Source organism: Empedobacter sp. UBA2044, from assembly GCF_002333005.1.
Classification (GTDB): domain Bacteria; phylum Bacteroidota; class Bacteroidia; order Flavobacteriales; family Weeksellaceae; genus Empedobacter; species Empedobacter falsenii_B.
In genome coordinates, this window is record NZ_DDBA01000067.1 from 1 (window position 1) to 40,684 (window position 40,684).

Here is a 40,684-nt window from a genome sequence, read left to right on the forward strand (position 1 = left end):
TAACAAGGGGAAGATTACAGATGCTGCCCCCAAACAATCCCACTAATCATCAACAATAAAAAGTAAAATATCTTTTTCATACGTCTTTCGTCAACTATTTTTAGAATAACGCAATTTACTTTAGAATATTCTATCAACCATAATGTTTCTAATTTTCGTGAGATAAACTATCTTTGCAACCTGAAAATTTGATTAAGATGTCTTTAGAACAAGAAATAAATAAAAGAAAAACCTTTGGAATTATCGCCCATCCCGATGCTGGTAAAACAACTTTAACAGAGAAGTTATTACTTTTTGGAGGCGCAATTCAAGAAGCTGGTGCCGTAAAAAGTAACAAAATTAAAAAAGGAGCAACTTCCGATTTTATGGAAATTGAACGCCAACGTGGTATTTCGGTTGCTACTTCAGTTTTAGCATTCGAATATAAAGGAAAAAAGATTAATATCTTAGATACGCCTGGTCACAAGGATTTCGCCGAAGACACTTTCCGTACACTAACTGCCGTAGATTCTGCGATTGTGGTAATCGACGTTGCAAAAGGGGTTGAGGAACAAACAATCAAATTGGTAGAAGTTTGTCGTATGCGCAAAATTCCGATGTTGGTTTTCATTAACAAAATGGACCGCGAAGGAAAAGATGCGTTTGATTTAATGGACGAAGTAGAACAAAAACTAGACTTACAAGTTACACCACTTTCTTGGCCGATTGGTATTGGAGCAACTTTCAAAGGAATTTATAATATTTGGGAGAAAAACATCAATATTTTTTCTGGAGATAATAAACAAAAAATTTCTGAAACAACGAAAGTTGAGGATTTATCAAGTCCAGATTTAGACACATTAATTGGAACAACTTACGCCGAAAATCTTCGTAATGAGATTGATTTAATTGACGGAGTTTATCCAGAATTTGATATGCAAGAATATATGGACGGAAATTTACAACCTGTATTTTTCGGTTCTGCTCTTAATAATTTTGGTGTTCGCGAATTGTTAGACGCTTTCGTTGATATTGCACCAACTCCACAATCTAAAGAAACAGATTTGAGAATTGTCGAACCTTATGAAAATAAATTTTCTGGCTTCGTGTTCAAAATTCATGCGAATATGGATCCGAAACACCGCGACCGTTTAGCCTTTATCAAAATCGTTTCTGGTAAATTTGAACGTAATACCAACTATTTCCACGTTCGCCAAGGTAAAAACATGAAATTCGCTGCGCCAAATGCTTTCTTTGCTGATAAAAAAGAAGTGGTTGATGAATCGTTTGCGGGTGATATCGTTGGTTTACACGATACAGGAAACTTTAGAATTGGTGATACGTTGACAGAAGGTGAAAAATTTTCTTTCAAAGGAATTCCAGCTTTCTCCCCAGAACATTTCCGTTACATCAACAATGCTGATCCAATGAAAGCAAAACAATTGGAAAAAGGAATTGATCAATTAATGGACGAAGGTGTTGCGCAGTTATTTACATTAGAAATGAATAATCGTAAAGTTATCGGAACCGTTGGTGCACTGCAATATGAGGTTATCCAATATCGTTTGGAGCACGAATATGGTGCAAAAGCAACGTACGAACCTTTCTCTGTTCACAAAGCGTGTTGGGTAGAAGTTGAAGATGAAAAATCAGAAGAATTCTTAGAATTCAAACGTGTTAAACAACGTTATTTAGCAAGAGATAAATTCAATCAATTGGTATTTTTAGCAGATTCTGCTTTTACAATTCAAATGACGCAAGATAAATTTCCGTCAGTGAAATTACATTTTGTAAGTGAGTTTTAAATTTTGGTCAGATAATTGAATTAACCAACTGAAATATTTTTTAGAAAAAATCTAAATGAAAAAGATCATATTAAGTTTAACATTGATTTCAGCGTTTGCAGTAAATTCAAAAGCACAAGATTTGAAATCAATTTTTGGAACATTAAAAAAAGAAGTCGAAAAAGTAAACACTCAAACGACAACACAAAATAATTCAACAGTAAAAGTTGATTCAATAAAAGTTGTACATGGTTCAACAGAATCTAAAACAATTTCTGCAGAATCCTTAACAAAGTTAAATGGTTTATCTAACGCAACTGTTGCCTCTGGATTGAAAGAAGCTTTGTCATTAGGATTAACGGACGGAATAAAATCATTGGGTCAAAAGAATGGTTTTTATAATAATTCAGTTGCAAAAATCTTGATGCCAGAAGAATTACAAAATGTAGAAAAAACTTTGCGTTCTTTAGGAATGGGAAGTTTGGCGGATAAAGGAATCAAATTATTGAATTCTGCTGCTGAAGATGCTGTTTCTGAAGCTGCTCCTATTTTCGTAAACGCTGTGACATCAATGACAATTACAGATGCGAAAGATATTTTATTAGGAGGAAATAATTCGGCTACCAATTATTTAAAACTAAAAACAACATCTGATTTAACAAAGGCTTTTCAACCAAAAGTGGAAGCGTCTTTAGGTAAAGTTAGTGCGGATAAAGTTTGGAATAATTTGATTACAAAATACAATACGTTAACTGGAAATCAAATTGATCCAAACCTGAATGCTTATGTAACACAACAAACAATAAATGGTGTGTTTAACATGGTTGCAGAAAAAGAAGAAGGAATTCGCGGGAATAAAGCTTTGCGTACAACATCGTTGTTACAACAGGTTTTCGGAGCGCAAGATAGTAAGAAGTAAAATACTTCTATTCAATCAAAAAAACTCGTTACAATTTGTAACGAGTCTTTTAGATGATAATTACTCTATAAAATAAGACCAAGGTATATCAAATCTTCCTCGTCTTTCTGCTACTTTAAGCTTTTCTCCTTCAAAACTTGAGTAATACTTTTTATAATCTACTTTTATCTCTTTTTCTATAAATGTATTGTTCCAATCTTCAATTATTAAATAATAACTACTACCTCCTTTACTATTTTTCTTAATTTTTTTCAAAATCTGAGTTTCATAAATTTGAGGAGTAGATTGATCATACTTACAATTAATGAATATAACAGAATAAATAGAAAATACTTCAATTAATATTATGATAAAAACATTATAAACAAAATTTTTCTTGTTGTAAATCAATATTTTAAATTGATTAAAATAATAGATTATTAAGATTAATAACGCTATAACACTCGAAGGAACCCATACATTTTTATAATCTAAGACATTGTAATCCATAGCAGTTCTAATGATTAATCCAAAACAAGATAACATAAAACCTATAGAAATTGTTGGAAGATTTGGTCTAATTTCAGGCTCAATTGAGATCAAACCTCGATAATATCTAACTAAAATGATGCAAAAAATAGGATAAACAAAAGATAAATAAATTAAAATTTCATTAAAAAACTGAAAAACTAATGTACTCAAACCTAAAATGCATCCAATAATATTAATTAATAAAGCCGTTCTTTTCAACGACTTTAAATCAGTAAATTTTTGTTCAATAATAACTAAATCTAAAAAATTCATAAAATCTAAAAATCCGCTCAATGAGCGGATTTTCTATTTGTAATAAAATATATCATTTCCTATTAAGCTTCACAAGAAGAACAAGAAACTAAGTTTGCAACTAATTCCTTAGAAACTGATTGTGAACGCTGATAGTACAATGTTTTTACACCTAATTGCCAAGCTTCGATCATCAAACGGTTAACTTCTTTCACAGGTAAATCTGGTGGAATATTTAGGTTTAATGACTGCGATTGATCTACATATTTTTGACGAATCGCTGCTTGTTGAACAATTTCTAATTGAGAAATTTCTTTGAATGTTTTGAACACATCTTTTTCCTCTTTTGTCAATTGTTCTAAATGTTGCACAGAGCCACCATTCAACATGATTTCGCGCCAAATATCTTCGTTATCGATTCCTTTTTCTTGTAATAATTTAGTCAAATATTTATTCTTACGCATAAAGTTTCCTTTCGATAAACCTGCTTTGTAATAATTTGAAGCAAACGGCTCAATTCCTGGAGAAGTTTGTCCTAAAATCGCAGAAGAAGACGTAGTTGGTGCAATTGCACAAGTTGTTGTATTACGACGTCCGTAGCCTTTTAAAACCTCTGGTTCACCATAAATACGAGCTAATTCTTCCGAAGCTTTATCTGCTTTAGATTGAATATGCTTGAAAATTTCTGTTGTACGTAATTTCGCTTCCATTCCTTCAAAAGGAATCATGTTGCGTTGTAAGTAAGAGTGCCACCCTAATACACCTAAACCTAATGCACGGTGACGTTTTGCAAAACGATTAGCTGATGCTAAATAATGATTTCCTTCTGTTTTTTCGATGAATTCTTGTAAAACTGCATCTAAAAAGAAAATTGCTAAACGTACTGCCTCAGTATCTTTCCATTCATCGTATAGCTCTAAGTTCATAGAAGATAAACAACAAATAAATGATTCATCAGCAGATGAAGGCAACATAATTTCTGAACAAAGATTAGAAGCATTAATTGACATTCCTAAATCTTTGTAAACCTGTGGTTTATTTTTATTTACGTTATCTGTAAAGAATAAATATGGTAATCCTTTTTCTTGACGTGATTCTAAAACTTTCGCCCAAATTTGACGTTTATCCGCATCTCCATCAATCATTTCTTGCATCCAATAATCTGGCACACAAACACCATAAAATAAATTCTGAATTGAACTTCCTATCGATTTAATTTTCAAAAATTCTTCGATATCATCATGATCAATATCCAAATAAGCCGCAAAAGCTCCACGACGTGTAGAACCTTGAGAAACCACATTCATCGCAGAATTGAACAATTCCATAAACGAAACAGCACCACTACTCTTTCCGTTATCTGTAATCGCCGCTCCACGCTCACGCAATTCACCAAAATAACCAGAAGTACCACCACCGATTTTAGTTTGCATAATAACTTCTCCTAATTTATGCGTAATTCCTTCAATACTATCTGGAATATGAACATTGAAACAAGAAATTGGTAAACCACGCTCTGTTCCCATATTTGCCCAAATTGGAGATGATAAACTCATCCAACCTCTTTCTATCATTTCTTTGAAAGATTCTTGCAATTCTGGTTTGTATAAACGTTTTGCAGCCGCAGCCGTGATACGATCTATAGCTCCTTCAACTGTTTCCCCTTTCAATAAATAACCTCTATTCAAAATTTGTTCAGATTCAGAGTTTTTCCACCATAATTTTGGTGCTTCACCGTCAAAAAATATATTTTGAATGTCGTCGTGTGGTATTGGATTGTCCATAGCTTTAGAATTTATAATGATGTGATATTGTTAAATAATTTTATTTATAGTTGTGTTTTTGATAAAAAGTTTTGGCGGTTTAAAATAAATCGTCTGCCGAAATACTTTTGTCATGTTTAGTATAATCTACTGGTCTTTTTGCGAAAAAATCGTCTAAACTACTCGCAAAAACTTCTTCCTCAAACCAAGCCATCGGTTTATACTGTTCTTGGGAAATATGAAATATTTTTTTGTATCCAATTTTAGCAATTGCTTCATCAATACGGTATTTCATATAGTTTAATAAATCTGCTTTTGAGTAATAACCAAATTCTCCTTTCTCGAAAATCCAATCTAACATCATTTCTTCTTGGTCAATATAACCACGAACAGCAGTTTCTACCCAATTTTGATCTAATTCCTCTGGTAATAAACCTTCTTCACGAATTTTATTAATCAAATAAATCCCAGCATTTGCGTGAATTTGCTCATCTGTAGATGTCCAAGCAATGATGTTTGCTGTATTTTTCATTAAACCATCAAAACGTGTAAATGCCAAAATATTTGCAAATTTCGAGAATAACGAACTATCTTCGATTACCAATGCAAAGAACAATAATTTCTCTACAATTGATTTGTTCTCGTCACGCATAATTTCTCCAACAAACGTATTATAACTTTTGAAAATTGGATTTTGTAAGGCTACATTAAACTCATCTAAATAACCATTTACCTCCAAAATACGCGAATACGCTTCACTATGTCTAAACTCACATTCTGCAAAAGTAGCACCTAATCCATTCAATTCTGGCTTTGGAAAATAATGATACAAATCTCCCCAGAATCCTTTTACCGTTACCTCTACTTGCGCAATTGATAAAATAGAACGTTTGTGAATTTCGCGTTTCGCATCATCTAAATTGGCATGATAGTCTTGGATATCTGAAGTAAAATCTACTTCTCCGTGTACCCAATATGCTTTTTGGATTGCTTCTGTAAAGGTTAAAATTTCAGGATATTCAAATGGTTTATAATTTACCCTTTTATCAAAAATAGACATAGTTTTTTGGACTTTTTAGATTAATAAACTTTGGTAAAAACGAATTCTTTCATCAAAATAAATGAAGTTGGTTCTTTTATTTTATTTAGAAATTTGAACCTCAATAGGGTTACATTTTCGTTTCAATTACTCATCGATTCTTTCAAAATTAAGATAAGATTTTACAATTAAAAATTTTGTAATCTTAAAAAATAAAAAGGTTATCAACAAGTTGTTAATTATTTGATTATTAATTAATTATTTTTGAATTTTTATTCGTTATAATTTAATAATTTTTATCAAAACAACAACTATAACTTGGATTAATTTTCTATAATTTAACAAAAAAATAGGCAAGCCTTGTTATAGACTTGCCTAAAGAATATGATTAAATTCTAAATTTTATCTTGCAATATTTACTGCACGTGTTTCACGAATTACAGTTACACGAACTTGACCTGGATAAGTCATTTCGTTTTGAATTTTATCCGAAATTAAGAACGATAATTCAGCTGCTTTTGTGTCATCAACTTTATCACTTTCTACAATCACACGCAACTCACGACCAGCTTGGATAGCGTATGCTTTTTCCACACCATCAAAGTTAAGAGCCGTAGCTTCTAAATCTTTCAGACGTTGCATATACGATTCCACAACTTGACGACGAGCCCCTGGACGAGCACCAGAAATTGCATCGGCAACTTGTATAAGTGGCGAAATTAAAGAAGTCATCTCTATTTCATCGTGGTGAGCTCCAATTGCATTAATTACGTCTGGATGTTCTCCATATTTCTCTGCCCATTGCATCCCCAAAATTGCGTGAGGCAATTCAGATTCTTGCTCCGGAACTTTACCAATATCGTGTAATAAACCTGCACGTTTCGCTAACTTAGGATTTAATCCTAATTCTGCAGCCAAGGTTCCTGCCAAATTTGCCACCTCGCGAGAGTGTTGTAACAGGTTTTGACCATAAGAAGAACGATATTTCATTCGTCCAACAATACGAACCAAATCTTTGTGTAAACCGTGAATTCCCAAATCTAAAATTGTTTTCTTACCAACTTCGATAATTTCATCCTCAATTTGTTTTGTTGTTTTTGCCACAACTTCCTCAATACGTGCTGGGTGAATACGCCCATCCGTTACTAAACGGTGCAAAGATAAACGAGCAATTTCACGACGAACAGGATCAAAACATGAAAGAATAATCGCTTCTGGCGTATCATCAACAATCACTTCAACTCCTGTAGCAGCTTCTATTGCACGAATATTACGTCCTTCACGACCAATAATACGTCCTTTAATTTCGTCAGACTCAATATTAAATACAGAAACTGCATTCTCAATCGCTTGCTCTGTACCAATACGTTGAATAGAAGAAATTACAATTTTACGCGCTTCATTTTTCGCATCTAATTCAGCCTCTTCCATAATTTCTTGGATATGAGCTTGTGCTTTCGTTCTTGCTTCGTCTTTTAAGACTTCAATCAGTTCAGCACGCGCTTCATCAGCAGAATAATTCGAAATTTTCTCAAGGATTTCTACTTGTTTTTTGTGCATCGTATCCACTTCTTTTTGCTTAATATTAAGCTTTTCTGTACGTGCTTGTATATTTCCTTTCTCAGATTTAATCTGATCTTTTTGTTTCTGAATTTCTGCTAAGTCCGTTTTGATTCTCTCTTCACGTTCTTTTACTTTAAGCTCAGCATCAGCTACTTTTCTTTCACGTTGATTAACAACTTCTTCGTGTTTAGATTTTAATTCTAAAAATTTTTCTTTGGCTTGAAAAATTTTCTCTTTTTTAATGGCTTCACCATCTTTCTCAGCATCATTAATCAAATTTTGTGCTTTGCGAGTTGCTTCGTCAATCAGTTCTTGATTCTGTTTATCAACTGATTTTTTTGATAAGAAATATCCCACCGCTGCACCTATGATTAATGTAACAATTGCAATAATTATTGTCATAATTGGGTCCATAGATTATGTAATGTTTATATATAAAAAAACCTACATTAGTAAAGTATGTTTTGAGTTAACTCCTGTAAACAGGATTTGAGTTAGTCCGTCAGTCAAGTATCCGCTGTCAAATAAATGAACCTAAAAGGTTGCGGCCCGCTTTCCGAACGGTGTTCACTCGGTAACAAAACTAGTGTTGAGTTAACCAAAATAGCTAGAACTAATGTAGGAATATTGTTTAGTGGACAGTTTCACAACTGTCAGAACTTCTCTTATTTTGCGATTGACTGATCAATCAATTCTAATAACTTCGAAATGCGCTCTGTTGTCATTTCTTCGTTATCTTTCACTTGCTTTTTCAGCTTTGCTTCGCGTAAAGCTAACTGAATTGTCACCATTGCAAGCGCGTCTTGTTTGTCAGAAACAGCGTACTTTTGTTCAAATTGTTTCAAAATACCATTTATTTCTTCTGCACAAGAAAGTAACATTTCTTCCTCGTCAGAATTAATCGTCATTGGATAATGACGTGAAGCAATTTTTATCTCAATTCGTTGAGTTGACATTCTTTTTATTAATTATTAGTTTTAATTTGAGCGATGCACGTATCGACTTCTTTTATTAATTTGTTCATTCTTTGCTTCATCATTTGTTTGTACTCCTGATTTCCGCTCATTGCATTAACGACTTTTAATCGTTTTACCTCCTCATTTAAATTTAAGTTATTCGCTTGCGAATCTCTCAATTTATTTTTCAATCGGGCATTTTCTTCTTTTAGAGAATTGATTTCATTTTGCAATTTTTCCAATTCTTGTATCGAGTTTTCAGCGCCCTTCAATATATCTTTATAATTCCCAAGTTGGCCTAAAACACTTAAAACTTTGTTTTCAAGTTCATTAAATTTTACCATTTTTTCCATCTCCTGAGAATTTCAATTATTCTAGCTTCTATTGCAAAAATAGTATTTTTTTACTTCTAATCAATACAAAAACCTAAATATTATCAGTTTTTTCTTATTCATTTGACAAATAGAGATTTACTTATATTTTTTGTTTCGTTTCTCTATTCTTCACTACTTTCACAACATACTTGATACTAAAAAACAAAAACAATACCGAAAGAATAGTTGGCAGAAATTGACAGAAAATAATCAAAATTGATTTGAAATGATACATTCCATCTTTCCAACTTTGTTTTAACTCATATCCTAAGTTGATTTCTCTATACGCTTTCAGATCGGTTTGTGGTAAAATATTCGTTACAACTCGTGGTTCTTCTGATAATTGATATGCAATAGTCGCATAAGAAATCGCATCATTTATCAACGCTTTGTTGACTTTATTTTCGATTTGTTGCGAAATTTTAACTGCTTTATTGTTTTCATTTTTCAACTCATTCTCATATTTCTCAAAGGTCATTTCTTCATTATTAATTAAAATATGATCGATAATAATTCCTTTCTCCACTGCAAATTTGACATGCTCGCGCAATTTATTTGACGGAACTTTCAATTCAATCAAATAAGAACGTTGAATTTTGTCTATTTTCTTAACGCTTTCTTCAGATAATTCAACTATATCCAAAGTTTCTTTGCAAAGTCTTTATTTTAGAGGGTTGGTTACTCATTTTATAGCAGTTAGTACAACATAAGTACAACAATTGGAAAAGTATGTTTTAAGTCTTTGTTGAGATTAGATTTTGAGCCATAAAAAACGAAATTTTAACATTTGATATGGGCTTAAAAATGCGAAATTCGAGCATATATAACGATTTTATTTAGCTGAGCAGTACGGTTCATCAACTGATATTCGGCTAATTTGGAACAATAATAGTCTCTTGATGCTTTGGCATATCCATTTTGAAGCAACAATTCATTCAAACATTCGCCTGATTCCAGGATGACATAACCTAATTACCTATGATAAAAATCGTAGGCATTTTTTATTTCTGTAAGTATGGTTACTCTATCTCCAACACTCAAAACGTTAGTTAGGTAATTTCTTGCGTCTCATCCTAACTCGATCAACAAACTAGCAGGAAGATGCGTTTTTTCTTCATCTATTTTTAATTTTCTATTCTTTCGGATTTCTGGTGCATCTATTCCGTATAATCGAATTTCTTTTTCTTCTTTCGAAAAAGCGTGTTTAACCACCAAAGTATCTGCATCTTTGATTTCCAATAAATTATAAAATGCTTCCAGGTAACAAGGTTCTTTAGCACTGTATTTCATTGTATTGCAATTAGTTACATATTGTGTATACAAATTTAATTATTCAACTTTGTAATAGTATTATTCTCAAATGTTTAACTAATAAATTTAAAGTTATGGCAAGACAAAAAGGACTAATGAAGTACATCGGAACCATTGGAGATGTACGTCATTTTAAAATTAAAGGACAACCTGGCTTTTATGCCGGTATGGTTGGTGGTCCAACTGCTCAGCAGGTGAAATCTGCACCTGAGTTTGAACGTACTCGTGAAAATATGAATGAGTTTGGTGGTTGTGCAAGAACTGGAAAATCGTTGCGTACCGCTCTTTCTCAAGTCATGAGTAAAATGGCAGATAGTCAAGTTACAGGTCGATTAACTTCAGTTATGAAGAAAATCAACTTAGAAGATGGTACAGAAGCCAGAGGTTATCGTAAAGTTGAAGTTTCTACTCAACGCCAATATTTAATTGGTTTTGAGTTTGATAAAAAGCTTTCGATTAATGGTGTTTTTAATGCGCCTTATGATGTGGAACACAACGTTGATAGAAACGAAGCGGAATTTATTGTTGCAGCATTTAATCCTGCTGAATTGATTTCTGCTCCTGCTGGTACTACACACTTTCGTTTAATTAATGCCTTGGCTGTTTTATCGGATTTCTCGTTCAATCCTACAACTGGAAATTATGAGCCTGACGATGCTATTAATAACGAATTAAATGTTGTTGAATACTCGGCTTATATCCCGTTAAATGTTCCGTATGCCGGAAGTACGATTTCGGCAGCTTTACCAGGTGCGCCAACTTTGGCAAACAATGTTACGGTTGTGCAATGTATCGGTATTGAATTTTTTCAAGAAGTCAACGGAAATTATTATCCTTTCGCCTCTGGAAACTGCTTGAAAATCGAAGATGCTTTTTAAGCTGTTGGTTGGTTAAAGAGTCTTTTCGATTTGAAAAGGCTCTTTTTTGTTTGATTTAAAATGATTGATTATGCGTGTTAAAATTGTTCGTGTGGCACAAGGAAAACAAAGTACGTTGAGCCATTTATATATTGATGGAATCTTTCAATGTTATTTGTTAGAAGATAAAATACGAGCCGATAAAATACCTAAGCAAACTGCAATACCTACGGGTGATTTTAAATTGATTGTCAATTCTTGGGGAGGTATGAATACCAAGTATAAAAATCTAATGGGTAAAGTTCACGAAGGTATGATTGAAATTGATCAGCTTCCGAATTTTGATTATGTATATATCCATATCGGAAATACGTATTTACAAACTGCAGGATGTCCGTTGACTGGGTTTGGTTTTGAATTGATCAATGGTGATTATCAAGTTACCCATAGTCGTAAAGCTTATGATATGGTATATCCTAAACTTTTGAAGATTGCCAAAAGCAAAGAAAATCAAATTCGAATCGAGAATAATTTTCAATTCTAAAATCAGAAGTTATGGAAAATGAATTGGTTTTAAATGTCCTTTTTGGTTCAGTTTCAAGTTTATTATTGGCGGTGGTTGCCTACTTTATTAAGCAATTACACTCCGATTTTAAGAAAATGGAAAAGGATATTACAGAAGTAAAAACGATGGCTTTATTAATCAAAACCGAATTTAAAAACAGTTATGATTTACTCAGTCAGCGTGTAGAATATTTAGAATCAAGAATTACAACTCTTGAAATGTTGAATCTTAAAAATAAACGTGATGAAAAAGGATAGTTTAAATTTAGTTGAGCGTGTAACCAATGAAACACCAAAATGGTTTAAAATCGTTCGTAATGTTGGATTAGCTTTAACTGCGATTAGCGGTACTATCTTAGCTGCTCCGGTTGTTCTTCCGGCAACGGTTATTACAGTTGCAGGATATTTGGCTTTAGGTGGTGCAATCGCCAGTGCGGTGGCTCAAACTGCTGTAAAGATTGATGAAGCAGATAATGATTCTAACAAAAAATAGTCTTATAAGACCTTGATAAGACTTTCAGGACTTTTTGAAATCTCATCTTAATAGGTGAGATTTTTTTTATGCGTGATAGCTGCACCCAATTATATATAGAGGTGGAATATGTACGCTTTATCTCCTAATCTAAGTTGGAATATTGTCGAAAAAGTGGAATCGGATCGAGGAAATCGAAGAAGTGGTTTTGGTTCAAATTCAATATTTTTTTGAAAAAAAAAAAAGAGAAAAAAAAGAAAGCCATCAAATCAGGATTGGGGGTTTTAAAGGCAAGGTTTTCGAGCAAAATACTACCCGAATGGGTGGAGATTTTGGAAGAAACCCAAAGGGCTTGACCTTGCCGTAAAACGACCACTAACTAACTTTGCTACCTTTTTATTTATATATTTACATTTATTGTATTTAAAAATGATATCATACATTATAAACAAAAAAGGAAAAGTTGTTATATGTGAGGATAGTTTAACATCTTCCATATTTGATTTATTAAAATATTTACCAATAGAACAGTTCTGGAGGATATTAAAGAACTCTTTGTATCACGATAATTTACCCAATTTTTCAGGAGAAATTGATTCTATTACATTTTGGGATAAATGGAATTCTGAAGGAACGAATAATAAAAATTTTATAGAACCTGATTTATTTATACGATTTAAGGAATTCGATTTGATATTAGAAGCTAAAAGATACAATGAAAATCAGCAGTCTTTTCAACAAAATAATGATCAAATAATATCTTATTATAATTCATTTGAAGATGAACAAAAAAAGCTTTATTATATCCAAGTAGGTGGATTAAAAGATAAAAATGATTTAGAACACGATAAAGCTATTATATTAAAAACGGATTGGAATAAACTTTTAGATGCTGTTGATAATGAATATAATCAAATTAAATCATTAAATCTTATGCATTTAAAAAGCTCAACACGAATCTTAGAAGATTTGATTAAGCTTTTTGAATTTCATCAATTTTATAAAAAAATATGGTTAAAAGATTTTAAAATTAGCCAACCTATCAAAAAAGAAAAATATTTTAATACAAGAATTTTTAAAAATGGAAAATAACAACTTAAACCAATCTTTAATTGAAGTAAGAAAAGCTTATCGAATTCTATTTGACTACCAAAGTAGAATTTTAGATTTAATAAGTTATATTTCTGGTAAAACGCAATTTAACTATAATGGTGGTTATTCAAAATTTAGCAATACTGGACCAAGAGATGGTAAGGGAAAATTAAATTTTTGGGCTTGGGATTGGTTAAACTTTTACTATTATGAATTTCATTTTAACAGAATTGAGATAGGAAAAGATGAATATTTTTTTTCTATTTTTCATTTAGCTGATGATGGTTTTTTTGATGCTCATAATAAAAAAGGCAACTGCAATAAAATTGATTTAAATGACTTTACTGATGAAGAGGAAAGTAGATCTAAATTAATATTTGTATTAGGAAAAAATAAATGGTATGATTGGGGGTTTAATTGGAACTCAACTAAATTTACTTTAAGTGAATCTGATTTTATAAAGGATAATGAAAATCAAGCTATACTTTTTAAAAGCTATAATCTAAATAGATTCGATACGGAAGACAACACAATTAATGTTATAGAAGATTTTAAAAAATTCTGTGAAGGGAATGAAATGGTATTCAATATCAATTTAAAATTATTTTAAAAACGCACTGGGGCAATATGCGCAGGTGAAGAAAAAGCAATCCAAAATCAAAATAAGGTGGCGAGGGATTGTAGCTGAACATCCGACAGGATGTTTTGCTACACCGAGCCAATTGGTGTGGGCTAATAAGCTATCAAGCAGCACAAAAGTGAGGGGTTACGGAACACGTTAGTGTGTATTACCGAACGATGTGATGCGACTAGCGGTTTAGCGCAATACACCAATGAACCTTACTTAAAACTTTTGCTTTTTCTGAATCTGCAACCGCTTTCTTGGGTGGTGGGGTGCGTGGAATAATTAGAAATTATGAATGATGAATTATTGGAAATGCGTTGTGGTAAATGGAATAGCGTTCGGCACTTATGATACACATCTATTCATTATCACTTTTTTGCTTGATCAAAAAAGTAATCAAAAAAATCAAGACTTAGATTTTCGTCGGTCAATCATCATCTCTCGCCACTAAAATGCTCGATCATTCGCTATCGCTCAGCGATTATTTTTACGCTGTGTTCAATGGATTGACACTCGTCTGCTAATCGAAATGCCATTTATTTAGCCTTGTTTTTTTGGTGGGTTTGAATGATGGTTATTGTAAGGAGGTGAAGTTGCGCATTATTGGAGTAAATTATACACGTAGCTTCTCCTCTTAATCTCAAATGCCTAACGAACATTTTTGTGTGTAACGAAAAGCCGTTCAAAAATGGGCTTGACTGAAAGGAAAGCTTATTTTAGGCTTGGTTTTGCGGAGTTGGGTGAATGGAACGCTTCGCTTAGTAATTGGTGATTAGTAAATCGTAATTAGTTATTACTGGGCTTGAAAAACGTATGGATAGTGAAATGAGCCTAACGGAGTAAATCGTTGCATAAAAATGATTGAGGCAATACTGCTACTTCAACAAGGGCAAAAAACGACATGAGATACTCTCTGCTTCGGACAGGTAAAGGAAGGGGCTATTTTACATAATATGATTATAGTGGGCTTGTCCCCGAAGCCCGCTAGGCGACTATAATGCCATGTTATGTAACTTAGCTTTGGTGGGGCGGCTGGGGTCGAGTTGTGAGTTTTGAGTGATGAGTTTTGAGTTTTTTTGCTTTTGTTGGCAGATGAGTTTGATTGTAAAAAGTAAAATGCAGTGATTGGGTATAAAAAAAGCCCCAAATAGTTTATCACTTTTTGGGGCATATCCGTTGAGTTTATTTTGTGATAAGCAAACTGGAAATTAACCGCAGTTGCTTTTTTGTTGTTGCCCTGTACACTTTAGTGCTTTACAAATAGGCGTATGTTTATGACTTATCAATAACGATTAGATGTAGTGTTTTGGGTTTGATAACGTATTATTTTAATATATGAATTATTATCCGTCGCATTTAGCGATAAGTAATTGTTAATTTCAGTTAATTCTAACTCTAATAATTGAGAAGTGTTGATGCAATTATGTACCCCATCACTTGAAATAATCAACGTATCAAAATCTGTATTTTTGAATTCTTGATATCCGAAATCAATAATCTCACGTTTACCTGAAATACTTCTCGTTACGATATGATTGTATTTTTGAATCATTTCAATAGGGACTACTTCTAATTGTTTTTTCAAATCTTGTATTAAAGTATGAGGATCTGTCTTATAAACTAAATCATTCCCTTTAAATAAATCAACTTGAACATCTCCTATCCAAAATATTTTTGTTATTTCATTGTTTATGATTACACCAGCTATTGTTGCACCAGATTTAACAGCCATTTTATCATTGAAATGTTTTACTGCTAAATTTGCTTTTTTAATGGCATTCTCAATATCATTTTTAGCATACGAATTATTATTTAATGCACTAAAATATGTGAGCAAGTTTTCAATTATCAGTTCTGCTGCTTGTTCTCCATATTCATAACCACCCATGCCATCCGCAATTATAGCGAATAAGGAATTTGTATGCAGCTCTTTTACAAGAACTGCATCTTCATTACTTTTTCTTTTTCCTATGTGTGAATAGGTGATATATTTCATTTATCTATCTGCTTTTAATGTAGCCCCACCATGTTTAGAAAACCTTGGTCGTGTACTAATTTTTTGAGGCTGATTTGTTATTGCATTTTCTGTAGCTTTTGAAGCCCATAAGAAACCTTCCCCAGGTTTTAGCATACTCATATCATTAGGCGTTAAAGCACTTAATTGGGTAATCGACTTTTGAATATGTTTTAACCACTGCGGTGAATTGAATTTATGTACTAAGACAACCGAACTTAACTCAATTATTTCATTAGGTAAACTTGGTGGATCCTGACTCGCAATCATAATACTTACTCCTTTATGACGCATTTCACGAATAGCAGTTACAATATTATTCGTTAAATCTTTATTGTCCATGTACTTATGCGCTTCATCAAAAACAATGAACTTATTAAATGAATGTCCTTCAATTTCTTTTACACCAGAGAAAATATTTAACATTATGACGAATAAACCTAAAGCTTCATCCTTTTCAATAAATTCATCTCTAAGATCTACAATTACCAAACGACCTGGTTTAATCGCATCTTTTAAGAAAAACTCATCGTTAATGTATTCTTGTGCAAAAGATAGACGTTGTCTTGCTAAAGCTTTCTGAGCGTTTGATAATAATAACGAATCCTCAACACTTTGCTTTAGTCCTTCAAGCGTAATGTTACGACGCATTTCTTTCATAATCGCTTTTAACTGCTTGATGTAAGAAGATTCATTTCCTATTGCCCCTAATAAAAACATCCAATCTTGTACATTTAATTCTTTCGAATTAAATCCAATTGGTCTTACTTCTATTGAAGGAAATTCAATTCTACGTTCTTCCACTTTATCAAATGGCGTTAAAAGAATAACATCTTCAATGTTATTAGGTTCAGCCCCATATCTTTCTTTTAAAATCGCTGTTTCACGTTCTACATCATTAGGATAAATCATTGAAGTAAACTCAGGTTCATAATCCATGCTTTCACTGTAATGGAAAATTACTCCAGCTAATGGATGACTTAATTTATTGATATTATTTACTTGTTTTAATACCATTTCAGATAATGTTCCAATGGTATAACTTTTACCACCACCTTGCACTCCAAATAAACTGATGGTATTAGTTTCAGATAAGTCAATAGCAATTTTTTTATTATGAATAGAAGTTCCTAACATACCAAATTGAGAAGAATCTGATGATTTTCCAATTAAAATATCGTATTTAGGAATAGCATATTCAACTTGTTCCTCAGCTACATTTTGCGCTGCTGTCACAGCTTTCTCGTAAACCAACCCTTTCTCAGTAGTTTCTATCTGAACCATTGGTTCAGGATTAGAGCTAGAAGGAGTTTCTGTAGTTGTAGGAATATCTATTTCTTTGTCATCTTTACCTTCCTGCGCAATCTCTACCTCTTCTTGCGTATCGTTTTCTTTCGCCTTAAGTTTCGCCTTGTATTTCCCAACGAATTGTTTTAATTTATCGTTATAATCTAACGATTTAATTAATTCTTCTTTTAATTTAGAGTCTTCTAATCTTAATGTATTCAAATCAGAATTAGGATCTAAAATATCTTTAATTAACCCTTCACCAAAGGTAAAAATGGTAGTATTATCATCAAAAACTTGTTTTAAATGCTTTTGATCAAAAGAAAAATCGAAAATAAACCCTAGCCTATTGAATTTAATTGTAAATCCACTATCAAGCGTTTGAATAAAATCCAAATAAGCCCTGTATGAATTTTCTTCTAAGGTATTGTATCGAAAAGCTCTTTCGATGTAAAACTCTAGAAGATTTTTAAATTCTTTGTTTTTTATCTCACGATCTAAACGATCTTTTGTTTTAAAATTATTTGGGTCAAAATGTGATTTTAAAGCAAAAATTGTATTGTCAATTTGCTCCAACATTTTCAGTTTTAAATCCTCTCTTTCTTGTACATTTAAATATGTACGGCACTTGATTTCTAAAACTGAACAATTAATTTCTCTTGATTTTGGATCTATTCTAATGAATAAATTATCCGCTCTACTTTTAGAATTAGTCTCTAATTCATTGAATAGGTTTTGGTGTAAATCAATAGGAATAATAAATGCGTTTTTCAACAAATGCTTTTTATCTAAGACACGTTTAGAGAATGCAGACCCGATTACTTCAAATGCTCTATTCTTAGACGAATTCAATTGTAAAATTAAAGAGCTGCTTAACGCACGAACATCTTCAAGGATATTTTGTATAGAAATTTTATCTTCTTCCCTTTCAATATCTACATTAAATTTTTCAAAATGAGGTGCGATTAAACTATAAATTTCTTCATTCGGTTTTGTTGTCAGATAAGACGAAATACCCGAAATTTCTTCCCCAGGAATATAGTCAAGTAAAAAAGGAATCTTGTTATCTTCTGACGGTTGATCAAAAATTTGAGGACCTAAGAACTTATCAAATGTAATAACCCAATCCGAAAATTCATGTAAATTGCTTAAAAGAACATTGTCTCTATTGGAAAGATTTAATTCAATAGCAGGAATGGCATCGGTTTGATGCGCTGCTAAAGTAGCTGCAATATTCTCTTGAATATTCGCAAATGTAGTATTGATTACTTTCTCTTTTTCTTTGGCTATGTTTTGATAGTTTACCCATTTGAACCCATTCGTTATTTCATCGAAACTACCATCGGTATTCGATTGAAAAATCAACCCATTTAAAAACTCATTTTTAGTTTTAAATACAGGTTTAGTAAGCGTAATTTTTGGAGAAAAAGGATTAACAATAAAACTTACATGTGCATTAAAAACACTTGGATTCGCTAAGAAATCTTCAATGTTATTGATTGAAAATCTAAGTTTAGGAAACAAACGATTGATTGATGCTTGTGAGAAAGCTTCAGCCTCTTCAGATACGTTTCTTTCAGGGTTTATCAAATCCTTTAACGCATCACCAGGTTCAATGATATTATTTTTCGCTACGAATAATCTGACCTCAAATTTTATATCAACGTATTCTTTAATCTTAATAATATCAATAAACGCTTCCGCAAACTTATTTGCATCCCCCACATTAAATAAGTTTAACACTAATTTGTCAACATAAGGATGCTGTTGTAAGTAATTTTTAAGGTGTTTAATGATTAAACTTTTACTTACATTTGTATCTACTTCATTCCCATTTGGAATGTTCAACAAATTCGCTACATACTGTTTGATTTGGTATGTTTTAGGTGCTAATGAATCGTCTTTTCCTTTATTTGCTTCGTTGACATAAATTCCCCATCCAAAAGCAATTTCACCTAGATATTCGTAATTGTCAAATGATTTAGGATCAGCAAAAACGAAGGGATTATTCGAAGGGATTAAATCGCCTAAGAACAAATTTTGCAACGCAGACCATTCTTTGTCATGATCTTTATAGATCAGTGTTTCTTTGTACCAAAATTCAAAACGCTCGATTAACTCTAACATCCAACTTAATCTTAACGGATGTAATGGTGATAATAAAAGAATTTCAATAGATTCTTTTGTTGGTAATAGCGTTTTTACTTTTATTAAATCTAAAAATTGAATATCCGCATATAAGGACTTTAATTGCTCCTTATCTTCTTGTTCAATTGATTTATTAATTTTATTATTTAACTCTTTAATCCACTTATTATAAGCCTCTAAGTATGTTTTGATCTCTTCTTTTAATTCAACTAAATTTACTGTTTCAACAATACCATTTTCTGTTTCGTTTGATTCTTTTATCGCTTTAAACAACTTACTACGTGCCTCTTTAACTTTTTTAGGTACGACTTCATTTAAAGGCGATAATCTAAACTCACATCCATCGAAATTAAGCGCACTGAAATTAGGATTCAATTTTGCGTATAAATGTCCAAAACTACCTTCTTGTTTTAACAATTCATTTTCTAAATATCTTAATTTAGAAGATATAATGATTTGGTAATTGAACTTTACACCATAATTGATATAAAAAGTTGAATTTAATTTTGGTTTTTCATCGTTTAACCAGCTATTAGCACTTTCTGCAGGAATAGGAAAATCGGCTTCAATTCCATTTTTTAAATTATCTAAATTGAATTTAAAATGCGCTTGCGTAACGTTATTTAATTTATCCTTACGGATATTTTTTAAATCCTCTTCAGCTTCATCAATTGCAAAATAAAAATCTTCTGAATCAGACTTTAATTTAAAGTTTAGATCAGCTTTAGCCTCTGGAGTTTTCCCTTGTTCTTCCCAGACTTTTTGAATGGTGTCACTTGCAAAATCGTCTTTAGCATTTAGAATATTTCCGTGTTCATCTTCCGCATATACTTTGAAGAAATAGGTCATTTCTTCTGTTGTATTGGAATTAATTTCGATTTCTGCCGAACGATAAATAGATGCTGCTTTCGAGTTTTTTAATTTTCTTAACGTTGTAATTTCTTGACCAGCCCCTCCATCTGCTTCCATTAACACGATTCTAAAACCATGTAAACTTTCCACCTGATTTGGTGGAGGCGTGGTTGTAAATTGTACTTTTACTTTAACATTTGTCCCTTCATTGGCTTTTAAAACTTTTATGCCATCCTCCATTACAAAATTAGGAGATGAGATATTTATTACTTCTAGGTTAAGATTGTCAAAATCTAGCTTTGGAATTTTCCAATTTCCAAAACATAAATTTGGATATTTATTGAAAATGGTCTCAACAATATCCGCTTTATTGGCAATATTTTTTTCTTCTCTAAAGAATTGGATTAACTCTTTTTGAATGGAATCTTTTTCAATTTCTAAACTATCCACACGTTCGTAGATTGACTTATTAAAAGAAGCTAATATATTAAGGCTCTTTTGATTTAAAACCAATCTTCCACGCGCAACTGAAGGATCTTCTAATAATTTATGGTCTGGTAATCCACCAATTAAAAATAAATACTCTCCAATTGCTTTATCATCATAATTATTCTCTTCAAGTAAGATTAAATATTTGGCTAAAGCAGGATTATTATTTTTATTGATATTGAATATTTCAACAATGGTTTGTATGCTTTTTTTCTTCTCTTCAGGGATTTTTTTCAGTAATTGATCCACTAGAATACGATCAATATTTTCTAATTGTAAATCTTTGAAGGTTGCATTACCATAAGAATCTTCCGCAGCTGTTCTTGAATTTGAAGGAATTAAAATTAAAATTGGCTTGGATTGATTGTTTCTTAACTCAATTAATTTAGTTGCAGAAATGTATTGATTCCCCACTTCGGCATCATTAATAATAAAGCTATCCATCTTAGGATAGTGGGTTCTTATTTTATCTAGCAAAATAAATAATTGCTCATCTGCCAAACCTGTAATTTTCATACAATGCCCAGGTTTCGCTTCGGCAAATTCATGCTGGAATTGTTGTAGAATAATGTCTACAATATAATTATAGTATGTATAGTTTTGAGTTGTTGTCATCATTGTTGGCTATTTCAGTTCGTATCTAGGTCTAACCTTTTGTAAAATATAGGCATCACTCATGTCGTTGTAAAACCCAATTTGTCTTAATTTGGATTTAAAGGCTTCTACATTTTCTTTGAATGCCAAGTTTGTGTTTACGTCTGCATTACGGTATTCCTCTTCATTCAATCCATTAATTACTAAACCGTAACGATTTTTTAGATTTTCCATTAAATCTTCAATCGATACATTTTTGGTAATAAATTTATCTTCATCTAAATGAAGTACCTGAATTTGCACTAAAGCTTCTAATAAACGGGTACCTAAAACAAAACGTCTAGGATGTTTTTTACTTCGTCCTTGTGCTAAAAATCCACGGTCGTTGTTCTTTTGAGAAATACTATCTAAAAACTGAGGATAATACTTTAACTGATACGGTCCTTTCACTTTCATTAAAGCTTCTACATACTTATCAAATGAAGTAGTTTCGTATTTTACCATATCATCTAATAACTCATTATCTTCAACAGTTTGGTTGTTTCTCAACATACTCCAAAAAGCCGTTAAAGTTGCTTCTACTAACGTACTTTCATTATTCAATTTGTTTATTGCTTGCTCTAAGCTCGAGGATTTCGTTTTATCTAAACTAAATGCATTTATGATCGTATTAATCTGAAACCCAGCTTTAATGTAATTATAGAGTGCATTGTAGTTTATTTCGGCATCTTTAATAGCGAATTGCGAAATTTTACTTTCAAAATTATCGGTTACATCTACCACTACTTTCCAATCATCCTCCACTTCAATAGAATTTTGATCTATCATTTTAGGTAAATAATTAATTACCTTGAAACTATATAAAGCTAAGTGAAATGACGTAATGGTTTTGATGTATTCAATTAAAACCGAACGAGGAATAATCTCTTTATATACCAATAGTCGATGGATATCCTCACAAAATAACTCTGCCTGTTTTGGCAATAAAGGTTTAATTTGATTTAAAGACGTGTTACTTGGAAATAACCCTACACTTATATTTTTAATTAAATGAAGAATTCCTAAACTATCCACATCTAAGTTATTCCCTTGTAGAAACTCGTTAGTTTGAGGATCCCATCCTTGCACTAAATATTTTTTTAATTCTTCTTTAATTGCTGGTTTTTGTCCGAGCATTAGATACACTTGATCTGCACTGAAATAATCACGTGTATTTTTGGCATTTCTAAATCTATAACTTTCTAAATGAATCGGCTTTAATGACGAAATTTTTTCTTTCTCTAAATTTCCTCTATTCACTAAATTTGCTAAGTTTTGTCTAATCCAAATTTCAACTGCCTGTCTGTTTTCACTAATTCCCCTAAAGTATCCTTGATCTTCCAATGCTTTAAAATAATGTATGATTTTATCTATGTCTACTTCTAAGGATTGATTTTTAGCTGCGCGTTGTTTAGGTCGAATCCCATTATGTTTTAATAGCATAAAAAGATTCACCAATGTGTTATCTATATTGGTTACTTTGGCGTCAGAAGTTAGAATTAATTCATTTCTGAAAACACCTTCGTTTTTACTTAATTTAATTGCCATATCTATACTACTAAAGGATTGATTTCAATTTTATTTTCAACTGATTTACTTATTTTGAAGAAATCTTTATTATTAGCGGTAACTACCACTTCGTTGTAATTCAAATTTTCTAATAAGTTTTTGAATACGATCAATTCAATGAATTTCCCTTTCATATCATTTAATGAAGGACTAAATCCTTTGTGAATAAAGTATAACATCTCATATAAATCTAATGAAATGGTTAAAGCAATATTCGGCATTTTCTTATTTCTAAATATTAATGCATCTGTTTCGTACTCCAAGTATTTTGTTAAATGACTTGTATCGTATATTATTAACTCAAAATCTTGTAATGGCAATAATTTAAATGCTTTACCGTATGGATCTTTTATATCATTGGATGATAATATCAAATACTTTTCAGCAATTTTGTTATTGTTCGCACCTTCGTTTATAGAAATAGCTTTTGAAAGCGAAACTTTTAATTCCTCTAAATTATCGGATGCCTTGATGCTTTGTACAAATTCAAAAATAGATTGGTATGGAATTCTATTTAGAAATGTTGGTTTTAGCTGAATTTGCTCTTTGTGTTTTATTTCATCAAAATTGATGTTTCCTTCAAAATATTGATGGCGTACAAATGATTTGTGTTTTTCTTTGGTTAAAGCAATTGTTTCTGTATTTTGTTGATGCACTGGGCTTAATGCTTTTTGTTCATTAAATTCCTCCAATAGATTGTTCTCTCTTTCTCCAAAGATTAGATAATCTTTTAGCCTATGTGGACTAAAGAATAATTGACGATCTAATTTAGGAATAGCCACTTCACCAATATCTGTTTCACGAATTAGTTTAATTAAGCGATCACTATTACCAGAGTCTTGAATTTTAGGGTTAGAAATATTGAAATAATATAAATTCCAATAATTTACAATATCTTGTTCTGTTAGACGAGGGATTGATTTTAAGTCTTCGCAAGCATAGTCACGGGTGATGATAAATGCAATGAAAGATCTTAAATCACGCATGGTGATGTGCAACTCTCTTTTTAGACTTACCGTTCTGATTAACCATTCTAAACGATTGATAATCTCTGGACCAGCGGCAGAATCATTGAATGAATCTACATTGTACTTGATAAAACAGTGATGAGCAAACTCACACCCTTCACATTTCGTCCATAATTGTTTGTGGGTTAATGCACGGATTTGTTTTTTGAATAAGGATTCTTCGTTTTCGTCTTGTGCAACGACCGAACGCAAGTTTAGATTGATGACTAATACCCCCTCTGGTAATTGCGAATAGCCTTCTTCGTAGAAATAATTCTCGATCGCATAGGCCAAACCTTTGTGCTTTTCTGAAGTCGTTAAGAACTCCACTAAACGTCCTTCGTTGATGGCTATAATCCTTCCTTCCGAAGCTTTGTTATAGTTCTGTAAATTTTCGAAAGGACTAAAGAACTTATCTAATACATCATTGTTTTCAAACCCTTTTTCATCTTGAGAACCATCATAATTACTTTCGTATTTTACGCCATTGATTCTAAACTGTGCGCCGTTGTTGTGCTCGAAATGAGTTAACTCTTTGACATTGGCATTTTGTTCAATCTTTTTGACAAATGCAGTTTTTCCATCTCCAGCATTCCCTGTGATGATGACTAATTTGTATTTTCCATCTACAATGGCTGGAATTAATTTACGGTCCAGTTTTGTAGACGTATATGTATCGTTATCTAATGTATTTCCATTAAGATTGACACGCGTACCGAAATTTCCGTATTTGGATTGCGAGTACAAGGAGTTTAGGTAATCAACCATATTTACTCCTTCTGTATTTATCTTTTTAACTTTAAGTTCCTCTTTGTTTTTATCAAAAAGTTCTGTTAAAGCTTGGTAAATACGCTCTACATTACCTTCGGTAAATGATTTCGCCCCCCCTTGCCAAAATACTTCGTTTATAATATATTCATCGTCTACTTTTACGACCAATTTGATTGGTTTCCCTAAATCGAGTGACGATTTGTATTTGGTTAAGTTTTCTTTGAAACGATTTAATACATTTTGAATGGATTCATGTAAATCAATATAAGTTGTGTTTTTATTGTACAACTTCACATTAAACCCGTTACTTGATTGACGAATCGAAATTTGTGTTTGGTATAAATGCGCACGGTTGCTCATTTCGCCTGTATCTTCCGATAATTCTAAAATATCATTTTCTATGCGCAATAACTCTTCTAACATTTCCGCTGCATTATGGAAACGTGTTTCTTTATTGGTTTTAATTGCCTTTAAAATGAAATCTGCAAAAGCTCTTGAAACATTTGGTTCAAATTCTTTTGGATCTTTTGGTTGCGCATGAATCAATGGTAACTTACTTGGTGTCCATGGGTATTTTTTCGTCAATAACTCGTATAAAGTAACCCCTAACGAAAATAAATCGGCTGTTAAGTCCCATTTTACTCTGTATCCATCGTAAATTAAATCTTGTGCTAAATATGGATTAGTCCCTACATAATCTTGGTTATTGTCAATTGCAGTAGCCACATTAAAGTCGATTAATACAAAACGTTCTCCTTTGTCCCATATGATATTCTGTGGTTTAATATCTCTGTGTATAATTGGAGGATTCACTTTTTGCATTTCCACTAAAGCCGATAGAATATCTTTGGCTACATTATATACCTGATGGATTGGTAATTTAGCTTCTGTACGTGAATACACGCCTAAATTATCTCCTTCTAAATATTCCATTAAGGTATAGAATTGCCCAGAGAAGGTTGTTCCGTTCCATTTGAACTTCACGATATTGGGATGATGAACTTGTTCTAATGCTTTAAACTCATCGATTACCGAATTGACATTCACACTTTCGTTAAACATCTTTAAGGTAGAATATTCGCCTTGTAATTTGTGCATTACTTTAAATACACGCGAATACCCGCCTTTTCCTAATGTTTTGTAAATGATATAATCGCCTATGTCGTCCCCTTCTTTTAGCTCGTCGAAAGGAACAGCTACTGGGATCGATGCAGGTTCTTGATGCCCGTTAAATCCTTTAGTATGTAGATTCGTGGCCTCTTCGATAAATTCATATAAATTCTCGATTTGTGCTTCACGATCCATTTCATTGGTCTGAATGGTTTTATTGATGAACTCATCAATCCATTGTGGTAAATGCGGATTGATGGTTGTAGGCATTAAATGCTTTGGTAGATGACCTCCTAATTGATTTAACTCGTATGGCGATTTGAATGGTTCTTTTTCTAAAAACAACCAGTACGCTAATACTCCTAAAGCATAAATATCCGTAACCGCCGATACATCACCCACTGTTAATTCAAGAGGTTGGTAAGGCGTTACATTTTGCTCGGTAATACTTGGCATTACGGTATAACCTTCTTCTTCGTGCTCAAAGAAATAGGATTTACCAAAGTTCGCTAAATAGGCAAAACCAGAATTTAAGTAAATGTTATCTGGGCTAATGTCGCGGTGATAAATGTTCTGCTCGTGTGCAGAACGTAAAGCCACCATAATGTTTTTTAGAAACTGTACCTTTTCATTGAATGTAAAGGTTTTGATTCTTGCTTCTGCTCGTAAGGAACGATCGGTTAAGAAATCGGAGATTTCGTAGAACAAATGGTTTTCTGGATCGAAACGAAAATCTACATTTAAAATAAATGGTTTTCCATTCAGATTTTTTAAAGCATTGTATTGGTTACGGATTTTGTCTTCACGATTTTTTAAATCCATAGGTGATAAACCAGCCACTTGTAATGCAAATTCTTTGGCTACACGAAAGGTAGAAGAAGCTCCTGGGTATTTGATTAAATACTCTGTATAGAAATTGGTTTGATCTAAAATCTTTACAATTTCGTACTCAAATATTTGTGTTTTTTCTTCTACACGTTTTTTGTTTTGTTGCCCTGTTAAATAGTCAACAATTTTATGCTGAATATCTGCTATGGCATCTTCTGCTTTGTTGACTTCTGATGCATCCGTAAGAAAATTAATTAGTCTTTTATCTAAATCGAACGTTAATTTTTCGTCTTCTGGGGTTAAGTAACGGTCTAATACATTGTCGTAAGACAATGTAAGCATATTGATTACTCTTACTTGCCCCCAATACGGATCTACTTCTTTGAATTTACTGTGTAGAATTGCGGTTTTTTGACGATTGGTACGTAATGGATTTTTACGTGGATGATCGTTTAGGTACCAGTTGGTTTCGTCGCCTTCGATGCGGCCACGCCAATCTTTATTTTCTATATTGAACACGGCATGGGGAGCCACGACCACTAAGTCGTACTCCCAATACTGTGTTTGGTTGTTATGTGGATTGGTTGAAACCAACTCGATATTGGGTATCAGATAGAAGTCGTCTGGTAAATTGACTTCTAAGAATTTTAGTAGCTTTTCTTCTCCGACGTTAACCTGGCCGTCAAAGTAAGAGGGTTTTTTAACTATTGCCATGCATCAATTTCTTTTTCGATTAGATTTATTGCTTGGTTTTCTTTTTTAAATGAAGTATAAAAAGCGTGTTTATAATTTTCTATTATATCCTTAACTTTTATAATAATATCATCTGATAAATTTTGGATTGGAATTGATTCTACATGAAAAGGCTCAACTCTTTCAATTACAGAACCGTATTTTATAGATTGAATATAATCAAATGAAAATTTTGTTTTTAAATATGCAAACAAAAATTCAATAGGTATTGAATTATTCTTATTCTCTATTCTAATTATATCTTGAGAACCAATCGCAGGATTATCTACAAATTCTTTTGTTATTAATTTAACATCACCAATAGAGCCTGCACATGTAAATAAAATCTGATCTTCTTTTAATATCATTTCATTCATAAAAGGAGTTTTGGTTTTTGATAAAAACTCACAATTATTAAAAGGATTGTTTTTATTTAAATCAGATCCTTTAATATAAGGTATTCCATTAGCCTTATCAACCTTGATTCTCTTAAAAATTCCAGGTCTATAAACATTAAATCCTAATTCGTTTATTGATAAAAATTTATTATTACTTTTTAAATAATTAGATGTATCTGTTATATAAACAGGAGAATCAAGCCTCTTTTGATCTGAATCAAAAAGACTTTTAATATTTACTTTCTTACTATTAAATTTATTAATTGGTTTAGTAATTTTAACATCTAAATTTCTTTCAATCAACTCCACCGCCTCTTTCAACAACTTATTGGCTTCTACACGTAGGTTGGCGCTGTCCACAATTAATTGATGGATTTGTTGTTGTTTTTCTTCGGGTAGGATTGGGACTAAAGTTCTTTTAATACCTGGAGCCTCAATATATCGAACCACAGAACCAGATGCATTTTTATTTAATTGTGATCTTCCAAATTTAGAAGTCATAAACGCATATAGATAACCGTAAGGAAATTTCCCATTACTTTCTATTCTACATACATTATTAGCATAACAAATCCCCTCTGATAATTCATTTACTAATCTTGTATTTCCTATTGTACCGAAGCCGGTCACTAAAATTTGATTCTTTTTTACAACCGAACCAACTTTTTCAGCTTGCTTTTTATTTATATAAACATCACTTCCTTCTAAAGCATTTGTAACATCAGAACTTTGGCAATAATTAATAGCTCTTTCTGATGGCTGACAAAATTGTCTTTTGAAAATAGGAGGATTAAAGACATTTGCTAATTCAGATAATGCAATACAATTTTGTGGATTAATTTCTAACTTAAAACTGTTAAGAGCATCCTCATTTAAAAAATAGCCAGCATTAAATCTCTTTTCAGTAAAGATTAGCTTAGATTTTACTTTATTTTGAATCATAAGATATCTGCTATTTTAAAAATTCATAATAGGCTTCCACAATCATCGGTAAATCGTCGTCTAACTTTCTTAGTTTTTCGGTACGTGCTTTTACGATAGCGTTTTCTTCTTTGTCCTTCACCACATATTCTGTCGTGGTTGGGAATAAGATTTCGGCTCCGTCTTCGTCGCGCACATAAATTGGGTTTCCACGGCGGTCTTTCCCTAATTTTTCGGCAATTGCCATAAATACATCGTAATCTTCGCTGCCTTCGTTGGCAATGTTGCGTTGTAAATCGGTTTTCTTTTCTAAAAACAATAAAGACGCTTGTACCCCAACTTGTGGTAAGAAGGCTTCTACAGCTAAATCGACAGAAGCTAAGATTTTAAAGTTTTCTAAAATCCACTCGCGTACAGGCAACGTATTAGGATTCCCCAAAATACCATCAGGCAATACAATTGCCATTTTACCGCCTGGTTTTAATAGGTTGTAGCAGGCTTCGATAAATAAGACCTCTGGTGCATCTGAATATTTAGATAAGTCGTATTTTTCAGCAATCTCTGCATCTACTTTTACTTTGGCTCCGAATGGAGGATTGGTAAAAATCATATCAAACTTGCCACGTGCATCTGAGGTGTAATTCTCGATGATGTCTTGCATACGTTCGACACTGGTATCGATCGCTGATTTAATTTTAGCAATTTCTTCTGGATGCTCCCATTGTGGATAGGCCAATGAGTTGACGTGGAAAATATTTGCGTGACCATCTCCCGCCATTACCATATTCATACGCGCCGCTTTCTTTAAATCAGGATCAAAATCAAATCCAAAAATATTGGTTTCCGCGTATTCACGAACACGTTCGTTCACTTCATAGGTATTGAATTTATCTGCTAATAAAACACCATCTAACTCAGGATATAAATCTTTGGCTATTTTTTTTCGTACGTGGTCTAACACCATGACTAAGAATCCACCCGATCCACACGCTGGATCTAACACACGTGTATTTTCGCTTGGATCTAACATTTCTACCATTGCTTTTACAATGTTACGCGGTGTAAAGAATTGTCCTGCTTCTTGTTTTAAGGTGTTGCTTACAATGGTTTCGTACGCCATACCTTTTACATCGACAGTGGCATCTAAGAAGTTGTATTTGGCTAATTCTCCAGCAATAAATGCTACGCCTTTATCTGTTAAGTCGATGGCTTCGTTTCCATCGAATACATCCGAGAAAGTTCCTGATTGTTTTAATTCTTTGAAGATGCTTTTGATACGTTCTGCTACTTGCTTACGTCCTTCGTCTGTGTTTTGTTCTTTAACCCCTACCCAGAATTTACGACGGTAAGATTCTCCTGATTCGTAAGCTAAGAAACGACGTTTTTCATCGTATAACTTACAGAAAATAAGGTACAGTAATTGCCAAAAGGCATCTTTTTTGCGCCCTTCGTTTCCGTAAATGTAATCGTGTGAACGTTTGAAGACTTTGATAAGCGAATCGTTAGCAGGTTTACGTGCGTGCGAACGATCGGCACGATCCATATCTTCTATAGTTTCACCTTCTCCTGGGAAATCGGCCAAGTCGATGAAGTTTTCGTTATCAAATACATCATATTCACGTTGTAAATATTTGATGTCTTGCCCATTGGTCCATAAGCCAAATTCACAATTTTCAACTGCACCTAAAGCATTTTCTAAAGTTGGTGTTACCCCTTTCTTTTTGTCGTTTTCTTTGATTTTTTCGTCTTGTACTACTGCAATACGAATGATGTTTTCTTGTACATGGTCTGTTCCTTTTTCGAAAACAACCACTTCTAATTTTTGCTTTTTATTTTTTCCTGTATCTGGCTCTACGTACACAATGTTAAAATCACGTGCCATATCTGCCATTTCGAATCCATACTCTTCGTTTAACATACGAATGATAGATTGTATGTTTTGTTCTTGAGAAGAAGCCTTCTTAATATTTTCGGTTAGAATACAAATTAATTGATTGTCTTCTAAGATGATCTCTTGCGTTTCCATTGGATGGTTATTGTGTTATTCTTTGTTTTAATTGTATAAAAGCTTGACTAATTTGATCAAAACTTATTGTTTTATTGGTCTCGATAATTTGATTGAATAATTTACTCTCAGTATCTAATTCTATTTCTTGATCGATCACCTTTACTAAAAATTCATGTGTTGCAGGGCTATCTTTAATCATATTGATAAGATCAATTCCCATTAAAGCTCCCGCTGCAACAATGGTATCAAAAGGCTCAATGGTGTATATCTCGTCATAAAATTCTTCAATTGCTCTATCTTCATTTATTGACAAATAATTGGTTAGAATAAATCCCATATCATCTGCATCTTTAGAACTCGTACTGTTACGGTCTGTCCAAGCCACTAATTTTAATAAAAAGATAGAGGCTAGATTAACCACTTTGATTTCTAATTGATCGTCTATATTTACCTTGATTATCTGTTTTTCAGCTTCCTTAAAACCTAAAACATTCATCGCTGTATCTTGGTCAGGTGGCCAATAGATTTTATCATCTTGTTGCATAATTGCACCATAGGGTACTAAATCAATTTCGTAGGTTTTCTGATAGATAAATCGTTGTTTTTGATGCAGATCTTTTTCAAAATTTTCTAGTTTTACCAAATCTTTTTCAATTTCTGCATATTTATCCCAATTTTCTATTGCAATTGCAATATCCAAATCACGTGTTGCTCTTCCTGCTTGTTCATTATTCAGTTCCAAAATGATATCACGTGCTGTTGCCCCAATGATAAAAAACTTAATCTCCTTTTCTTGAAAGAATGGAATTAAATCTTCTAAAATCGGTTTGATTAAAGGATGACTAATTTTTGAACTGTCTATTTTATATTCCATTCTCTAAAATCATTTGAGCAGTTTCACGGTTACGATCATTATTAGTTCCCATTAAATCTGCATAGATCAATAATTTTGAAACTATTCGATTGTTATTGATATCTGTTTCATCTACCCAAAATTTATTGTAAATTTTAAGGTTGCCGTTTGTATCTGGAATTAATTTGAATTGTTTTGAGAAGTCTATTAAGTCATCCGAATAATAAATTTCATATTCTTTAGGTATAAGATAATTTGTTATTTCAGCTGCTGCTAATTCTCCACCTATTTGAAATGATGAATTAGAACTGTTCATCACTAAATCATTAGTATTTTTTATTTGGTAGGCTTTTCGGAAAAGTTTTGGTTTCAACACTTCATTGTAAGCTGCTACCCACTTTTGAAGTAATTCTTCTCTATTTTTGAGCTTACGTTCTTTTGATGTTTTAATAATAAAATCTGCTTCTTCTAATTCTTTCATGATATTACTTACAGATCCCAATGCAATACCTGCGTTTGCTGCCAGTTCCCTTAGAGAGCATTTGCTTGCCTCTGGATTGGTTAGTAATACATAAATTAATTTGATGCCAGCTTCTTGAAAAATCTTAGCACTAGAATTATTTACCTCATTTTTGCTTTTCTTTCTACCCTCTATTAATACCCTTAGCTTCTTTGAGAAAATAAAAGCATTACCCGAAGTATCTAAATAATTTATTTTGTTGTTTTTAAAAACTTCTTTTGATTCGTTTGCTATAAAATCTGAAACAACGATGTAATTTTTAGTTGTTTTATAATTCGGATGATTTATAATCTCATTGACAATAAGATTTGCATGAATTAACCTTGCATCTTTTTTAGCAAACATATAAAACTGTTCTCCCTCGATATCTACAATACCATCGTATTCTCCACGATTACTATAAAACTCTATAGTAAGCTTAGAAGAATCTTCTAATGAAGTAATTGCTTCGTAGATATAATCATTATCTCTATACATATTGTTCAACATTTAAATACGTTCACTGACAATGAACATTCAAATATAATGAACGTTTTAACATTTACAAAATAAAAAGTAACCAAAGTAACCAAATTTCGGCAAAAACATTTTTTTGTTTTTTTAAAGTTTTGAAAAAACTGTTTCAAACGAAGATAGTAACGCAATAAGGAGAACCAATGGTTCTCCTTTTCATGCTTTATTCTCTATAATTGTTTTGAAAATATTTAAAATATCATTGGAATTATTATTTTTTAAAAATACTTCCAAATCTTTATATGCGAATGGTTTTAATTTGGATTTAGCTAGAACTAAAAGATCATTGAACTCATCGGATTTAATTGAATCTTTCAAATAAGTAGTATCTTCATTTTCATCGAAAATATAAGTTACAATGATGGATTGTCCTATATCTAAATTAATCGAAAGAATTAAATTATACTTTCCTTTAGTTAAAGTTTTCTGTCTATCAATTTCAATAATTTTTCCTTTCCCAAGAGGTGAAAATTCTATCTCTTCATTAATTTGGAAATTATCTGTTTTAGGTTTATTCGCTGATTTAAGAACTGGAGCTAATAAAAAATCTTCTTTATCTTTGAATTTCTTTTTGTTAATTAAATATAGTTTTTCTGCGATGCCTTCTAAATAAGTTACATCTTGAACATTATTCCATTTATTTGGAATTATTTTTTCTCCATGTAAAGCACCTAATAATGAACCTGTGAATGCAGCTATACTATCAGTATCTGTCCCCAATGCATTAACAGCTTGTAAAATACCTTCCTCAGGATTATTTACAAATTTTAAAGCTAAATATAACCCTCCTATAACTGTTGAAGTCCCCGAACCTTTTGTTTGATTTGCAAAACATCCTAATTTATCTAATGTTTCATATACAGTTACATCTTTATTTAAACTTTTAAATACTACTCTTAAATATTCTTGAGTTTCTGCACAAATTTCATCATAAGTATCTCTGAAAGAAATATCACTAGATTTATTCCACTCTTCTTCCCATTTTAATAATTCAACAGAATTTAAAAAAGATAAATTAAATGTTTCATTAAAATTTGAACCAATTTCAGTTAAGACATTTTTAAACTCAAAATTATTCGGATCAGCTGATAAAAAACGATTTATAACTACTCCATAAAGCATTGCACCTAATAAAGCTCTTGGATGACCATGCGTAATAATTGAATTAGAAAATATATTTGCTTTTATATTCTCTTCATTTTTGAAATTAGCTAAAGCTATAGGAAGTACACGCATTGCGGCACCATTCGCACCAGTATCTCTATAATCAACTTTTTGATCTTTTATACTATAAGTATAAAAGTTTGAATACCAATTAGCCGATTTTCTTTGTATTTTATCTGCTGCTTGTTTAATTGTACGACCACCTCCTCTTGCATAATATAACCAATTTGGTAATTCATTTTTTGCAAAAAATACTTGATCTACATCTGCAGAAGAATTTATAGATCTGGCAACAGCTAGCATTAATTGCGTATCATCTGAATAAGAACCTTCTTTTATATAATCAACATAACCATAAAAACGTCCGCCTACATTTTTAGACCATGGATGAAATTTTGTGATTCTATTTGTATCATACTTTTTAATTAGATCAACTTCACTTTTTTCAAATTCTGTAATCCAACCTAAAGCATCTGCCATAGCAGAAAGTTTAATACTAGCAATATATTTTGATTTAAGATTATCCATTAGTTTCTGTTATTTGAAAAGAGTAAATTATCAACTTTAAAATTATCTGTATTAAACTCAGCTAATGCTGCTTTAGCACTTGCCATATCCTCTTCATTTTCAAAGCAAACTTCGATTATATCACTAATTGGAATTTCATTAGCAATTAAAACTTCTGCTTGCTCATCTGTAGGATATTTATTTTTTAATTTATCTCTAATAATAATCCTTGAATTATATGATGTTACAACCTTAATTTCATTGTCAAATAACATTCTAAATTTATCAATATCACCTGTTACTTTAGTTATATTTTTATTGTAACTATTAGCAGCATTTGTAACACTAAAAAGAGTAGAGTCTTTATAAATAAATTTAGGATTAATTTTTAAAATACACCAATAGATATGAGGTTCATCTGCTGTTTTTTCTCTAAATTTTTTTAATAAATATGAATTAGGGTGAGAAATTGAGGTATTTATATAATTTTTATCATCAAATCTTATTTCATCTGTAAATTCGATAAAATCTAAAATATCCGTTTGATATACATCATATTGTTCTAATAAAGCTCTTGAAAGTATTTTTTCTTGCTCGAACATACTCAAAAGATTAATAACAGGAGTAAAATGAATTAAATATTCAATTTCTCTCTCATTAATTTCTTTTTTAAAATCAATGTAATTAGGTTTTAAATTAATCAAAATCTATATAATATTTTTGTATCATTTACGTAGTCAACTAAATCGACATCTATTTCATTTAAATATCTTGAAGGATTATCGCTCGATAAAATATACAGTTTTTCCCTAGCTCTAGTCATAGCTGTATATAACAAGCGTCTTTCTGTTGATATATGAAATTCATCATCAGGTTCGTTAAAACCAGGAGGATAAGGAATTACATCATCATTCACATCTACAATAAAAACATTATCAAATTCTAAACCTTTGACTGAAGAAAGTGTACAAATTTTCACTTTATCTGATAAAAAATCAATTCCATAAGAGTTATTTAATATTTCGCATGGAATATTATTGTTATTCAATAAAAATTCAATTTCTTTAAGCCCTTGTCTTGTACGATGTAATATAACTGTAGAATTTAGATTTTCATTTTTTCTAATATTATTTAACTCTTGAATCAAGTATATATTTTGTTCGTCGTAATTATTAAAATTACCTATGATAGGTTTTATATTTATATCTTCATCACGAGCTGATTCTATATCTGTGAAATCTGTTTTATCTTGTTCTTTATCTAAAAGAGATTTAGCTGCATCTGCTATTGATTTAGTATTTCTATAATTCTTCTTAAAGGCGATTGATCTACCTCTAAAATCAAAACCAATCTCTGCCCAAGTAAAACCACTTTTGTAAATGCGTTGAGCTGCATCGGCAATAATAGAAATACTCTTCGTTTCCTCAGAAACTAATTTAGTTATGACTAGAATTTGTGCCTTATTTAAGTCTTGTGCTTCATCTACAATTATATGTGTAAATGGTGGTATGAAGTTAGGATTAGAATCAATTATTTTTAAACATAAAAGAGCATAATCATCAAAATCTACTTTATCATTTTCTTTTTGGTAATGGATATACTCTTCATAGATATTCCAAATCAATTCCTTATCTTCTTTAGTAATACGATCCGTTGTTCCTCTACCAGTACGTTTAGCTTCAATATATTTCTCTCTATGATCAAATAATTTCCCCTTTATCCACGAGAATTCTTCAATATAAAAATCATTATTTTTATTAAACAACTTAGAATCAACAACTAAGTGTTTGTTTTTAAGTTTGCTAAGTATAAGATTCTGCTCATTAGATTTAATCAATTTATTGTATAAAACTAAACCATTTGCTTTCAAAAACTGATAAGCCCAACTATGAAAGTTATAAACGTTAACATTTAACCCAGGAGGCTTAGTTTGAATAATTTCATCTGAGTATGGTTGATAGCCACTAGAAATAAAAGGTCTAATAGCTTCAATATATTTTACTAAAGTTTTATTATATGTAAAGATAGCCACTTTAGCTTCTTGAAATAGATTTGATTGTGTATCTACTAAATGTTTTGCACGATATAATGCTACAGTTGTTTTACCACTACCTGCAACTCCTTTTATTTGAACGGGTTCTTTTACATTTAAAAATAATACACGTTTTTGTTCTCCGTGTAATTTAATCGGTTTAAGTGCCATATTTTATAATTTGTTAGGTAGTTTTAATAAGCTAATTTATAAATATAAGATTTCAACCAATAATAATTAGTTGTATTTCTTGCAATAAATTTAAATAAATAATAATTAAAAGGATATAAAATACTCCTAAATCAATAATAGAGGTCAAATGGGTAACCCCTTAATTAATTATCATTTTGTTTGAATTATAGAATTTAGTAACCTATGTAAGTAAATTTCAACAAAAAAGTATTTTTGTTTATTTGATGTTTTGAGAAAAGTGATTTAAACGAAGAATGTGAAACAAAAAGGAGAACTTAACGTTCTCCTTTGCGTTGCTATTAGCCAATGAGGATAGTTTTTTATTTTGCAGATTTTACAATTTTCTTTTTACCCTAAAAAGTGGTTACATTACTTACTCCTTTCAAAACAATAAATTAAAGTGCAATTAGATGAAAATTTCTACCTAAATATTTCACATACTTTAATCAATATCTAACTAACTTACTCATCCGAAATTTTGTTTTCTTTTTGAACTTCATCATATTCTTTCTCACGCACACAGTAAACGTAATTATTACTTTTTACAATTCTTAAAAATCCTAATTTCCTTAATGCTTTTCCTAATTGATTAATGGATGAATTATTCACTGCTATATTCCCGAAATAAGCCAATCGTGTGGCTATTTGTGTCGTATTAAGAAAAGCAGTTGCAGTTTCTCTGTCGGCTTTTTCGAACCACGTTAATAGCAATTCTTCTTCTGGGGATTTGATTTGGTATTGCTCATTATTTTGGTTGATATTTTTAATCTCTTCGTTGTTGAACCAATACCTAAATCCTTCTTCGATTAGATGTAATGCTTGTTTATAACAGTTATCGAGATTTACGCTGTGATGATATTCGATGTGTTCAACTTCAAAACATAAGAATCTTCTCGAACCTGTTGTATCATTTAAGAATTGAGCGGTATTTACCGAACCTGCAAATGATGCTCTGCGTGGTAATGTTTCGTTGTTGTGTCCGTAAGCTTTTCTCATTCTGATATGGGATTTTGTAATGATTTCTTTTAATGATCCGATTTCTGTTTTGTTTAGGTTTTCTAATTCGTCTAAGTTGATGAGCATACATTCTGCCAAATGAATTAAGGTATCTTTGTTGTTGGGATTGATTGTACCTGAAAACAGATACTCTTTTAATGTTTTAGGAACTAACTTTTCCATCCATGTTGTTTTTCCTATTCCTTGTTTTCCACTGAAAACGATAACGGTTTGATTGATGATTTTTTCATTTAGAACACAAGCCACCATTGCGACAAACCATTTTTTGAAGCATTCTATCCATAAATCTTGTTGAGTTGTTGTGATTGTATTGGCTAATTCGGTGATGTAATCAATCTCTTGATTTATTTCTGGTAAAGTTGAAAAATATTCTTTGAATGGATCGAATTGTTCGACATAATCCGACATCAACAAATAGCGTAATCCTTGAATACTGCATTTTACTTTAGCTTTTAATACTTCTCTTAATATTGAATTTTCTACAAAGTCGGTAATTGGCTTATACATTTGGTTGCGAACCTTTTTGTATTCCAACTTTCCTGTTACAATGTTGTACCTAAAGTTGTACCTTTTATTTAGGAACATTTCTAAGCGTTCTATGGCAGCAGGTTTTTCTTCGTCATCATCGACTTCTTCCTCGTTTGTTGTACTATTTTTAGGCTTAGTAGTTTCCTTTTTTTTAGGGCTTTTATACTCTTTATCAGTACCGAATTCGTGTGTATTGTTGTACGCACTTTTGACAGCATTCATTACTTCGATTTCGTTGTAATTGTAATCGGATAAAATGAAGCCTAATGCTTCTGCATAACTGATTCCTTTTCGGTTTAGGTTACACGCTAATTGATGTACAAAGTTATTTCGGTTTCCTTCAGCGTAATCCATTTTCTGTTTTGTGAATCTGACGCAATGATCGTATAATAGATCTGTAGTATTGAGATTTGAGATATTAGATTTATTCGTGTTATGAGATCCTGAAACAAGTTCAGGATGACTAACTGAATTAGATGTCTCGACAAGCTCGAAATGACAATTTTGTTCAGAATGACAAGAAAAAACTTCTGCGTTTGAGTTGAAATAGATTTCTGGATCAAAGGAGTAAAAACATAAACGTGTAATGTCTTTTCCGGATTTATCGATTTCGATTTCTAACTCTTTTTCGTAAAATTCTTTGATAATGTTGTACGTGTTTTTGTGTTCGTCTTGATTGGTTGAAACCTTGATGAATAGCTTTAATCCGTTGTTTGATGGACTGATAAATGCAACAAATGTTGTACTTAATTCTGTCGCTTTTAGTTTGATTTCGGCAAGCTTATTTTTCTCAACTTTATCAATATCCAGTACGATTATTTGATTGTAATGTTGGAGGTAGTCTAATTTTCTACCTCCTTTGAATGTTGCACTTGGTGTAAAAGCTAGTAATGATTTCTTTGCTTTTTCGTATGGTTCCATTTTACCTTGTTCTAAGGATTTACGCAAATACAAAATTTGACTTTTGTATGTTCCTTCTTTGATTTCTGTTACGATTTGCTCAACTGGTATGGTGTTTATTACCTCGTTGAAGTTTTGGAATAGGGTGAATTTCATATTTTGTTGTATTATGTATTATGTAAAAAGTAAAATGAATTGTTCTTTACTTTCATTTTTGTCTTGACACAAAAACGAAACAAAAAAGTCAAGGCTATAAATCCGTTTAGGCTAAAAATCCTTTTCACTTCGGGAATGAATTAAATCATTCCCGATGGTCGGTAAACATTTTTGCGCTTCTCTCAATGGATTGACGCTCGTCTGCGAATTGTAATGCCAATTTGATTTAGATGCCGATACTCTAATTTTTAGCGTTTGTTAGAGAATGATTTGTTGTAGTGTTCGTTCAATAACTTTTCGACATCAGACATTTTGTAGTAGATTTTGTTGCCTACTTGACAGAATGAAACCTTTCCTTCATCTCTCCACGTTTGAGCTGTACGTTTTGAAATTTTCATTAGCATTAGAAACTCTTGGTTATCCATAAATGTTTCTTGTTTAGCTGCTAATGCTTTGTTTAATTTTTTAGTGATTTCTTCTAATTGGAATACGATCGCATCGTATTGTTCCTTTGTTAAAATGATTGCTTCCATTTTCTTTCTTGTTTTAAGATTATGGAACAAATGAAGTACAGAAAAAAAAGTCGCCAGGTCTTAAGTTGGTCTTATAAGACCAAAATAATTTTGAAACTAACTGTTTATCTATGATTGGTTAAAGACTTGCTATTTTTTGAATAAGACCTTTTTGAGCAAAAAAAATCCTAACTGAGTAAGTTAGGATTGAATGCTTTAAAGCAATTTATCTATATCTATTCGCTTATTTATGTTTGGTCGTTTATCTTCTCGTGATGGAGTTAAAATTGTTCGAACGGTTTTTAGGCTTAATTCGTTTCCATCTTTATCAACAAAATTGGACACAATTACTTTTGCGATATCATTGAGATTTCCATCTAAAAATGGTTTTCCATCTACAAAAAGTTCTCTGGACATTTGATAAAATATATCAACCAGTTGATTTACGTTTCCATTGAATTGTAATTTGTTGTAATTGCATTTTTCTTCTTTAACTACTTGTAATTCTTCCTTTAATCTTCTAATGTGTTGTAAATGTTCAATTTTCTTGTTGCATTGCTCTGAATATTCTGGAAGCTTTGGATTGATAAAATGAATGTTAGCTTGTTCGTATTCGTATTTCTCATTGGTTAAGAAAAAGATTTGATCGCAATAATCTTCCATCTGTTCTAAATTTTTCTGCGTTTTATAAAACGAAAAATAGCGTTCTTCTAAATCTGCATTGATGTATCTCGGTGCTGGTCTGTCCTCGTCTTTAATCTCTATTGGTTTATATAAACCTAATCGAATTATTTCTGTTGAAGTATAAATTTTCATTAAACGAGTTTTATTTCTTCCTTTTTCAAACAGAAATTCATTTACTGAAACTAACTTTTCAAACTTATTAATCCAATGTAGCTTATCTTTTGCATATAAAAGTTGATGTTTGATAAAATCAGCAATTTCCTTTAGATTTGAAAATCT

31 protein-coding genes are annotated in these 40,684 nt (G+C 31.6%); 9 read left to right on the forward strand and 22 right to left on the reverse strand.

Features of this window, described 5'->3' with window-relative positions:
• Positions 1–197: 197 nt before the first annotated feature.
• A complete protein-coding gene (locus tag B4E59_RS12445) occupies positions 198–1,784 on the forward strand; it encodes a peptide chain release factor 3 (protein ID WP_038333563.1) in 1,587 nt (528 codons plus the stop codon).
• A gap of 55 nt (positions 1,785–1,839) precedes the next feature.
• A complete protein-coding gene (locus tag B4E59_RS12450) occupies positions 1,840–2,682 on the forward strand; it encodes a DUF4197 domain-containing protein (RefSeq protein WP_291053253.1) in 843 nt (280 codons plus the stop codon).
• Positions 2,683–2,742: 60 nt separating this feature from the next.
• On the opposite strand, the gene B4E59_RS12455 is transcribed toward B4E59_RS12450, so the two are convergent.
• The 8 genes from B4E59_RS12455 to B4E59_RS12490 form a co-directional block, all read right to left on the reverse strand.
• Positions 2,743–3,465 carry a hypothetical protein gene (locus B4E59_RS12455; RefSeq protein WP_286496359.1) on the reverse strand — a complete coding sequence of 241 codons (723 nt, stop codon included), beginning with the start codon at positions 3,463–3,465 and terminating at the stop codon, positions 2,743–2,745.
• Positions 3,466–3,527: 62 nt separating this feature from the next.
• Positions 3,528–5,228: a ribonucleoside-diphosphate reductase subunit alpha gene (locus B4E59_RS12460; protein WP_115001235.1), complete on the reverse strand. Its 1,701-nt coding sequence runs from the start codon at positions 5,226–5,228 to the stop codon at positions 3,528–3,530.
• Positions 5,229–5,307: 79 nt separating this feature from the next.
• Complete coding sequence (locus tag B4E59_RS12465) at positions 5,308–6,267, reverse strand: ribonucleotide-diphosphate reductase subunit beta (RefSeq protein ID WP_038335662.1); 960 nt, start codon at positions 6,265–6,267, stop codon at positions 5,308–5,310.
• A gap of 381 nt (positions 6,268–6,648) precedes the next feature.
• Positions 6,649–8,211, reverse strand: coding sequence for a ribonuclease Y (gene rny / locus B4E59_RS12470; protein WP_371875740.1), 1,563 nt, complete (start codon positions 8,209–8,211; stop codon positions 6,649–6,651).
• 263 nt (positions 8,212–8,474) lie between these two features.
• Positions 8,475–8,765 carry a cell division protein ZapA gene (locus tag B4E59_RS12475; protein ID WP_038335658.1) on the reverse strand — a complete coding sequence of 97 codons (291 nt, stop codon included), beginning with the start codon at positions 8,763–8,765 and terminating at the stop codon, positions 8,475–8,477.
• 8 nt (positions 8,766–8,773) lie between these two features.
• Positions 8,774–9,118 (reverse strand): hypothetical protein, encoded by a 345-nt coding sequence (locus B4E59_RS12480; protein WP_019975371.1) that lies wholly within the window; start codon positions 9,116–9,118, stop codon positions 8,774–8,776.
• A 121-nt stretch (positions 9,119–9,239) separates the two neighbouring features.
• The gene (locus B4E59_RS12485; RefSeq protein ID WP_291053256.1) at positions 9,240–9,782 is read right to left on the reverse strand and encodes a hypothetical protein; all 543 of its coding nucleotides are present in this window, start codon (positions 9,780–9,782) and stop codon (positions 9,240–9,242) included.
• A gap of 425 nt (positions 9,783–10,207) precedes the next feature.
• Complete coding sequence (locus B4E59_RS12490) at positions 10,208–10,429, reverse strand: hypothetical protein (protein WP_291053259.1); 222 nt, start codon at positions 10,427–10,429, stop codon at positions 10,208–10,210.
• A 95-nt stretch (positions 10,430–10,524) separates the two neighbouring features.
• On the opposite strand from B4E59_RS12490, the gene B4E59_RS12495 reads away from it, so the two are divergent.
• From B4E59_RS12495 to B4E59_RS12525, 7 genes are all read left to right on the forward strand, one after another.
• On the forward strand, positions 10,525–11,328 hold the full coding sequence (locus B4E59_RS12495; RefSeq protein WP_188319663.1) for a hypothetical protein: 804 nt from the start codon (positions 10,525–10,527) through the stop codon (positions 11,326–11,328).
• A gap of 70 nt (positions 11,329–11,398) precedes the next feature.
• A complete protein-coding gene (locus tag B4E59_RS12500) occupies positions 11,399–11,851 on the forward strand; it encodes a DUF5675 family protein (RefSeq protein WP_219035175.1) in 453 nt (150 codons plus the stop codon).
• 11 nt (positions 11,852–11,862) lie between these two features.
• Positions 11,863–12,129 (forward strand): hypothetical protein, encoded by a 267-nt coding sequence (locus tag B4E59_RS12505; RefSeq protein WP_068599396.1) that lies wholly within the window; start codon positions 11,863–11,865, stop codon positions 12,127–12,129.
• A complete protein-coding gene (locus B4E59_RS12510) occupies positions 12,116–12,364 on the forward strand; it encodes a hypothetical protein (RefSeq protein ID WP_219035176.1) in 249 nt (82 codons plus the stop codon). Before B4E59_RS12505 ends, B4E59_RS12510 begins: the two co-directional genes overlap by 14 nt.
• A 142-nt stretch (positions 12,365–12,506) precedes the next feature.
• A complete protein-coding gene (locus tag B4E59_RS12515; RefSeq protein WP_219035177.1) occupies positions 12,507–12,710 on the forward strand; it encodes a hypothetical protein in 204 nt (67 codons plus the stop codon).
• 62 nt (positions 12,711–12,772) lie between these two features.
• Positions 12,773–13,435 carry a hypothetical protein gene (locus B4E59_RS12520; protein WP_052217808.1) on the forward strand — a complete coding sequence of 221 codons (663 nt, stop codon included), beginning with the start codon at positions 12,773–12,775 and terminating at the stop codon, positions 13,433–13,435.
• A complete protein-coding gene (locus tag B4E59_RS12525; protein ID WP_038335647.1) occupies positions 13,425–14,045 on the forward strand; it encodes a PM0109 family protein in 621 nt (206 codons plus the stop codon). Before B4E59_RS12520 ends, B4E59_RS12525 begins: the two co-directional genes overlap by 11 nt.
• Positions 14,046–15,342: 1,297 nt before the next feature.
• Here B4E59_RS12525 and B4E59_RS12530 read toward each other — a convergent pair.
• The 14 genes from B4E59_RS12530 to B4E59_RS12595 form a co-directional block, all read right to left on the reverse strand.
• Positions 15,343–16,056 carry a protein phosphatase 2C domain-containing protein gene (locus B4E59_RS12530; RefSeq protein WP_291053263.1) on the reverse strand — a complete coding sequence of 238 codons (714 nt, stop codon included), beginning with the start codon at positions 16,054–16,056 and terminating at the stop codon, positions 15,343–15,345.
• On the reverse strand, positions 16,057–21,468 hold the full coding sequence (mads8, locus tag B4E59_RS12535; RefSeq protein WP_291053266.1) for a methylation-associated defense system ATP-binding protein MAD8: 5,412 nt from the start codon (positions 21,466–21,468) through the stop codon (positions 16,057–16,059).
• A gap of 6 nt (positions 21,469–21,474) precedes the next feature.
• A complete protein-coding gene (mads7, locus tag B4E59_RS12540; protein ID WP_291053269.1) occupies positions 21,475–23,031 on the reverse strand; it encodes a methylation-associated defense system protein MAD7 in 1,557 nt (518 codons plus the stop codon).
• Positions 23,032–23,033: 2 nt separating this feature from the next.
• Positions 23,034–27,482, reverse strand: a complete 4,449-nt coding sequence (gene mads6 / locus B4E59_RS12545; protein WP_291053272.1) for a methylation-associated defense system protein kinase MAD6 — start codon at positions 27,480–27,482, stop codon at positions 23,034–23,036.
• Positions 27,473–28,840, reverse strand: coding sequence for a restriction endonuclease subunit S (locus B4E59_RS12550; RefSeq protein WP_291053275.1), 1,368 nt, complete (start codon positions 28,838–28,840; stop codon positions 27,473–27,475). The genes mads6 and B4E59_RS12550 overlap by 10 nt, the downstream gene beginning before the upstream one ends.
• 10 nt (positions 28,841–28,850) lie before the next feature.
• The gene (gene mads2 / locus B4E59_RS12555) at positions 28,851–30,845 is read right to left on the reverse strand and encodes a methylation-associated defense system DNA methyltransferase MAD2 (RefSeq protein WP_291053278.1); all 1,995 of its coding nucleotides are present in this window, start codon (positions 30,843–30,845) and stop codon (positions 28,851–28,853) included.
• A 7-nt stretch (positions 30,846–30,852) separates the two neighbouring features.
• Positions 30,853–31,701 (reverse strand): nucleotidyl transferase AbiEii/AbiGii toxin family protein, encoded by an 849-nt coding sequence (locus B4E59_RS12560; RefSeq protein ID WP_291053281.1) that lies wholly within the window; start codon positions 31,699–31,701, stop codon positions 30,853–30,855.
• Positions 31,691–32,677: a type IV toxin-antitoxin system AbiEi family antitoxin gene (locus B4E59_RS12565; RefSeq protein ID WP_291053284.1), complete on the reverse strand. Its 987-nt coding sequence runs from the start codon at positions 32,675–32,677 to the stop codon at positions 31,691–31,693. Before B4E59_RS12565 ends, B4E59_RS12560 begins: the two co-directional genes overlap by 11 nt.
• A gap of 192 nt (positions 32,678–32,869) precedes the next feature.
• The gene (locus B4E59_RS12570; RefSeq protein ID WP_291053287.1) at positions 32,870–34,405 is read right to left on the reverse strand and encodes an ADP-ribosylglycohydrolase family protein; all 1,536 of its coding nucleotides are present in this window, start codon (positions 34,403–34,405) and stop codon (positions 32,870–32,872) included.
• Entirely contained in the window at positions 34,405–35,088 is a 684-nt protein-coding gene (locus tag B4E59_RS12575; protein ID WP_257468275.1) for a DarT ssDNA thymidine ADP-ribosyltransferase family protein, read from the reverse strand. Before B4E59_RS12575 ends, B4E59_RS12570 begins: the two co-directional genes overlap by 1 nt.
• On the reverse strand, positions 35,085–36,587 hold the full coding sequence (locus B4E59_RS12580) for a UvrD-helicase domain-containing protein (protein ID WP_291053291.1): 1,503 nt from the start codon (positions 36,585–36,587) through the stop codon (positions 35,085–35,087). Before B4E59_RS12580 ends, B4E59_RS12575 begins: the two co-directional genes overlap by 4 nt.
• A gap of 483 nt (positions 36,588–37,070) precedes the next feature.
• Entirely contained in the window at positions 37,071–39,209 is a 2,139-nt protein-coding gene (locus B4E59_RS12585) for a VapE domain-containing protein (RefSeq protein WP_291053294.1), read from the reverse strand.
• Positions 39,210–39,457: 248 nt separating this feature from the next.
• A complete protein-coding gene (locus B4E59_RS12590; protein WP_038335637.1) occupies positions 39,458–39,742 on the reverse strand; it encodes a helix-turn-helix domain-containing protein in 285 nt (94 codons plus the stop codon).
• 195 nt (positions 39,743–39,937) lie between these two features.
• A partial coding sequence (locus B4E59_RS12595) for a hypothetical protein (protein WP_291053297.1) occupies positions 39,938–40,684 on the reverse strand: 747 nt, incomplete at its 5' end.

Bases quoted from the DNA above. Each gene is read 5' to 3' on its own strand.
- B4E59_RS12445 (WP_038333563.1), top strand. From the start codon at position 198: ATGTCTTTAGAACAAGAAATAAATAAAAGAAAAACCTTTGGAATTATC.
- B4E59_RS12450 (WP_291053253.1), top strand. From the start codon at position 1,840: ATGAAAAAGATCATATTAAGTTTAACATTGATTTCAGCGTTTGCAGTA.
- B4E59_RS12455 (WP_286496359.1), bottom strand. From the start codon at position 3,465: ATGAATTTTTTAGATTTAGTTATTATTGAACAAAAATTTACTGATTTA.
- B4E59_RS12460 (WP_115001235.1), bottom strand. From the start codon at position 5,228: ATGGACAATCCAATACCACACGACGACATTCAAAATATATTTTTTGAC.
- B4E59_RS12465 (WP_038335662.1), bottom strand. From the start codon at position 6,267: ATGTCTATTTTTGATAAAAGGGTAAATTATAAACCATTTGAATATCCT.
- rny (WP_371875740.1), bottom strand. From the start codon at position 8,211: ATGACAATAATTATTGCAATTGTTACATTAATCATAGGTGCAGCGGTG.
- B4E59_RS12475 (WP_038335658.1), bottom strand. From the start codon at position 8,765: ATGTCAACTCAACGAATTGAGATAAAAATTGCTTCACGTCATTATCCA.
- B4E59_RS12480 (WP_019975371.1), bottom strand. From the start codon at position 9,118: ATGGAAAAAATGGTAAAATTTAATGAACTTGAAAACAAAGTTTTAAGT.
- B4E59_RS12490 (WP_291053259.1), bottom strand. From the start codon at position 10,429: ATGAAATACAGTGCTAAAGAACCTTGTTACCTGGAAGCATTTTATAAT.
- B4E59_RS12495 (WP_188319663.1), top strand. From the start codon at position 10,525: ATGGCAAGACAAAAAGGACTAATGAAGTACATCGGAACCATTGGAGAT.
- B4E59_RS12500 (WP_219035175.1), top strand. From the start codon at position 11,399: ATGCGTGTTAAAATTGTTCGTGTGGCACAAGGAAAACAAAGTACGTTG.
- B4E59_RS12505 (WP_068599396.1), top strand. From the start codon at position 11,863: ATGGAAAATGAATTGGTTTTAAATGTCCTTTTTGGTTCAGTTTCAAGT.
- B4E59_RS12510 (WP_219035176.1), top strand. From the start codon at position 12,116: ATGAAAAAGGATAGTTTAAATTTAGTTGAGCGTGTAACCAATGAAACA.
- B4E59_RS12520 (WP_052217808.1), top strand. From the start codon at position 12,773: ATGATATCATACATTATAAACAAAAAAGGAAAAGTTGTTATATGTGAG.
- B4E59_RS12525 (WP_038335647.1), top strand. From the start codon at position 13,425: ATGGAAAATAACAACTTAAACCAATCTTTAATTGAAGTAAGAAAAGCT.
- B4E59_RS12530 (WP_291053263.1), bottom strand. From the start codon at position 16,056: ATGAAATATATCACCTATTCACACATAGGAAAAAGAAAAAGTAATGAA.
- mads8 (WP_291053266.1), bottom strand. From the start codon at position 21,468: ATGATGACAACAACTCAAAACTATACATACTATAATTATATTGTAGAC.
- mads7 (WP_291053269.1), bottom strand. From the start codon at position 23,031: ATGGCAATTAAATTAAGTAAAAACGAAGGTGTTTTCAGAAATGAATTA.
- mads6 (WP_291053272.1), bottom strand. From the start codon at position 27,482: ATGGCAATAGTTAAAAAACCCTCTTACTTTGACGGCCAGGTTAACGTC.
- B4E59_RS12550 (WP_291053275.1), bottom strand. From the start codon at position 28,840: ATGATTCAAAATAAAGTAAAATCTAAGCTAATCTTTACTGAAAAGAGA.
- mads2 (WP_291053278.1), bottom strand. From the start codon at position 30,845: ATGGAAACGCAAGAGATCATCTTAGAAGACAATCAATTAATTTGTATT.
- B4E59_RS12560 (WP_291053281.1), bottom strand. From the start codon at position 31,701: ATGGAATATAAAATAGACAGTTCAAAAATTAGTCATCCTTTAATCAAA.
- B4E59_RS12565 (WP_291053284.1), bottom strand. From the start codon at position 32,677: ATGTATAGAGATAATGATTATATCTACGAAGCAATTACTTCATTAGAA.
- B4E59_RS12570 (WP_291053287.1), bottom strand. From the start codon at position 34,405: ATGGATAATCTTAAATCAAAATATATTGCTAGTATTAAACTTTCTGCT.
- B4E59_RS12580 (WP_291053291.1), bottom strand. From the start codon at position 36,587: ATGGCACTTAAACCGATTAAATTACACGGAGAACAAAAACGTGTATTA.
- B4E59_RS12585 (WP_291053294.1), bottom strand. From the start codon at position 39,209: ATGAAATTCACCCTATTCCAAAACTTCAACGAGGTAATAAACACCATA.
- B4E59_RS12590 (WP_038335637.1), bottom strand. From the start codon at position 39,742: ATGGAAGCAATCATTTTAACAAAGGAACAATACGATGCGATCGTATTC.